Source organism: Nocardia altamirensis NBRC 108246 (assembly GCF_001612685.1).
Classification (GTDB): Bacteria; Actinomycetota; Actinomycetes; order Mycobacteriales; family Mycobacteriaceae; genus Nocardia; species Nocardia altamirensis.
On record NZ_BDAY01000065.1, the window covers coordinates 1 to 54,870 of the forward strand.

The window sequence follows — 54,870 nt, forward strand, 5'->3', positions numbered from 1 at the left end:
GCGCCGACACCGGCGGAACCCGTCGCGGCGAGTGCCGCTGCCCCGGCGGAGCCGGTCGCGCCGAGTGCGGCCGACCCGGTGCCGAGGATGACACCGAGTCCGGCCGAACCTGTGCCAAGAGTCACACCAAGTCCTGCGGAGCCGGTGGCGAGGACCGCGGCGAGCCCGGCCGAGCTTGCGGCAGCACCTGCCGAACCGGCCGCCGCCGAGCCGCCGGTCGCCGCAGAACCGGCGGCGGAACCAGCGGCCGAGCCGGAGCCGATAGCGGGATTGGTCGGCACCGCGCTGACTTGGGACGGCTGTCCAGGAACGGCTAGCGGTTGCCAGCCCCCGGTGTCGTAGGGCGGCGGAGCGGGGTCAGCGGCGCACTGCGGGCACTTGCCCGACGGCTGCGCCTCGGCCGCGATCGGCCCCAGCAGCGCAAAGCCGGCCACAATCCCAGCTACTGCCACTACACGGAGTGTGCGACCAATGGTCATGCGCCGAGCCTTCCCCTCAGTGATAAAGCGCAGATCTTGCCCGGTCGCGACTCTCACACGGGACTTTTAACGGATCGGGGCCCATGATAAACCCCTACTGTTACGCCCGGAGGAAGAAGGGCGGATGCCCGATCAGGCCCCGTATACTGCCTCCGGCAGCATCGCCTTGGCTATCAGTCCAGCAACCACCGGGCCGAGCTCCTCGGGCGCCCACCGCGCGCCCCGATCGACCGCGACACCGTGCCGCCAGCCCTCGGCCAGCGCCACCTTGCCGCCCTCCACCTCGAACATGCGCCCGGTGACGCCCGCCGATTGTGGGCTGCCGAGCCAGACGACGAGCGGGGAGACGTTCTCCGGAGCCATCGCGTCGAAGCCATCGTCCGGCTTGGCCATCGTCTCCGCGAAGACGCCCTCGGTCATCCTGGTGCGTGCAGCGGGGGCGATCGCGTTTACTGTGACGCCGTAGCGAGCGAACTCCGCGGCGGCCGTCAGCGTAAGTCCCGCAATACCGGCCTTCGCGGCCCCGTAATTGCCCTGACCGACGCTGCCTTGCAGTCCAGCGCCCGAGCTGGTGTTGATGATGCGGCCGTCGACAGGGCGACCTGCCTTGGCTTCCCCGCGCCAGTACTCGATGGCGTGCCGCATGGTGACGAAATGCCCCTTGAGATGGACGCGGATCACCGCATCCCATTCGTCCTCACCGAGGTTGACCAGCATCCGATCTCGAACGAAGCCTGCGTTGTTGACCAGCACGTCGAGCCCGCCGAAGGCGTCGACGGCCTGCCGGACCAACCGCCTGGCGCCGTCCCAGTCCGCGATGTCGTCGCCGTTCGCCACGGCACTGCCGCCGAGCGCCACGATCTCCGCGACCACCTGCTCGGCGGGCGTCTCGCCGGTCGCGGCGCCGTCGAGCGCCGAGCCGAGGTCGTTGACCACCACGCTGGCCCCCGCCGCGGCGAAGGCGAGCGCGTGCGCACGACCGATGCCGCGGCCGGCGCCGGTGACGATGACGGTGCGGCCTGCGCAGATCTGCTCGGTATCCATCTGTCCTCTTATCTCTGTGTCTTCAGGACTGCCGACCGACGGCTGCGGTGGACGCGGCCAGGAAGGCGGGGCGTTCACCACCGCCGTGCACCAGCAGGGCGGCGCCGCTGACGTAGGCGGCCAGCGGGGAGGCAAGGAAGGCGGCACAGCGGCCGACGTCGTCGGGCGTCGCCATCCGGCCGAGCGGGATGGTCCGGCCGACCGCGTCGACGCCGTCCTGGTCGCCGTAGTGCAGCCTGCTCTGCTCGGTGTCGACCGGGCCGACGATCAGGGAGTTGAGCCGCACCCTGGGCGCCCATTCGACGGCGAGCGACGCGGTCAGGTTGTCGATGCCCGCTTTGGCCGCGCCGTAGGCGGCGGTGCCCGGCGACGGCCGGTGGCCGCTGACGCTGGAGATGTTCACGATCGAGCCGCCGTCCGGCTGCTGCTGCATCACCGCGTTGGCGGCCTGGGAAACCAGGAGTGGCGCAAGCAGGTTCAGCTCGACGATCTTGGCGTGGAAGTTCTTGCTCGCGTCGGCCGCCAGCGCGAACGGGGCCCCGCCCGCGTTGTTGACCAGGCAATCGAGGCGCCCGTAGCGCTCGCGAATTGTATCGATCAACACACCTACGGAATCCGCGTCGCGAATATCACAGGACAGAAAGTCGATGGCACGGCCGTCGGCCTCGATCGGCGCCTCGGCGGGCCGCCTTGCGCAGGCGATCACCGTCGCGCCTGCCGCCAGAAAGACCCTGCTCACACCCGCGCCGACGCCGCGGACGCCGCCGGTCACCAGAACGATGCGGTCGGCCAGGTCGATTTCGAGTGCCACCGTGCTAACCTACCAAGCAACTGCTTGCTTTGCCAATGCGCTGGGTGTATTCGCCACCGGGCTCACCACCATCGGGCGCTGCGTCGAGGAACAAGCCGGGCCAAACACGATGGGACATGCGATGGGGATCAACCGTCACTCCGAATCAACCGGCATCACCGTGGTCACGGTCGACTACCCGCCGGTCAATGCCATACCGACCGACGGCTGGTTCGACATCGCCGACGCGATCCGCGAGGCAGGGCGCGACCGGGAAACGCGAGTCGTGGTGCTGCGCGCGGAGAATCGCGGATTCAACGCAGGCGTCGACATCAAGGAAATCCAGAGCAAGCCGGGCCATCAGGCGCTGATCGACGCGAATCATGGCTGCTTCGAGGCGTTCGCGGCCGTCTACGACTGCCCCGTCCCGGTCATCGCGGTGGTGCATGGCTTCTGCCTCGGCGGCGGCATCGGGCTGGTCGGCAACGCCGATGTGGTGATCGCCTCGGACGACGCGACTTTCGGGCTGCCCGAGGTCGATCGCGGCGCGCTCGGCGCCGCGACGCACCTGTCCCGGCTGGTGCCACAGCACTTGATGCGGGCGCTGTTCTACACCGCGAGCACCATCACCGCGCAGCAGTTGCAGCACTACGGGTCGGTGTACCAGGTGGTGCCGCGCGCCGAACTCGATGCCGCGGCAATGGAAGTCGCCAAGAACATCGCGGCCAAGGACGGCAGGGTGATCCGGGCGGCGAAGCGGGCGCTCAACGGCATCGACCCGCAGGACGTGCACCGCAGCTACCGGTACGAGCAGGGCTTCACCTTCGAACTCAACCTCGCCGGTGTCGCCGACGAGATCCGCGCCAGATTCGACGACGACCTGGCGGCGCGCAAGGCCGACAAGTAATCCGGAACGCCGCCAATCAGACAGGGATCAGAAAGTCATGCGAGACAAGCGAATGTCGCTCGACGAGGTCGTCGGCGAGTTGCGCAGTGGAATGACCATCGGCATCGGCGGCTGGGGGTCACGGCGCAAGCCGATGGCGCTGGTGCGGGCCATCCTGCGGTCGCCGATCACCGACCTGACCGTGGTCAGCTACGGCGGGCCCGACCTCGGGCTGTTGTGCTCGGCCGGGAAGGTGCGCAAGGCGTACTACGGGTTCGTTTCGCTGGATTCGGCGCCGTTCTACGATCCGTGGTTCGCGCACGCCCGCACCTCCGGCGCGCTGGTGGCGCGCGAAATGGACGAGGGCATGCTCAAGTGCGGGCTGGAGGCGGCCGCGGCACGGCTGCCGTTCCTGCCGATCCGCGCCGGGCTCGGGTCCGATGTGCCGAACTTCTGGGACGGCGAATTGCGCACCGTCACTTCGCCATATCCGGATGATGCGGGGCGCACCGAGACGTTGATCGCGATGCCTGCGCTGAATCTCGATGCGGCGCTGGTGCATCTGAACATCGGCGACCGGCACGGCAACGCCGCCTACACGGGCGTCGATCCGTACTTCGATGATCTGTATTGCCTGGCCGCGGAGCGCAGGTACTTGTCGGTGGAGCAGGTTGTCGAGACCGAGGAGCTGGTGAAAGCCGTTCCGCTGCAGTCGCTGCTGCTCAATCGGATGATGGTGGACGGTGTGGTCGAGGCACCCGGCGGTGCGCACTTCACGCTGGCCGGGGACAGCTACGGACGAGACGAGAAGTTCCAGAAGCACTATGTGCAGTCGGCGAAGACGCCCGCGGCGTGGCAGCAGTTCGTCGAGAAGTATCTGGCTGTCTCCGAAGACGAGTACCAAGCGGCCGTCCGCGAGTTTGCACAGGAGGGTTCTCGATGAATTCCACCGAGACTGTTACCAGAGCCGAGGTCTGCGCTGTTGCCTGCGCGGAGATCTTCAGTGGCGCAGGAGAAATCATGGCGAGCCCGATGTCGCCGATGTCGATTATCGGGGCTCGACTTGCGAAGCTGACCAGTGAGCCCGACCTGCTGCTCTCCGACGGTGAGGCATTGTTTTTCGCCGACACTCCCCCGCTGGGCGGCAAAGCTCCGATCGAAGGCTGGATTCCGTTCCGTAGAGTGTTCGACGTGGTCGCCTCCGGCCGACGGCATGTGGTGATGGGCGCCAACCAGATCGATCGATACGGCAATCAGAACCTGTCCGCGTTCGGTGCGCTGCAGCAGCCGACCCGGCAGATGTTCGGAGTCCGCGGTGCTCCTGGCAACACGATCAATCACGCAACCAGCTACTGGGTTTCGCGGCACACCACTCGGGTGTTCACCGACCGCGTCGACATCGTCTCCGGTGTCGGCTACGACAAGCTCGATCCGGCCAACCCGGCATTCCGGTTCCATCACCTGCACCGGGTAGTAAGCAACCTGGGCGTCTTCGATTTCGAGGGCCCTGACCACACGATGCGGGCGCGCAGCCTGCATCCCGGCGTCAGCGCCGCCGAGGTCGCGGAGAACACCTCGTTCGAGATCCACGGCCTCGCCGACGCAGGCGAAACAAGACTGCCGACCGCCGAGGAACTGCGGCTGATCCGGGATGTGCTCGACCCCAAGACGATTCGCGACACCGAGGTGCCGTCATGACCGGCAGGCTGCGGACCGCGCTGACCGACCTGGTCGGCATCGAGCACCCCGTCGTGCAGACCGGCATGGGCTGGGTGGCAGGCCCGAGCCTCGTCTCCGCCACCGCAGAGGCAGGCGGGCTCGGCATCCTCGCCTCGGCAACCATGACCTACCCGGAGCTCGCGGCCGCGATCGCGAAGACCAAGGCGCACACCACGAAACCGTTCGGCGTGAACATCCGCGCCGACGCCTCGGACGCACCCGAACGCATCGAGCTGCTGATCCGGGAAAAGGTGGCCGTCGCGTCGTTCGCGCTCGCACCGAAGCAGGACCTCATCGCCAAGCTGAAAGATGCAGGAGTGGTGGTGATTCCGTCGATCGGCGCCGCCAAGCACGCGGTGAAGGTGGCGTCATGGGGCGCCGACGCCGTCATCGTGCAGGGCGGCGAAGGCGGCGGGCACACCGGCCCGGTGGCCACCACGCTGCTGCTGCCGTCGGTGCTGGACGCGGTGGATATTCCGGTGGTCGCGGCGGGCGGCTTCTTCGACGGCCGTGGCCTGGCCGCCGCATTGGCTTACGGCGCGGCCGGTGTCGCGATGGGCACCCGTTTCCTGCTCACCCAGGAGAGCACCGTGCCCGAGGCCGTCAAGCAAGAGTATCTGCGCAGGCAGCTGCAGGACACCGTGGTCTCGACGAAGGTCGACGGCATGCCACATCGCGTGCTCAACACCGAACTGGTGCAGCGCCTGGAACATTCGGGTCGCACCCGCGGTCTGGCCGCCGCAGTGGCCAACGCCGCCAAGTTCAAGAGCATGACCGGCATGAAGTGGTCCACCCTGGTCCGCGATGGACTGGCGATGCGAAAGACCAAGGACCTCACCTGGTCTCAGGTCGTCATGGCCGCCAATACGCCGATGCTGCTGCGCGCGGGCCTGGTCGAGGGCAACACCCAGGCGGGCGTGCTCGCCGCGGGACAGGTCACCGGCATCATCGAGGACCTGCCGACCTGCCGTGAGCTCATCGACCGGATCGTCGCCGACGCGGTCACCCGGATCGAAGAACTCCAGAAGACGCTCTGACCTGGCCAGCGCGAATGCCCCGACCAGGGAAGCGGGGCATTCGCGGGTGGCAAGCACAGTGACTCGCCGCAGTACGGCCGTGGCCGTACGATCCCGCTCATGAACCAGCCGATGCCGCCGCAACCGCAGCAGCAGCACTTTCCGCAGCAGCAGCCCGGATACGCCCAGCCACCGCAGCCCGGGTATCAACAGCCGCCGCAGCAGCAGCCGGGACCGCAGTTCCCGATCCTCGTCTCGACGATGAACGACGTGCCAGGTCACCGGGTCGTCCGCGTGTTCGGCGAGGTCGCAGGCCTGACCGTGCGCAGCCGCGGCCTCGGCTCGAACATCGCCGCCGGCTTTCGCTCGCTCGGCGGCGGTGAGATCACCGAGTACACCCAGCTCCTTTACCACTCCCGTCACGAAGCGATCATGCGGATGTGCCAGCACGCCATGTCCTTCGGCGCCAACGGCATTCTCGCCATGCGCTTCGACTGCAACGAGATCGCCCAGACGATGAGCGAGGTGGCCGCCTACGGCACCGCCGTTCTCCTGGAGCCCGAGAAGTAGGCGCCCGTCACCTCGGTCAGCTGAAGCGGCAGGCCTCCGACATGCCTTCCATCCAGTCGCGGATGGTTTCGCGTTGTTCGGGGGTGAAGCGGGATTCGAGTTCGGCTTCACGGCGGATCACCGCTTTGCGGGCTTCGGTGAAGCGGGCTCGGCCCGCCTCGGTGATGTGGATCTGGTGGGTGCGGCGGTCGGTGGGGTTGGGGCGGCGTTCGATCAGGCCCTCGGCCTCGAGGCCGCCGAGCATTTCGTTGGCGGCCTGACGGGTGCTCGACACCTCGCGGGCGATGTCGGCGACCGACATGCCCGGATGCGCCTGCGTCATCATCAGGGTGGCGTACTGCGAGGTCGACAGCCCGAATTCCTTGAGCTCGGCGCCGATTGCGGCGCGCATGTCGAGCCATACCTTGCGGACCATGAAGGTCAGCGATCCAGGCTTGTTCCGGTTGCCGCCCACGGCAGAAGCCTCCTCAGAGATTGACAGGTTCCTGACGATCGAGCACACTTCGGTCGTCAGGTTCTTGTCGATCGTATCGAAGGTTTTCATGACCACGCCTCCGACCTTGCCCAAATCTCGGCAACAGTTGATCCTCGCCGTACTCCTGGTGTCCTCCCTGCTGATCTGGCTGGACAACACCATCCTCAGCACCACGTTCGAAACCCTCGCCGACCCGGTCCGCGGACTCGGCGCCGATCCGGCCCAATTGCAATGGGCCACCGGTTCATACACGCTGGTCTTCGCCACCTTGATGTTCACCGCGGGCGCATTGGGCGACCGCTTCGGCCACCGGACCGTGCTCCTCGCAGGCATGGCGATCTTCGGCGCCGCCTCCGTGTGGGCCGCATACGCAAGCGACGCAAGCCAATTGATCGCCGCGCGGGCCGTGATGGGCGCAGGCAGCGCGCTGATCATGCCCGCCACCATGGCCATCCTCACCTGGACGTTCACCGGGCCCGCGCGGGCCAACGCAATCGGACTCTTCTCCGCCTCCGCAGGCGTCGGCTTGGCGGCCGGGCCACTGCTGGCCGGGGTATTGCTCCAGCACTTCTGGTGGGGCTCAGTGTTTCTCGTCAACGTGCCGGTGGTCGTCCTCGGCCTGATCGGGATCGGCGCGCTGGTCCCGAACTTCCGCAGCCCGACACCGCGGCCACTGGACCCGGCCGGACTGCTGCTGTCGATCAGCGGGCTCGCGGCGCTGGCCTACGGGCTGATCCGGGCCGGGCAGGTCGCCTCGTGGAGCCGACTCGATGTGTGGGCACCGATCACCGCAGGGCTGATCCTGCTTACCGCCTTCGTGCTCGTCGAATTGCGGATCCGGCAGCCGAGTTTCGATCCACGGCTCCTCGCCGAGCGCACATTCGGCGGCGGCAACGCCGCACTCGGCCTGCTGTTCTTCGCGATGACCGCCGTCGGCTTCTACGGTGCGTTCTATCTGCAAGGGGCGCGCGGCTTTTCGGCGCTCGAGGCAGGCCTGGCGAGTTCCGCTGCCGCGATCGGCGTGATGATCGGCGGGCCGCTCGGTGTGCGGCTGGTCCGTCGCTGGTCGCTGCGCCCCGTCGCCGGAACCGCACTGGTCGTGGCCGGGCTCGCGATGGGCAGCTTCGGGCTCTTCGATCTGCACACCCCGATCATCTGGAACGAGATCGTGCTGCTGGTGCAGGGGCTCTCGATCGGCATGGTCATCAGCCCGGTCACGGCAGCGCTGATGAACACCCTTCCGCTGGAGCGCGCCGGCGCCGGATCGGCCGTCACCAACACGGTGCGTCAAACCGGCAGCGTGCTCGGGATCGCGGTCGGCGGCACCATCATGTCGATCGCCTACCGGCGCGGGATCGAAGGGTCGCTGTCCGACATTCCCGGCCCGGTGCAGGATCAGGCGCGCGCCTCCGCCGAACTGGCCAGGCATGTGGCAGGCACGATCAGTCGGCCTGACCTCGCGCACGCCGCCGACAACGCGTTCATCCACGCGATGCACGTCGGCACCGTGTGGACCATGCTGATCGCGCTGACCGGGGCGGCCGTGCTGATCCTCACCATTCGGCCGGATCGCAAGCCGACGGAGCTGGAACCGGAGCCGGTCGAGATCCTGGAACCGGCCGCCGGATGACCGATTGACGGCGTTCACCTCGTCGCCGTGGGGAGCCGCCAGGGCATGGCGGCTCCCCACTTGGCGTGCTTGCAACGTTGTGAACTGGAACGTACCGTCAATCGGAGTTGCAAGGGGGCACGGAAATCGGCCCGGACCTGTCTGTATTGCGCACAACGGCGACGGTGAGGAACGGATGACTAGCAGGGGGAATGTGCTGCGTGGTCTAGTCGTCGCGGTCGGTGTGATGGTGGTTTCGGCGGGGTGTGGAGATCCCACCGAGGGAAAACCGACTGCGAGCGGGACCACGGCTGTCACGACTGCCCCGTCGAAATCGGCAGACGCTGACGCTGGACTGTGGGATCCGTGCAGCTTGCCCGACTCTGCGCTGTCCGCAAGCGGGCTCGATCCTTCAACCAAAGAAAAGGATGTCGCAGGCGTCGACTTCGAAGGGTGGAAGGTGTGCGATTGGCGGTCGACCGCGCAGTGGTACAACCTGTCGATCTTCTCGGGGACTCCCACCCTGCAGGACGTCCGAAAGCGCCCCGACTACGAAGCATTCGCGCCGCTTACCGTCGGTACACGGCAAGCAGTGCAGTACCTGTCCGTAAACGACAAGAAACGGCTCAACTGCTACGTCGCAGTCGAGCTTCTACGAGGCACAGCCATATTCAAGGCGCAGACCAACTATTCGATAGGTAAACAAGGCGACCCATGCGCCGAGGCACGTCGTCACACGGACGAACTGGCTAAGTACCTACCCGGGAGCTAATGAGATGGCCATTGAGTTTGGCGTCGATCCCACGGAATGGCGCAAGGTTCTCGACCTGGCGAATTCTGGTGAAATACTGCTGGATCCGGAAGTCGGCAGAGGTTTGGACCGGGTGTGCGACGACTACCTTGGTCAGCTGGACGGCCTGCTGCGGACAGTCGCACGCGTTGAAGACATCTCTGGATTCGGCCCGTTCCCGTCAAGCCTCGCCTTGCAGGAGAAGTTCAAACTCAAGGCCACCGGTGGCGACCGGTCGATGGACGCCGTGCTGATGCAGCACATCGACGCCGTCAAACTTGCGAAACAGGTTGTCGCCAAAGCGATTTCGAACTTCCAGGAACAAGATCAATCCAGGGCCGACCAATTCACCGGATTGGATGTGCCGCAATGACATACGACGACTACCGTGCCCGCATCATCGCGGCCCAGGAGCAGTGGAATCGCGAGCGGCAGAACATCTACGACTTCACCCGCCGGATCGATGAGACCTTCGACGGCGAGTTCGAACCGCCGAAGATTCCGGGCCCGGACAACTACGACTCGATGAGCCTGGCACAGATGGTCGACGCGGTGAACTCGATGCGGCCGAGCGCCGCACACGAGGCATCACAAGCATGGCTGAACATCAGCATGAATCTCACCGGCGCCACCGAGGCGTTCAACAGGGAGTTCGCCCGCACGATCTCCGGCGCGTGGACCGGCAAGTCCGGTGCGGCGGCGACCAAGGCGGTCAACGACTACAGCGAGAAGTCCAAAGCGCTGGCCAGCGCAACGGGACTGGTGAGTTTCAAACTGTCGGAACTGCATACCGGCCTGAATCAGACCCAGGCATTGATGCCGCAGGCGACCCAACGCCCGGATCTGATGGGCAAGACGCTGCCGCAAAACGGTGCGATGAAAGCCGGTGACTATTCCGAAGAGGAAGCGACACAGGAGGCGCGGCGCATCTTGCGCACGGTCTACGGTCAGGTCGCGAACCAGACCGATCAAGGTGTTCCGGTGTTGCCTGCCGCCCCGAGCATCGTCGAGGACTCACCGAAGCCCAACTCCGCACCCAGCCAGGAGAATTCGCCCGGCACCACGAATTCTCCCGGAGCACAGGAGAACTCCACCACCGGCGAACCTGGCTCGACAGAGCAAGAGTCCAAGGCGCCCGACCAGCAGGCCAACGATCCGACACAGCCAGCAGGAACCGATCCGTCGGCGCCAGGATCGCCCGCCACAACCACGGCGGGCACGGAGTCTGGGACACCGTCGAACGTTCCGACGACCACGTCCCCGAACACCACGAACACCGGCAGCCCAAGCACCGGCAACCCGAATCTCACCACTGCGACCCCTACCCCATCGCGTCCCCTCAGCACCTCCCCTGGAACACCCGGCCGCCCCAATATCCCTGGCACACCAGGAACTTCGGGAACCCCGGGCACACCAAGCCCAGGCCGCAGCATCCCGGGATCACCCCAACCCGTCGCCGCCCCGGCTGCCGCGGTCGCACGCACCGACGGCACAACCGGCCGCCCCGGCGCAGGCGGAACCGGCATCGCACCGGGCATGGCAGGTAAGGGCAAGGACGACGAGCAGGAGAAGTCCGGCACAAAGGACTACCTGATCACCCAGGCGAACGGCAACGAGGTCACCGGCCTGGATTCGTTGCCGAAGGCGGTGCCACCGGTCCTCGGTAGCGACTGACGCATGACTGACTGGCGCTTCACCGGTCTCGAGTTCGAGCTGCTCTGGTCGGCTTACGGCCGTGACCGACTACCGTATCCGCTGCAATACCGTGCCGAGGCAGCCGATTTCAGCGATCTCAAGCAACAACGGGAAGCCGCGGCCGACGCGCTGATGAACCGGTACGCCGAGGACTTGGAACGCGCACTCGACGTACTCCTGGAGCCGGAGGCCCGCATCGAATCGAAGGGTCTCGGCGAAACCCCGTCGAACGTCTTCCGATTCCACGCCGGAATACGGGGTGGGCTCGGCGCGACCCTCGTCCAACTTCCTGGCCACGCCGCGGACACCGGTTCGGACGTGATCGTAAGCTGGTGCCCCGCAACACAGGTCGCCAAGCGGGCAGTCGCCGCCCTGCCGCGCACGCCTCCCGGCACCCATCCGCCGATCGAGGTCCGCCGCGAAGAGGTCGCCGCCGACCGCGAACGCCACGTCCGCCGCCCCTACGAGGTGAGCATGGCCGAGCAGCTGGACCGGATCTTCAAGCGCCGCAGGCTCGGCCTCGGCGAGATCACCGTCTTCGCCGGTGCGGCCGTCGACGCCCGTCCCGCCTTCGGCCGCGGCTTCTGGTGGATGGACTACGAAGACGGCCGCTACTTCGTCAAGACCGGCGATCCGATCGTCGCCAGACCGCTCGACGCCGCGACGATGACCGCCGAGATCAACCGTCTCCTAGCCCGCACCCAGCGCTTCTTCCGCGAGGACCGCGACCACGACCGGTCCATCGGCTCGCAGTGGTAGCAACGATCAGCTGTCGAGCCGCTCGATGATGGTCGCGTTGGCGGTGCCGCCGCCTTCACAAATGGTGAGCAGCCCGTAGCGGCCGTTGATCCGCTCCAGCTCGTTGAGCAGCGTGGCGAAAAGCTTTGCGCCGGTTGCTCCGAGGGGATGGCCGAGCGCGATGGCGCCGCCGTTGACGTTGACCCGGTCCGGGTTCGCGCCGGTCTCCTGCAACCAGGCGAGCACCACCGGCGCGAAGGCCTCGTTGATTTCGATCAGGTCGATGTCATCGATGGTGAGGCCGGTCTTTTCGAGCGCCCACTTGGTGGCCGGGATGGGCGCGGTGAGCATGAAGATCGGATCGGCGCCGCGCGCGCTGACATGGTGGATGCGGGCCCGCGGCCGCAAACCGTATTCCTGTACCGCCCAGTCGGAGGCGAGCAGTGTGGCGCTGGCGCCGTCGGAAATCTGGCTCGCCACCGCGGCCGTGAGCGGGCTGCCTTCGGCGAGCGGCGGCAGCGACGCCATCTTCACCAGGCTGGTCTCGCGGGGTCCCTGGTCGATCCAGAAGTCGCCGACCGGAACGATCTCGTTGTCGAAGCGGCCGTTCTTGATGGCATCGCGCGCCCGCTCGTGGCTGCGCAATGCCCAGTGCTCCATGTCTTCTCGGCTGATGCCCCACTTTTCGGCGATCAGCTGCGCCGCGTGGAACTGGGTGACCTCGGCGCTGCCGTAGCGGTGGTCCCACCCGTCGGAGCCGGCGAACGGCGTCTCGAATCCGTATTCCTTGCCCGCATACATGGCCGCGGAGATCGGGATGGCGCTCATGTTCTGCAATCCGCCCGCGACGATCACTTCGGCGGTGCCGCTCATGATGGCTTGCGCGCCGAAATTAATGGCCTGCTGGCTGGATCCGCATTGCCGGTCGACGGTGACGCCGGGGACTTCCTCCGGGTATCCGGCCGCCAACCATGCGGTGCGGCCGACGTTTCCGGCCTGCGGGCCGACGTTGTCGACGCAGCCGACGATCACGTCGTCGACGTTGCCAGGGTCGATCGGGTTGCGGTCCAACAGACCTCGCAGCGCGGCCGCGCCGAGATCGGCCGGGTGCACGGCGGCCAGCGCGCCGCCGCGCTTGCCGACCGGGGTGCGCACGGCGTCGATCACGTAGGCGTCCCGCAGCGGGGCGTAGGGGCGGCGGGCGGCTGGTGCTGACATCTGAGAACTCCTACGTGGTGTGCTTGCGAACAGCGCGACGGGCCGCGTCGCGCGGATTAGGTCGCCGTGAGCCCGTCCAACACGATGGTCAGGTACTGCTTGGCGAGGTTGTCGACGGTGATGGGGCCGCCTGGCTGATACCACCGCACCGCGACCCACACGGTGTCGCGCAGGAACCGGTAGGCCAGTTCGACATCGATCTCGGGCCGGAAGCTGCCGTCCTGCACGCCGTTGGTCAGCACCCGGTGCCAGAGCTCGCGAAACTCGCGGTTGTATTCGGCGATGTAGGTGAACCGCTCGGCGGTGCGCAGGCGCTTGGCCTCGGCCTGGTAGATCGCCACCGCGGCGTGATGCCGGTCGAACGATTGGTAGGACGCGAGCACCAAGGCTTCCAACGTGTCTCGCGAGCTGAGCCCGGCGGCGACGATCTCGCGGTAGTGCCCGAACAGGTCGTCGAGGAAGCCGCGCAGGATCTCGTCGACCATCGACTCCTTGGAGTCGAAGTGGTGGTAGAGGCTGCCCGATAGAATCCCGGCCGCGTCGGCGATGTCGCGCACGGTGGTGGCGCGCAGTCCACGCTCGGCGAACAGCTGCGCCGCGAGCGTGAGCAGTTCATTGCGCCGTGCTGATTTCGATGCGTCGGGTGCGGTCACAACCGCCATAATACAACCAAGCGTTTGCTTGGTACAGGGTGGTTGGCAGGAGTGTCGGGCACCAGGACGTTCAGCGCACCGAATAACGCAGCGGGGAGGAGACGGATAGATCGGCTAGGAGCCGGTCGCAGATCACCACGGGCGAGATGCCGGCCCGGGCCATGCGCGCGACCAGCGCGAGTCGTCTTTCGCAGCTGTCCCATTCGACGGTGAGCTGCCCGCGGCCCGGCCCGGCATCCACGGTGGCCATCACCCGCGGTGGGCCGTGCGGCACCGGCTCCTCGATCAACTTGAGCACCATGCCGCGCTGCCACGCCCGATAGGTTTCCATGTCGGCGCCGGTCACCAGCTTGTCGGTGGCGGCGCAGAGTCCCTGCGCGATCTCCTCGTCGAAGGCGACCCGATCGAACCGGAACTTGCGACACTTCGCCACCACATCGAGCAGATCCGCGCGCACCTCGCACAGCACCGCGGCCTGCCGATGCCTGCGCCGGTCCTGATCGGTCTCCTGGATCTCCCGATAGTCGGGCCCGAGCCCGAGTCGTTTGGCGCGCTCGCGATCTCGCGCCAGATCGGCGCGCAACGCACCGCGTGGATCGCGCGCGACAGCACCCTCGTCGATCGCGAATTGCTCGAGAATCTGCGCGGCCCGCATCGCGGTGGCACATTCGGAATCGTGGTCCATCAGCTCCGCGCCGAGCGTGAGCGCGGCCAGCACCATACTGTCCAAGCGGCGCCGGGCAAGCACCACTTCGCACACCAAGTCGAGTTCCAGTTGTTCGCGGGCAGCTGGGCTATCCAGGCCCATAGCCATCGCCCCTTTGGAGAGTGCGGGATCCGATTCACCCAGCATGGCACACCCCGGCGGCATCTGGCGCTGCCTTTTCTACCTGATCAGCCGCCCATTTGCCCGCAGTGCGCTGGACGCCGTAAGGCGTTCGCACTCAGGCGTGCGCAGCCACTCATCCGCTCTGTCGCAGCCGTCCGAACGGACCCTTCAGCGGACGCTCAGGCGCGCTGGCTACTGACCGAGACGACCTCGCCGGTGAGATACGAGGTGTAGTCGCTCGCCAGCATCGCGATGGTGGCGGCCACTTCCCACGGCTCGGCGGCCCGGCCGAAAGCTTCACGCTCCGACAGCTGATCGAGCAGTTCGGTCGAGCTGACCTTGTCCAGGAAGGCATGCCTGGCGATGCTCGGCGCGACCGCGTTGATCCGCACGCCGAGTTCGGCGGCCTCGATCGCGCTGCACCGGGTCAGCGCCATCACGCCTGCCTTGGCCGCGGCGTAATGGGCCTGACCGTGCTGCGCGCGCCAGCCGAGCACGCTGGCGTTGTTGACGATCACGCCGCCGTGGCCCGCCGTGCGGAAGTAGCCGAGTGCGGCGCGGGTGCAGCGGAAGGTGCCGTTGAGGGTGATGTCGAGGACGCGGTCCCACTGCTCGTCGGTCATGTCGACCACCGGTGTCTCGCCGCCGAGTCCGGCATTGTTGACCATGATGTCGATCCGGCCGATCGCCTCGGCCGCGCCATGCACGAGCGCGTTCACCTGTTCGGTGCTCTGCACATCGCAGGCGATCGAGGCGACCTTGCGTGCCGGGAACTCGGCGGCCAGCTCGGCCGCCGTCTCGGCCAAACGCCGCTCGTGCCAATCGGAAACGACTACATCGGCGCCCTCGGCGAGCAGCCTGCGCGCCGTTGCGGAGCCGATCCCGGTGCCTGCGGCGGCGGTGACGACGGCGACGCGCCCGGTCAGCAGGCCGTGCCCGGGAACCGGTTGCGGCGCAACGGAAAGGCCGCTCACGGGCTGTGTCTTATTGGCCGTGAGCGCGGGCCCTCCGTGGTTACGCTGCGCTACCGCCTCCGGGCCTGACCCGCTCACGGCCGGGCCTCCCGCGGCAGTCCGAGCACCCGCTCGGCAATGATGTTGCGCTGCACTTCGTTCGAACCTCCGTAGATGGTGTCGGCGCGGGTGAACAGATACAGCCGCTGCCATTCGTTGAGATCGTGCTCGTCGGCCACCATGCCTGCCGGACCCAGCACGGCCATGGCGAGTTCGCCGAGGCCGCGATGCCAGTTGGCCCACAACAGTTTCGCGACCGAGGCCTGTCCACCGTCGTCGACGCCGGCGCCCTCCATGGTGCGCATGGCATGGGCGCGCAACACCCGAAGCCCGACCCAGGCCCGGTCGATCCGGTCCGCGATCAGCGGGTCGTCGGCGGCGCCGGTGCGGCGAGCCAGCGCCTCGATGTCGGCGAGCTCCCTGGCGAACCTGATCTGCTGGCCGAGCGTGGAGATGCCGCGCTCGAAGGTCAGTGTGCCCATGGCGATGCGCCAACCGTCGCCAGGCGCGCCGACCACCAGATCCGCTGCCGTGCGCGCATTGTCGAAGAAGACCTCGTTGAATTCCGATGTCCCGGTCAGCTGGATGATCGGGCGCACGTCGATGCCGGGCTGCCGCAGCGGAACCAGCAGGTAGGAAAGTCCTTTGTGCCGAACGGAACCGCGCTCGGTGCGGGCGATCACGAAGCACCAGTCGGCGACGTGGGCCAGCGAGGTCCAGATCTTCTGGCCGTTGATCGACCACTCGTCACCGTCGAGCTGCGCCGCGGTATTGATGGCGGCCAGGTCCGAGCCGGCGCCAGGCTCCGAATAGCCTTGGCACCACAGCTCACGCACCGTGCGGATGCCGGGCAGGAAGCGGTCCTGTTGCGCCGCGGTGCCGAAGGCGAGCAGCGTCGGGCCGAGTAGTTCCTCGCCGACGTGCGAAACCCGGGCAGGCGCATTCGCTTTCGCGTACTCCTCGTGGAAGATCACCTGCTGGCGCACGCTCGCCGCGCGGCCGCCGTGCTCGGTCGGCCAGCCGAGGCAGGTCCACCCCGCGGCGGCCAGGTGCTGGTCCCACGCGAGGCGCTCATCGAACGCCTCGTGCTCCCGGCCCGGCCCGCCGAGCCCACGCAGCTCGCGGAACTCACCGTTCAGGTTCTCGGCGAGCCACTCGCGCACCTCGGCGGCGAATTGCGCGTCCTGCGTCGCGGAAAACCGCCCGCCCTGCGCGGCCGTGTCGGATTCTGAGGTCTGGATCGCACCCACGCCGGTAGGATAACCTACCAAGCACTTGCTTTGTAGGGCACTTGCCTAAGTGCCCGCCGCGGAAGGTAAGGACAACCGTGACAACCCCTGCTCAAACGACACCGCAGGCACTGCAGCATGCCGCGCGCACCTTCGGCGCCGCACCCGCGCTGGCCGATGGCGAGGTCCGGCTGGACTGGACGCAGCTGCTCGCCGCGGTCGAGGAGGTGGCAAGGGCACTGATCGCGCGCGGCGTGCACGCGGGCGATCGGGTCGCGATGTGGGCGCCGAACACCCATCACTGGGTGGTCGCCGCGCTGGCGGCGCACTACGCGGGTGCCGCCCTGGTGCCACTGAACACGCGCTACGTCGCCGACGAAGCCGCCGACGTGCTGCGAAGGGTGGACGCGAAGGCGCTGTTCATCGCGGGCAGCTTCCTCGGCAGGGACCGGCTCGTCGAATTGCACGAGGCCGCACCCGATCTCGCCATCGACACCATCGTCGTCATCCCCGTCGAAGGTGGCGAGAACACCGATATCGCCGCGCTGGACTGGTCCGAGCTGGCCACCGTCGCCGAGCCGGTCACGCTCGCCGCGGCACGGCAGCGCGCGGCCGAGGTCGGGCCCGACGACATCGCTGACATCCTGTTCACCTCCGGCACCACCGGGCGCAGCAAAGGCACCCTGGTCGCGCACCGGCAAGCGCTCGCGGTAGTGCGTGCCTGGGCGGAGTGCACCACGCTGAACCGCAACGATCGGTACCTGGTGGTCAGCCCGTTCTTCCACAACTTCGGGTACAAGGCGGGCATCCTCGCCTGCCTGGTCACCGGCGCGACCCTGGTGCCGCAGGCGACCTTCGACGTGCCTGCCACCATGCGCACGGTGAGCGAGGAGAAGATCACCGTGCTGCCCGGCCCGCCGACCATCTATCAGACGATCCTCGACTTCACCGACCGCGACGACTTCGACTTGAGTAGTTTGCGCGTTGCGGTCACCGGCGCCGCGACGGTGCCGGTGGTGCTCGTCGAACGGATGCGATCTGAGCTGAAGTTCGACGTCGTCGTCACCGGTTACGGCCTGTCCGAGGCCGCCGGGTTCGGCACCATGTGCCGCGCCGACGACGACGCGGAGACCATCGCGAACACCTGCGGCCGCCCGATCGCCGACTTCGAACTCCGGCTCGCCGCCAACGGCGAGGTGCTGCTTCGCGGCCCCAACGTGATGCTCGGCTATCTCGACGATCCCGAAAGTACCTCGGCCACCATCGATTCCGACGGTTGGCTGCACACCGGCGACGTCGGCACGCTCGACGAGCGCGGCTATCTGAAGATCACCGACCGGCTCAAGGACATGTACATCTCCGGCGGCTTCAACGTGTACCCGGCCGAGGTGGAACAGGCGCTGGCCCGGCTCGACGGTGTCGCCGAATCCGCGGTCGTCGGGGTGGCGGATGCCCGAATGGGCGAGGTGGGCAAGGCTTTTGTGGTCCGCAAGCCCGGCGCGCAGCTCACCGAGGACCAGGTGCTGGCGCACGCCACCACGGTGCTCGCCAACTTCAAGGTGCCCCGGTTCATCGAATTCCGCGATCAGCTGCCCTACAGCGCCGCCGGGAAAGTGCTCAAGCGTCAACTACGTGAGGAGAATTCGTGATGTCGGAACCGATCCCGGACGAGGGTGAGGTCGTCACGTACGAGGTGCGCGGCCGCACGGCAATCGTCACCATGAACCGGCCCGACTACCGCAATGCGCAGAACTCGGTGATGACCTACGCGCTCGACGCCGCCTTCGAGCGCGCCGTCGAGGACCCCGAGGTCGGCGTGATCGTGTTGGCTGGCAACGGCAAACACTTCAGCGCCGGGCACGATATCGGCACCCCTGGCCGCGATCATCACATCCGCTATCCGAACAAGGCCGCGCTGTGGTGGGACCACGTGGACAAGGTCGGCGGCGATCAGCGCTTCGCCCGCGAGCTCGAGGTGTATCTCGGCATGTGCAGGCGCTGGCGCGAGATTCCCAAGCCGACCATCGCGATGGTGCAGGGTGCCTGCATCGCGGGCGGGTTGATGCTGGCCTGGGTGTGCGATCTGATCATCGCCTCGGACGACGCCTTCTTCTCCGATCCTGTGGTGCGCATGGGCATTCCGGGTGTCGAGTACTTCGCGCACCCGTGGGTGATGGGTCCGCGCGCCGCCAAGGAATTCCTGTTCACCGGTGACCGGTTCGGCGCGGCGCAGGCCAAGGAGTGGGGCATGGTCAACCGGGTGGTGCCGCGCGCCGAGCTGGAGGCCGAGACGCTGGCACTCGCCGAGAAGATCGGCGCGATGCCGCAATTCGGGTTGGCACTGACGAAGAAAGCGGTGAACCAGGCCGAAGACCTGATGGGCATGCGCGCAGGCATGGACTCGGTGTTCGGGCTGCATCATTTCGCGCACGCGCACAACGCCGAAGTCGGCGCCGACTCGCTGGGCGGCATGAACGCCAAAACGATGAAGGCGACAGCGACCGGCGACGCGGCACAGAACGGGGCTTCGTAGGTGGATCTCGATTTCGACACGGCGACACAGGAATTCCAAGCGGAGGTACGCGAGTTCCTCGCGGCGAACAAACCCGAGCAGCCGCTGCCCTCGATGGACACCAAAGCGGGCTTCGAGGCGCACCGGGCATGGGAACGCACGCTCGCCGACGCCGGCCTGTCCGTGGTTGCCTGGCCGCAGGAGTACGGCGGCCGGGACGCCTCACTGCTGGAGTGGGTGCTGTTCGAGCAGGAGTACTACGCTGCGGGCGCCCCGGGCCGAGTGAGCCAGAACGGGATATTTCTGCTTGCGCCAACACTGTTCGAACACGGCACGCCCGAACAGCTGGCCAGAATCATGCCGAGGATGGCGCGCGGCGACGACATCTGGGCCCAGGCATGGTCGGAGCCGGAAGCGGGCAGCGACCTCGCAGGCATTCGCTCGACGGCACGGCGCACCAACGGCGGCTGGCTGCTGAGCGGGCAGAAGACCTGGAGTTCGCGTGCGTCCTACGCGGATTGGGCCTTCGGGCTGTTCCGCAGCGATCCCGAGGCCGAGCGGCACAAGGGGCTGACCTACGTCATGTTCCCGCTCACCGCGGACGGTGTCTCGGTGCGGCCCATTCCGCAGCTGGACGGTGAGCCAGGATTCGCCGAGATCTTCCTCGACGAGGTGTTCGTGCCCGATCGCGACGTGATCGGCGCGCCGGGCGAGGGCTGGCGGGTGGCGATGAGCACGTCGAGCAATGAGCGCGGTCTCTCGCTGCGCAGCCCCGGCCGGTTCAGCGCGACGGCGCAACGGCTGATCGATCTCTGGCTGGACACCGGGGACCGGGCCAACACCGCGCAGCGGGATGCGGTGGTAGACGCCTGGATCGGCAGCGAGGCGTACCGGCTGCACACCTTCGGCACGGTGACCAGGCTCAACGAGGGCGGCAAGCTCGGCGCGGAATCGTCGATCACCAAGGTGTTCTGGTCCGAGCTCGATATCGCGATGCACGAGACCGCGCTCGACGTGCTCGGCGCCGACGCCGAACGAGCCGGACCGTGGACCGACGGCTATCTGTTCTCGCTGTCCGGGCCGATCTATGCGGGCACCAACGAGATTCAGCGCAATATCATCGCCGAGCGGCTGCTCGGACTACCGAGAGGAAGCAGCCGATGAGATTCGCGCTAAGTCCCGAACAGCTCGACTTCGGCACCAGCGTGCGCAAGCTGCTCGACGCGGGCCGCACGCCGGCGGCCGTGCGTAGTTGGGCGGTCGGCGATCCGCGGCCGGGGCGCGCGCTGATCCAGCAGTTGGCGGGTGCGGGTGTGCTCGGCCTGGCGATCGACGAACAGCACGGTGGTGTCGGCGCCGAACCGATCGATCTGGTCGTCGCGTTCATCGAGCTCGGCCGCGCCGCGGTGCCCGGCCCGCTGATCGAGACCGCGGCCGTGCTACCCGCACTGCTGCAAGCACTTCCGGATCAGGCACCGGCCGCACGCTGGCTGCCCGGCTTCGCCGAGGGCGCCGCGCTCGGCACCATCGCCTTCGCCACGCCCGATCAGCGCGGCGTCGCGTTGGATGCCGATGCCGCAGAAGTAGTCCTGGTCGCGGAGGACGGAAAGCTTTCCACGGGGCAGCAGACCGGAATAGTCCGGTCGATCGATCCGGCCCGCCGCCTGTTCGACGTGACCGCCGACGCGACGGTGGCCGAAGGCGATGCGGTGCGCAACGCCGTTGCCCTCGCGTTCGACACCGGCGCACTGGCGTGCGCCGCCCAGCTGCTCGGCGCAGGACGGGCCCTGCTCGACGCCACCACCGGATATGCCAAGCAGCGCAAGCAGTTCGGCAAGCCGATCGGCGAGTTCCAGGCCGTCAAACAGAAACTCGCCGACGTGCTGATCGGGCTGGAGCTGGCCGAGCCACTGCTCTACCGTGCCGCGCTCACCCTCGGCACTGCCACCCGCGCTCGCGATGTGTCCGCCGCCGTGATCGCCGGTGGCGACGCGGCCTATCGTGCGGCCAGGGCCGCGCTGCAGGTGCACGGCGCGATCGGCTACACCGCCGAATATGACCTGTCGCTGTGGCTGACCAAGGTCACCGCGCTCCGATCCGCCTGGGGCACAGCCGATCTGCATCGGGCCAGGGTCGCCCGCGCGCTCAGCGAGGCGCAGTCATGAGTGAACGAAGTGAGCGAATCATGTGCCAGCGCGCCGTGCGCATGACGGAGCCGAGCGCAAGCGAGGCGCAAGCATGAGCACCGAGCATCAGGAGTTCGCCGCCTCGGTGCGCGGACTCCTCACCAAGCACGCCGGACCCGCCGCCGTGCGTGCGGCGGCGCAGACAGACCTTGGCTACGACCCGGCGCTGTGGCGGCTGCTGTGCGAACAGATCGGGGTGGCGGCGCTGGCCGTGCCCGAGGAGTACGGCGGGTTCGGGGCGAGCCTGGTCGAATCCCTGCTGGTGGTCGGCGAACTCGGCCGCACACTGGCCGGAGTTCCAATGCTCGGGTCGGCCGTGCTCGGCGCACAGGCAGTGCTGCTGTCCGGCGATACGCAGGCGTGCGCCAGGCTGCTACCCGAGGTAGCCGTTGGCTCCCGCACCCTCGCGGTGTGCTGGGCAGGCGAAAGCGGCTGGGACCGGCCAGGAGTCGCCGAATCCGGCGGAACACTCACCGGCACGGCACATTACGTGCTCGACGGCATCGGCGCGCACACGCTGATCGTGGTCAACCCAGACGGCTTCTTCGAGGTCGACCCGACCGCGGCCGGGGTGACGCGGACCGCGGCGCCGACCATGGACCCGACCCGCAAGCTGACCACCATCGCGTTCGAGTCGGTCGCCGCCCGGCGCCTCGGCACTGCCGATGCCGCGCCCGCCCTGGCCCGATTGCGCGAGATCGCTTGGGCCGCAGTGGCTGCCGAGCAGGTCGGCGCCGCCGAGCGGTGTCTGGAGATGACCGTCGAGTACAGCAAGTCCCGGGTGCAGTTCGGCCGGGCGATCGGCAGCTTCCAGGCGCTCAAGCATCGGATGGCCGACATGTACGTGCTGCTGGAATCGGCCAAGTCGGCCTCGGCAGCGGCCGCGCTCGCAGTCGCCGAGCAGAGCCCGACTGTCGCCGAGGACGTCTGGGCCGCCCGCGTGCACTGCTCGGAGGCGTTCACCGCGATCGTCGCCGAGACCGTCCAGCTGCACGGTGGCATCGCCATCACGTGGGAGCACGACGCGCACCTGTACTTCAAGCGAGCCCATGGCACCGCGCAGCTCTTCGGCACACCGCGTCGTCCGCTGCCGCAGACCGCCTGAGTTCCCTCTCGAAGCCCCGGCGAGCCCGCTCGCTGGGGCTTCGACCGAGGCCGATTGGCCACATGGATAGTTAGCTTATGTAATAATATGCCTGTGCGGCACGCTCAGGTAACCACAGCAGATGACATCATCGTCGATCTTCTCGTCACCGCGGGCAGGCTCACCCGGCTGGCCGGTGTCATCAGTCGCGACGACCTGCCCCGCGCCGTCCTGCGGGCACTCGCGGTGCTCGACGAACACGGCGCCGTGCGGGTGAGCGAGTTCGCCAGGATCGACCGCTGCTCCCAGCCCGCGGCAACGACGCTGATCGGCAGGCTGGTCGCGGATGGCTTCGCGACCAGACGCAAGGACACCGAGGACTCCAGGGCCGTCGTCGTCGAACTCACCCAGGCCGGGCGCAACCGGCTCACCCAGGCGCGCAAGGCCTTCGCCACCGCACTCACCACCCGGCTGGACAGCTTCGACACCGCGCGGCTCGCGCAACTCGACACCGATCTCAACGAACTGCTGGATGCACTGAAAACGGCTACGCGACAGCCGCACAGCGGCACCGAGCCCGCAGCGGTCGCCGTCGGCGACTGAGCCGACGGCCCGGCCGGGAGTACCGTCGAATGGTATGGGCGAAGTACAGCGAGGGCGGGTAAAGATCGAGGCCGGTCACAAGCGCGTGCGGGTCTATCTCGGCGGGCAGATCGTGGCCGATACGACGCGGCCGGTGCTGGTGTGGGAGAGTCCGCACTATCCGACGTACTACCTGCCGGTCGCGGATCTCCACGCGAAGCTGGAGCCGACCGGGAACAGCCGTCGATCCCCGAGCCGTGGCGACGCGCTCGAATACGACGTGGTCATCGATGGCACCACCGCGGCGGCCGCGGCACTGCGCTATCACGATTCACCGCTGACCGAGCTGAACGATCTGGTGCGGCTCGAGTGGGCCGAGATGGACGAATGGTTCGAGGAGGACGAGCCGGTGTACGTCCATCCGCGCGATCCGTACACCAGGGTGGACATCCTCGGCAGCTCGCGGCATGTGCGCGTCGAGATCGACGGCGTCACCGTCGCCGACTCGCACTCGCCGCGCATTCTGTTCGAAACCGGGCTGCCCGCACGGTATTACCTGCCGATGACCGATGTGCGGATGGATCTGCTGCGGCCGACGGACACCCACACCAGTTGCCCGTACAAGGGCACCGCCGACTACTGGACCGTCCGCGTCGGCGACAAGGACTACCGGGACTACGTGTGGGGCTATCGGACACCGCTGCCGGAGAGCCAGAAGGTCGCCGGGCTGGTCTGCTTCTACAACGAGAAGGTCGATATCTATCTCGACGGCGAGCTGCTGGAGCGGCCGCACAGTCCGTTCAGCTGAGCCGGTAGCCGGTGAGGCCGTCCGCCAGCTCGGCCGCGTCACCGTCCCGGTGGGCGGCCAGCGCCTGCTGAAGCGCGAAAGTTCCTTGGATGACGGCGATTCGGGCAGCGAGGTCACCGTCGGCCGGGTGGGCCAGTTCGAGCAGGGCACGCAGCACCGGTGTGCCGTAGCCTGCACCGAGCGCGGCATAGTCCTCGGCGGGGTCGCCGAGGGCCGCATCGTCCCAGTCGACGACGCCGCGCAGTTCGGGTCGGCCGGTGATGTTGTCCCACAGGAGGTTTGCGCCGCCGAGGTCGCCGTGGACGATTGTGCGGGTCAGGTGTGGCAGCGAGTCGAGTGCGGACAGCTCACGTTCGGCTCGTTCCCGCCCTGCGGTGTCCATCAGTGGATACAGCTCGGCGCGAACACCGTCAGCGAATTCGCGCCAGCGACAGGCAGTGGTCGACGGAAGCAACTCGCGTAGCGCGTCGTTACGGCCTGCCACCGACAACCTGACCAGCAGCGCATGGCATTGCCGGGCAACGGCTTCCGCGATCGTCCGCTGCTGCGTCACGGCGTAGTCCAGTGGCGCGCCAGGGATCCGCGTCAAGACGAGATACGGCACCTGCTCATCAGGCCCGGCGACGGCGAGCGGTTCCGGAACCGCGACGCCGAGGGCGATGTCGGCCAGCGCCCGCAGCACACCTGCACAGGCAGGTAGTCGTGCCGCCGCCGCCTCGGTGCGCGCCAGCCGCACCACCCGTGCCGATCCGAGCACCACGAAATGGAACTGGCCCTCGTGCACGGTGAGCTCAGCCGACGTCGCGCCGGGCAGCAGCCGACCGAGCAACTCCCGGTGCGCCTCGATCAACCCGCGCGCAGCTGCCGATTCCATGCCTGGATACCTACCCGCCAACGGTCGATGTCGCATCATTGGGGTGAGTGACCGGACTTGAACCCGCGACCTCCTGGACCACAACCAGGCGCTCTGCCAGCTGAGCTACACCCACCATGTGCAGCGAGGGTAACCCGGCGGTTCGGTTCCGGTCTCCTGAATTTCGCTCGCGCGTCCGGCGGCTGCGCCCTCGGATCAGGCATAGTCGAATCATGATCGACAACCGACCCGCGCTCGCCGCCGCCCTCGACCTGTCCCCGCACCCGGAAGGCGGCTGGTTCCGCGAAACCTGGCGCAGTGCGGTGGAATTCACCCCGGAAGGGTACGAAGGCAGCCGGTCGAGCGGGACGGCGATCCATTTCCTGCTGATGCCGGGCGAACAGTCCGCGCCGCACACGGTGCGCTCCGACGAGCTGTGGCTCTGGCATCGGGGTGGTCCGCTGGTGCTGAACATCGGCGGCGAAGAAATCGTGCTCGGCCCCGACGTCGAGCACGGTCAGGTGCTGCAGGCGGTGGTGCCCGGCGGCGTCAGCCAAGCCGCGCGCCCCGCAGGCGACGACTACGTGCTCGTCAGCTGCTTCGTCTCCCCCGGCTTCGACTTCGCCGACTTCACCATGGATTGATCCGCACGACGACGCCTCGCTTCGCTCGACTTTCGTCGTGCGGATCCGACGCTGCTGTTCGACCGGGGGCGCTTCGCTTCCCCGGGTCGAGATATACCGACCGCTGACCACCACATCCCCGGCGATACGGGGACGACCACGGTTAGACCGCGACCAGGGGTGGTTTGTCCTCGGCGCGGCGGTATTGACCTGGGGCCGTGCCGTATTCGCGTTTGAAGGCCTTGGCGAAGGCGAACTCCGAGGTGTAGCCGACCTTTCGGGCGATGCTGTCCAACGAGGCGTTGGATTCGCGCAGGAGGCGGGCTGCGGTGAGCATGCGCCAGCGGGTGACGTAGGCGAGGGGCGGTTCGCCGACGGTGGCGGCGAAGCGGCGGGCGAGGGTGGCGCGGGAGACGCCGGCTATGTCGCTCAAGTGTGGGACGGTCCAGTTGCGGTCGGGCGCCTCGTGGACGGCGCGCAGGGCCGCGGCCACCGCCGGATCGGCGAAGGCGCCTGCCCAGCCGCCGGCCGCCTCGGCGCTCTCGGCTTGCTCGTCGAACCAGGCGCGGAGCATGAAGAGCAGCAGGATGTCCAGGATCGCGGGGAGCGCGGCGTCGCTGCCCTGGTTCGGCGCGGCGACCTCGGCGGCGAGCAGGTCGACGGCGGCGCGCAGCGCTGGGTGGCGGCCGGGATGTGCTGGGAGATGGACGAATTCGGGTAGCTCGTCCAGCAGCGGGTGACTGCGCTGTCTACCGAGTTCGTAGGCGCCGCACAGCAGTGCGGTGCGCGCGCCGGTTCCCGGTATCTCGCGCGGCTCGCCCGGTTGCGCTCGTTCGGTGACCGGGCTGTCGAGCCGGTCCACCAGATGGTGGTCGGCGCCGCGCGGCATGAACAGGACATCACCCGCGCCGAGTGCGATCGGTTCAGCGCCCGACCGCACCGCGAAGCACGAACCCTGCAGCACCACATGGAAACCCGCGCCGGGCACCACCGGGTAGCCCCGGCCCCATGGCGCGTGCCGCACGAACATCCCCGAGGTCGGATTCCCGGTGCGGATCGCCGCGATGGTTTCGCTGAGGACATCCATGCCATCGACCCTACCGCTCTCAGCTGAGTGTTTCAGACATAGTTGCGAGCAATTCAGCCATTCATTTACTCATCACCCGGCCATAACTTCATAACCATGACAACGACGAACTCCACCGAGACCACCCCGGCGATCGCGATCTACGGCGCAACCGGTGTCACCGGCGGCTACCTGCTCACCGAGCTCCGGCGCCGCGGCATTGCACCGATCTTGGTCGGCCGCAACGCAGATCGGATGCGCACCGCCGCCGACACCGCCGGACTGCCCGACGCGACGATCCGGGTGGCCGATCTCGCCGACCACGCCGCGCTCGTCGCCGCCTTCTCCGACGCCGACGTGGTGATCAGCAGCCTCCCCGCGTATGTGGACCACGGCCCCGCGGTGCTCGCCGCCGCGATCGAGGCGGGCGCGCACTACACCGACATGGCGGGCGAGCAACTGTTCCTGCGGCGCGTATTCGACGAGTTCGGCCCGCACGCCGAGGCGGCAGGCGCCACGCTCGTCTCCGGCATCACCGACAGCAATCTGCCAGGCGACCTGCTCGGCTATCTGACGACCCGACGGGTCGACGGCCCGGCCGAGGTGGTCATCAGCCACCTGAGCAAGAGCAACGGCAATGGTTCCAAGGGCAGCGCGAAGACGGTGTTCGCCAGCCTAGACTGGTTCCGTAGCGGCGGCTGGCACTACGCGGACGGCGAATTCCGCACCGGCGCAACGGCTCGCCACCCCGAGCTGACCTTTCCCGGCCAGACCGCGCCGACCGCCGTCGCGAAATTCCCACAGCCACCGGTGCTGACGATCCCGCGCCACTCGAACGTCGCCTACGTCGAGGGTGTCCTCGCCGAGTCCATCCTCGACACGCTGAGCGGCTTCACCGAAGACGTCATCGACTCGCTCCCCGAATCCCCCAGCGCCGACCTACGTTACGACCTGGTCGTCGACGCCTTCGGCACCGACGGTCGCCGCGTGCGCGGCGTGGTGAGTGGCGTTCACTCGTACCGGGATTCGGCACTGATGGCGGTCGAGGTGGCCGTCCGGCTGGCCAACGGCATCGCGAAACCGGGCGCGCTCGCGGCCGCCGAAGCATTCGACGCCGCCGAATTCCTCGACGCGCTGGCACCATTCGACATCACCTGGCGCATCGAGGAACTCTGATCCAGGACTACCGCAGCGACCGGAATCCTGCGCGAACCTCGTCGACGAACATTTCCGGCTGTTCCCAGGCGGCGAAGTGACCGCCCTTGTCGAGCTTGTTGTAATGAATGAGTTTGGGATAGGCCCGCTCCACCCAACTCCGCGGAGCTTGATAGAGCTCGTCGGGGAAGGCGCTCACCGCCGCCGGGATGGTTACCCCTTTGGTCGCAAGAAACGCGAACTTGTTTTCCCAATACAGCCGGGACGCGGAAACCGCCGTGTTCGTCAGCCAGTAGAGCGTCATGTTGTCGAGCACATCGTCTCGGGTCAGGCCGACCGCCTTGCCGGCAAATGCCGCCGATATCAGGGCCATGCTCGGCACGTCGTGGTCGGCCATGAAGGCCGCCATACCGACCGGCGAATCCGCGAACCCGGTGAGCGTCTGTGGCCGCGACCCCATCAGCAATGCGTAGTAAATGTGCTTGTAGGAGAAGGCCAGCTGCGCACATGCGCGCCGTTCCTCGTCCGAGAGATCGTCGGGCAGCGGATTACCCGACAGCAGCGCCGCGTCGATGTCCGGCGGCACCGCGCCGGGCATGTTGGTGTGGATACCGATCAATTCCGGCGGCGCCTGCACGGCCATCAGGTCCGTGATCACCGCGCCCCAGTCGCCGCCCTGCGCCACGTACTCGCGGTACCCGAGCCGGTTCATCAGCTCGGCCCAGGCGCCTGCGATGCGGCCGGGACCCCAGCCGACCACGGTCGGCTTCCCGGAGAACCCGTGTCCCGGCATCGAGGGGATCACCACATGGAAAGCGTCCGTTGCCTTCCCGCCGTGCGCGGTCGGATCGACCAGCGGTTCGATCACCTTCAGCATTTCGAGGATCGAGCCGGGCCACCCGTGCGTGAGAATGACCGGCATGGCCGCTTCATGCTTCGAACGAACATGAATGAAATGAATGTCGAGACCATCGATCTCGGTCAGGAATTGCGGCAGTGCGTTCAGCTTCGCCTCGCACTTGCGCCAGTCGTACTCCGCGAGCCAATATCTCGCGAGTTCCTTGATCGTGGCGAGCTGGACGCCTTGCGTCAGATCGTCGACGGTCTCCTTGTCGGGCCAACGGGTGGCCGCGATGCGCGCACGAAGCGCCTCCAGTTCCGTATCGGGGAACGCTACGGTGAATGGCCGGATCGCTGAAACTTCGGGATTGACAGACATGAGTGATCGCCCTTGCTGCATGAGTTCAACGAAGATCGAGCGGCCGTCTGCCCACACACCGCTACACACGGCACGTCGTCTACTTTTCGCGAGGGGATCTCGAGAGTCCGCCTTGACTTCTGCCGGTTCGGCATAATCCACGCCCCGCCGACTCAGTTTAGTCGTCGCAGCGGGGCGGCCTCCAGCGAATGCTGTTGATTCACTGCGCATTCGCGGTGCGCAGCTCGGCTCTGGGTGAGTTGATACGCGCGGGCTAGTCCGGGACCTCGAGCACGCCCTCGTCGACGGCCCACTTGATGGTCTTCTCCAGCTGTCCACAGGTGTCGGGGCGGCCGGGAGCATTGCCCTTCTTGCTCAACTCGGCGAACACCGGACAGTGCGCCGCCGGGTTGTCGACCCACTCCACCGACGTCTGATGAGAACTGCTCTTGCGCACCATGACCTGGCTATGGCAGGCCTGACACCGCAGTGGTGTCAGGCCCTGCTCGAGATAGCGCTGCTTGTCGACGACCGTCTGGGCGCGCACTTCGGCCTGCCGTGCGGGCTGATCGGCGAAGTCGGGTGCTTTCGCCCAGGTGGCCATCAGACGCCTGCCTCCGCCGCGTCGGTCTCGGATTCCCGCTTGCGGCGCAGGTTTTCGGCGACCTCGGCCTCCCATGCCTCGTTCGCCTTGGTGGTGTCCACCTCGAATTCGAAGCGCTGGGTCATCTTGTCGGTGACGTCGGCCAGGTCGACGTAGAACTGGTCGTACCAGCGGCGCAGCTGATAGACCGGGCCGTCTTCCTCGCACAGCAGCGGATTCTCGACCTTGGACTTGTGCTTCCAGATCTCCACATCCTGTAGGAATCCGACGCTGATGCCCTCGGTCATCTTCGCGGCAAGCCGGTCCGCCATCTCGCCGTCGACGCCCTGCGGCTTCTCCAGCGTGACGCCCCACTGCAGGACGAACGAATCCTGGGTCACCGGGTAGTGGCAGTTGATCAGGACGCTCTTGACCTCGAACCCGCTGTAGAAGTTGACAAGCGGGTTGATCATGTAGGAGGGACCGTAATACGACGCCTCCGAATGCAGCAGGGTGTCGCCACCGTACTTGGACGCCATGCCGATGTCCGGCCTGCCCTTGGTCTCCAGGAACTGGGTGGCGATGTGGCCCTCGAAGACGTTCTTGAAGTAGGTGGGGAACGCGAAGTGGATGTAGAAGAAGTGCGCCATGTCGACCACGTTGTCGATGATCTCGCGGCAGTTGGCGCCCTCGATCAGCATCGAGTTCCACGTCCACTCGGTCCAGCCGCTGTCGAGCTGCTCGGAGGCGTTGCCTTCGGTGTCCGCGTACGGGCCCGCGATGTGCGGGATGGTGATCTCGGGCGGGGGCTGGCTGCCCTCGACGTCGTGCCAGACGAACAGCTGACCGTTGCGCTCGAGGGTGGTCCACTTGCGGGTCCGTGCCAGCGGCGGAACGCGACGGCCATAGGGAATCGCGGAGCACTTGCCGGTGGTGCCGGACCAGCGCCAGTCGTGGAACGGGCAGGCGATGTCGCCGTCCTTGATCTCGCCCATGCTGAGGTCGCCGCCCATGTGCCTGCAGTAGGCGTCGAGCACGCGCAGCTCGTTGTCGCTGTCGACCCAAACGACGAGCTTGGTGCCGAACACCTGCACCGCGTGCGGCTTGCCGTCGCGGAACGTCTTGGCCAGACCGAGGCAATGCCAACCCCGTGCGTACCGGGTGGGTGTGGTCCCGACGTCGAGCTCTCGGACCTTGCCGCCCCCCTGTGGGGTAACCGCCATCGCGAATCCTCCTCCTTCTGTACTAGAACACGTTACAAAAATGTCGCGTTCCACGCCAGCGATTCCCGCCACTTCCTGCACATGTCCATCAATGACCAGGGAGCAGACCCGGTTCTCGACATAAATAAGAACCTGTTCTAGTCTCAGAGGCAAATGAGTACCGGTTATCAATCGACCAGGCAGGAGCAGGTCCCGAGATGACGCAAGAAGTGACCGAACGGGTCGACGCGCTGTTGCCGACACTGCGCGAGCGCGCGCAGGAGGCCGAGGACCTGCGGCGCATCCCCGACGAATCCATGAAGGCGTTGCAGGAGACCGGCTTCTTCCGGTTGCTGCAGCCCAAGCAGTGGGGCGGTCACGCGGCCGACCCGGTGACCTTCTACGACACGGTGCGCAAGATCGCGAGCGCATGCGGGTCCACCGGCTGGGTGGCAGGCATTGTCGGCGTACACAATTGGCACCTGGCACTGTTCGATCAGCAGGCGCAGCAGGACGTCTGGGGCGACGACACCGAGGTGCGGATCTCCTCGTCGTACGCGCCGATGGGCGCCGGACAGGTCGTCGACGGCGGGTACCTCGTCAACGGCGCATGGGCCTGGTCCTCGGGCTGCGACCACGCCACCTGGGCGGTGCTCGGCGGACCGGTGATCAAGGACGGCAAGCCGGTCGACTTCGGCAGCTTCCTGATCCCGCGCAACGACTACCGCATCGACGACGTCTGGAACGTGGTCGGCTTGCGCGGCACCGGATCCAATACCGTTGTGGTGAAAGACATTTTCGTCCCCAAACACCGCTTCCTCAGCTTCCGTACGATGAGCGAGATGAAATCGCCCGGCCTGGTGCAGAACACCGACCCGGTGTACAAGATGCCGTGGGGCACCATCCATCCCACCACCATCTCCGCGCCGATCGTCGGCATGGCCTACGGCGCGTACGCGGCGCACGTCGAGCATCAGGGCAAGCGGGTCCGTGCCGCGTACGCGGGCGAAAAGGCGAAGGACGACCCGTTCGCCAAGGTGCGCATCGCGGAAGCGTCCAGCGATATCGATGCGGCATGGCGGCAGTTGTCCGGCAACGTCGCCGACGAATACGCACTGCTGGTGGCGGGCAAGGAAGTTCCCTTCGATCTGCGCGTCGCCGCGCGGCGCGACCAGGTGCGGGCCACCGGGCGTTCGATCGCGGCCATCGACAAGCTCTTCGAGAGCTCCGGCGCCACGGCGTTGTCGAACGACACTCCGCTGCAACGCTTCTGGCGTGACGCGCACGCGGGCCGGGTGCACGCCGCCAACGATCCCGAGCGCGCCTACGTCATGTACGGCACGCACGAGTTCGGGCTGCCGGTCACCGACGGGATGGTGTAGGGGCTGTCGTGACGTCAACCGTGACACTCACTGCCGAATCGACCTCCCGCTACGCACAGGTCCGACCGGACCTGCGATTGCACTACCACGAGGCAGGCGTCGGCAACGGGCCGACGATCGTGCTGCTGCACGGCGGCGGGCCAGGCGCGTCGTCCTGGTCCAACTTCGCCCGCAACATTCCGGTGCTGGCCGAGCACTTCCACGTGCTCGCCGTCGACCAGCCGGGATACGGCCGCTCGGACAAGCCGACCGAGCACCCGCAGTACTTCGTGCACAGCGCCTCGGCGCTGCAGGATCTGCTCGACCACTTGGAGATCACCACCCGGGTGCACCTGCTCGGCAACTCGCTCGGCGGCGGCGCGGCCGTGCGGTTCGCGCTCGACTACCCGGATCGGGCGGGCAAGCTGGTGCTGATGGGCCCGGGCGGGCTGAGCACCAACCTGTTCGCGCCGGACCCCACCGAGGGCGTGAAGCTGCTCGGCAAGTTCAGCTACGAGCCGACCAGGGAAAACCTGGAGGCGTTCCTGCGGATCATGGTCTTCGACCAGTCGCTGATCACCGACGAGCTGATCGACGAGCGGTTCGCCGCGGCAAGCACGCCGGAATCGCTCGCCGCCACCCGAGCGATGGGAAAGTCCTTCGCCGGTGCGGATTTCGAGAAGGGCATGCTCTGGCGCGACGCCTTCAAACTACGGCAGCCGGTGCTGCTGATCTGGGGGCGCGAGGACCGGGTCAATCCGCTCGACGGCGCACTGGTCGCCACCAAGGTGATTCCGCGGGCACAGTTGCATGTGTTCGGCGGCTGCGGACACTGGGCACAGTTGGAGAAGTTCCACGAATTCAACCGGCTGGCCATAGATTTCCTGGCTGGCGCCAAGGAAACGCGGTGAATGACAATCGCATAACGGCCGACACGGCGCGGCCGTCCCGCGAGATACAGGAGATGTGATGGGGATTCGATCACTCGCCTATTTGCGCATCGAAGCGACCGACATGGCCGCGTGGCGCGAGTACGGGCTGAAAGTGCTCGGCATGGTCGAAGGCAAAGGGGGAAATCCGGACGCGCTGTATCTGCGGATGGACGAATTCCCGGCCAGGCTGGTCATCTCGCCCGGCGACAAGGACGCACTGCAGATCTCGGGGTGGGAGACCGCCAATGCCGAAGAATTGCAAGATATCCGGAATCGGCTCGACGGTGCAGGCGTGCCCTACAAAGAGGGCACCGCAGCGGAACTGGCCGACCGGCGGGTGCACGAGCTGATCCGGTTCGACGATCCGTCCGGCAACACCCTCGAGGCGTTTCACGGTGCGGCACTGGAACATCGGCGAGTGGTGAGCCCGTACGGGCACCGGTTCGTCACCGAGGAACAGGGACTCGGGCACGTCGTGCTCAGCACCAAAGACGACAAGGCCGCGCTGGAGTTCTACCGCGACGTGCTCGGTTTCCGGCTGCGCGACTCGATGCGGCTGCCACCGCAGATGGTCGGGCGCCCGGCCGACGGTGAGCCTGCCTGGCTGCGCTTCTTCGGCTGCAATCCGCGGCACCACTCGCTGGCGTTCCTGCCCATGCCGACACCGAGCGGCATCGTGCACTTGATGCTCGAGGTGGAAGCAGCCGACGACGTCGGGCTGTGCCTGGATCGCGCGCTGCGCAAGAAGGTGCGCATGTCCGCGACCCTCGGCAGGCACGTCAACGACAAGATGCTCTCCTTCTACATGAAGACGCCGGGCGGCTTCGACGTCGAGTTCGGCTGTGAGGGACTGGAAGTCGACGACCATGACTGGATTGCCAGGGAATCCACCGCAGTGAGCCTGTGGGGCCACGACTTCACCGTCGGGCAGCGCCAGCAGTGAATGAGAGGGCGAGCGAGCCGATGACCGACCCGGAGATCGATGCCAGGCAGTTCCGGAATGTGCTCGGCCAGTTCTGCACCGGCATCACCGTCATCACCACCTTCGACGTGGCAGGCGCGCCACTGGGTTTCGCGTGCCAATCGTTCGCCGCCCTCTCCCTCGACCCGCCCCTGATCCTGTTCTGCCCCACCAAGACGTCGCGTTCCTGGGCGGCCATCGAACAGTCCGGCCGCTTCTGCGTGAACGTGCTCGCCGAGGAGCAGCGCGAAGTGTGCGCCCGCTTCGGGTCCCGCGAAACCGACAAGTTCGCTGGCACCCCGTGGCACACCTCCGAGTTGACCCTCCCGCTGCTCGACGACGCCCTCGCCACCATCGAATGCACGGTGGACAGCGTCGTCGACGGCGGCGACCACTACATCGTCATCGGCCGGGTGCATGCACTGTCCGAATCCACCGCCACCGGCCGCCCGCTGCTCTTCTACCGGGGCCAGTACACCGCCATCGAACCCGACAAGACCACCCCGGCGCCCTGGCGCGCAGACCTCGAACACTTCCTCACCACGACCACACTCGACACCTGGTTGTAGGCGTCGGCGCGCCACCAGGATGATCGATGGGTGGCCAACGAGAAGAAGTCAGTGCGCAACGGGTCGGTCGCCTTGCCGATCACCCGGTCCGGAGCCGGTCAGCCCGTCGTGTTCTTCAACGGCATCGGCGCGACCCAGGCGTCGTGGAAAAACGTCGTCGCCGGCCTGACCGACCAGTTCGAGACGATCACCTTCGACTTCCGCGGGCACGGCAAAGCGACGTCCGCGGGCAGCTACACCTTCGGTGATTTCCTGTCGGATGCCGAGACGGTCATGGACGACGTCCTCGTCGAGCGCCCGATCATCGTCGGCTGGTCCCTCGGCGCCGATCTCGCCGTCGCCTACGCCGCCAAGCACCCGAAGCGGGTCGGCGCGCTCGTCCTGGTCGACGGCGCGGTCCCGATCCAGGGGCCCCTCGTTCAGGACGAAGCCGCAATGCGCAACGGCCTCAACAGCTTCGGCACCAAGTTCGCCATGTGGTTGATCCGCGCCACCCCCTACGGCTACCACCTCCCCCCGAAGGCGATCGCCGACCTCACCCTCGACGTCGACGAACGCCGCCAGCACCTGCTCGACACCTACGCCACCCTCACCTGCCCCACCACCCTCCTCGTCGCCACCAACACCGCAGAGGGCCACGCCACCCACACCGCCCACGTCAACGAAACCTGGCGCGCAGGCGCCCACCACCTCCACCAAACCCACCCCGACGTCACCGTCCGCACCCTCGACGCCACCCACAAACTCCCCTTCACCCACCCCATCCCCATCACCGAAGCCATCACCGACATCGCCCAGCGCCTCCGGCAACCGGAGTAGCTCGAAATGCGCGCTCGGTCCGGGCAATACCCCAGGTAAAGTGGATCGCATGTCCCGAATGGAGCGCATAACCACAGACCCGGCCATCTGCCATGGCAAGCCGGTTGTGCGCGGCCTGCGCTACCCGGTGGAGATGCTGCTCGAACTCTTGGCCGCCGGTATGAGCATGGACGAGGTCCTTGCCGACTATCCCGAGTTGGAAGTTGACGATCTCTTGGCAGTGCTCGAGTACGCTGCGATCGTCACTGCCCAGCGGACGACGATACCGTTCAACGCGGCGTGAAATTCCTTGTTGACGCCCAGCTGCCACGGCAGCTGGCGACCTTCCTAGTGACTGCAGGGCACGACGTTGTCCATACGTCTGAGCTCATGCGCGGTGACCGGACAACCGATGCCGACATCGCCAAGCTTGCGGACCATCAAGGCCGAGTGGTCATCACCAAGGACCGCGACTTCTGGATCGGGCACTTGCTCGACCACTGCCCACAATCACTACTGATCGTCGCAACTGGCAACATCAGCAACCGCGCACTCATCCAGCTCGTCACCGACCACCTAGATGAAATCGTCTGCTTGCTGAGTGATAGTTCCGTCGTAGAACTGGGTCGGGACCGATTGATCGCGCACGCGGATCGGGCTGACACTCCTGAGGAGCTCGTCGCACGACACCGCAGGCTGCCACCGGTCAACTACGCCGACGTGCGGCAGGAAGCCGATGAGTTCTTCGGTACCGAAGATCGGATCGGAGACGACGACACGTGGGAGGCCCGCCCATGAGCAATCGCCGCTGTCAGGTGTATTAGCTACTCGTACCTATCGAGCCAAGTCCGTTTATAAGTGCTCATTCGGTGAGCACTTAGGAGCGGAGGATGAGGGTCATGCATTCCGACGCTCGAGGAGATGACATGGGGCAGGTCGACAGCATTGAGGTCATTACGTGCGCTGACGCAGGTGAGTGGGAGGCTTGGCTGGCGGCCAATCATGATCGGGCCAAGGAAGTTTGGGTGAAAATTGCCAAGAAAGGGTCCGGCGAGAAATCGGTGAGCATCACCGAGACGCTCGATGGCGCCCTCTGCTACGGGTGGATCGACAGCGTTCGGCGGGGGCTCGATGCGGGGCACTATCTGCAGCGGTATTCACCGCGGCGGGCGCAGAGTCCGTGGTCGCGGATCAATGTCGGCAAAGTGGAAGCGCTTGTCGCCGCGGGGCGTATGCATGCGGCGGGTCTTGCTGCCGTGGCCGCTGCGAAGGCCGACGGGCGGTGGCCAGCATAGGAATGCGACCAGTCCGTGGGGGTGGGTGGTCCGAATACAACGATGGCTGATGTCGCGGTGGGTGGACCGTGACATCAGCCGTTCGAGGGGTCAGCCGGCCGGGACGGCAGCTTCGCGTTGCAGTTCGAGTGCGATGTCGATCAGCTGGTCTTCCTGGCCGCCGACCAGTTTGCGTTTGCCTGCGCGGACAAGCATTTCGGCGGCCGAGACGCCGTAGCGCTCGGCTTGGCGTTCGGCGTGCTTGAGGAAGCTGGAGTAGACGCCCGCGTAGCCCATCATCAGCGAGGAGCGGTCGAGCAGGCATTCCTGCGGCATGGCGGGCCGGACGACGTCTTCGGCGGCGTCGGCGATCGCGAAGAAGTCGATACCGGTGCTGATGCCGAGCTTGTCGCAGACGCCGACGAGGGCTTCGACGGGGGTGTTGCCCGCGCCCGCACCGAAACGGCGCGCGCTGCCGTCGATTTGGGTGGCCCCGGCGCGGATCGCGTAGACGGAGTTGGCAACAGCGAGGTCGAGGTTCTCGTGGCCGTGGAAGCCGACCTGAGCGTCGGTGCCGAGTTCGGCGACGAGCGCGGCGACCCGGTCGGTGACCTGGTCGAGGACGAGAGCTCCTGCCGAATCTACGACGTAGACACACTGGCAGCCCGCGTCGGCCATGATCCTGGCCTGCTTGGCCAGCACCTCCGGCGGCTGCGAGTGCGACATCATCAGGAAGCCGACGGTTTCCAGGCCGAGTTCCCGCGCCAGCCCGAAGTGCTGGATCGACACGTCCGCCTCGGTGCAGTGCGTGGCGATGCGGCAGATCGAGGCGCCGTTGTCCTGGGAGATCTTGATGTCTTCCTTGACACCGACGCCCGGCAGCATCAATACCGCGATCTTGGCCTGCTTCGCCGTCTCGGCGGCGATCGTGATCAGTTCCTGCTCAGGGGTTTTGGAGAAGCCGTAGTTGAACGACGACCCACCGAGCCCGTCGCCGTGGGTCACCTCGATGACCGGAACACCCGCGCCGTCGAGGGCGGCGACGATATCGCGCACCTCGGTGGCGGTGAACTGGTGGCGCTTGTGATGCGATCCGTCGCGCAGCGAGGTATCGGTGACGCGGATGTCGAGATCTGCTGAGTAAGACATGGTTTCGCTCCTTACACCCGTGCCGTCAGGATCTGGCCTGCGATGATCTCGCCGACCTTGGTGGCAGCGGCGGTCATGATGTCGAGGTTGCCCGCATACGGCGGCAGGAAGTCGCCTGCGCCTTCGACTTCGACGAACACCGAAACCTTCGCCATCCCACCGGATACCACCGAGGGCGGGTCGAACTGCGGCTCGTTGAGCAACCGGTAGCCGGGCACATACTGCTGGATGTCGGCGACCATCCGCTGGATGGAATCGGTGATGGCGTCGGTGTCCGCGTCTTCGGGGATGGCGCAGAAGATGGTGTCGCGCATGATCATCGGCGGTTCCGCCGGGTTCAGGATGATGATCGCCTTGCCGCGTTGCGCACCACCGATGGTTTCCACACCGCGGCTGGTGGTCTTGGTGAATTCGTCGATGTTGGCCCTGGTGCCCGGACCTGCGGAGACCGACGACACCGACGCGACGATCTCCGCGTAGGCGACCGGAACGACCCGCGAGACCGCGGCGACGATCGGAATGGTGGCCTGGCCACCGCAGGTGATCATGTTGACGTTCGGCGCTTCGAGATTCGCGCCGAGGTTCACCGGCGGCACCACCGCAGGACCAACGGCCGCTGGGGTGAGATCGACCGCGCGGATACCCGCTTCGGCGTACTTCGGTGCGGCCGCACGGTGCACGTACGCAGACGTTGCCTCGAAAATCAGCTCGGGCAGCTCCGATCGGCCGAGCAGCCAATCGACCCCTTCGGCGGAGGTCTCCAGCCCGAGCCCGCGGGCCCGCTTCAAACCCTCACTGTCGGGGTCGATCCCGATCATCCACCGCGGCTCCACCGTGGTGGAGCGCAGCAGCTTGTACAGCAGATCGGTACTGATGTTGCCGGACCCGACGATCGCGGCGGTGACGGTCCCGTTCTCGGACACCACTAGCCTCCTACGTGAATTGCAAACGGACAGAGCCGAGTCCAGCGAACTCGGCGAGGAATGCGTCGCCAGGCCTTGCGTCGATGGCACGCGTGCACGAGCCGGGCAGCACGATGTCGCCCTCCTTCAGCCGCACGCCGAAGCTCGCGACCTTGCGGGCGAGCCAGGCCACCGCGATCACCGGGTCACCGAGCACGGCGTCGCTGCGACCCTCGGCAACCACTTCGCCGTTGCGGGTGAGCACCGCGTCGATCTTCTTGATGTCGATGTCTTTCGGCGCGACCCGCTGCGGGCCGAGCACGTATCCGGCGGAGGACGCGTTGTCGGAGATGGTGTCGGCCAGGCCGATCTTCCAGTCCTTGATCCGCGAATCGATCAGCTCGATCGCGGGCGCGAAGGCCACGGTGGCGGCGAGCACGTCGTCTTCGGTGCAGTCCGCGCCGGGCAGGTCGGCGCCCAGCACGAAGCCGACCTCGACCTCGACCCTGGGGAGCAGGTAGCGCCCTGCCTCGACCGGAACGTCTTCGTAGACTTCCATTTCCGCGAGCAGGTGACCGTAATCGGGTTCATCCACACCCATCATCTGCTGCATCGCCTTGGAGGACAGGCCGACCTTGTGGCCGACCACCCTGGCGCCGGTGTGGAGCCTGCGCCGGATGTTGCGCAGCTGGATCTCGTAGGCATCGACGACGTCGATATCCGGATACCGGGCGACCAGCGGATCGATCGGCACCCGGTCGCGCTCGGCGCGCTCGAGTTCGTCGGCCAGTTCGGTTCGTACCGCGTCGGACAGCACGCTAATTCCCTTCCGCTGTTGCTTGATCGAGTGCCGGGACTTCCTCGCCTGCCGCGCTACGGCCTGCCCGGCGGCCGGAGAAGACGCAGTCGGCCAGCGAGAGCCCGCTGACGTAGGACTCCGAGCAGATGCCGACGGCGGTCCGGCCCGCCGCGAAGAGTCCCGGAATATCTGTTCCGGCAGTCGATTTGACCGCGCCGGTGCGCTCGTCCACGACGACGCCGCCGAGGGTGAGCATGGGGCACGGATTGGTCAAGCTCGGTTTGATGCCGACATCCAACAGCCAGAACGGCCCGGTGCGCAGCGGTTTGGTGAACTCCGCAGGCTTGCCGACCGGATCAGGCGTGCCGTCCGCGATCGCGGCGTTGTGCGCGTCCACCGTTGCAAGCAGGCCGACCACGTCGATGCCTGCTTTCCCGGCGACCGCCTCGAGCGTTGCGCCGCGAATCGCGGTGCGCCGCATCGCCTCGAACTGCCCGCGCTGGAACCAGGCGCCCTGCTTGCCGATCTGCGCGATCGCGGTGCGCATCAGCTCGTCGTCGGCGAGCAGCCAGCCCTTGCCGTCGTGTTCGGTGATGAGCTTGTGCCCGACCGCCGCGCCGTACCGTGTCTCGTCGATGACCCGGCGACCTGCCGCATCGACCAGTACCGCACCGGTAAAAGCGCTGGGCGGCAACAGGAACCGCCAGGCCGAGACATTGCCCATGCGATCGGTGGCCGCGCCGACCTGCTCGGCGAGCAGGATGCCGCTGCCGTCGTCGCCGGTGGTGCCGAGCGCGAGACCGCCACGATAGTCCGGCGCGTACTCGCGCAGCATGGCTCGGTTGGCGATGAACCCGCCTGCGCTCAACACCACTCCCCTGCGGGCGAGCACTCGAATTGTCCTGCCGTACTGGCGATCCAACCTCGCCAGGCGCTTCTCCAGCGCGGCACGCAGCGGCGGGTAATAGATGCCAGGCTTGGCGGCGAGCTGCGCCATCCGCGTGTAGCGATCGCGGATCCGGCCCGGTGCGTCCCGCAGCGTGCGGCATTCGAGGCCGATCACCGTCCCCGCGTCGTCGACCACCAGTTGCGTTGCCGTCGTCAAGGTTTCGACTCGAACCCCGAGCCGGGACGCGGCGGCGGTGAGCGGTCCGGTCAGCTGTTTGCCCGAGGTGCCCTTGCCCTTGACCCGATGCCCGCGCTGCGCCGCAGGGATATCGCGGAACGCACCCGAGATCTCGCTGCCCGAGTAGTACAGGTAGTAGCTGTCGTTCGGGTAGGACGTCTTGTAGGGGCACAGCGACGCCTCGAACGGCACGCCGTGCCCGCGCAGCCACTCGATCATCGCCGGGCTTTCGGCGACGAACCGGCGTAGCGTCTCCGGCGTCACCGCGTCCCCGACCTCACGCGTCAAATACGCAAGCATCGCCTCCGGCGTATCGACCACGCCGGCCTCCTGCTGCACCGACGTCCCACCGCCCGCATAGATGATGCCCCCGGACAACGCCGAAGCCCCGCCGCCTGCGAACCGCTCCAGCGCGAGCACCTGCGCCCCGTCGGCCGCCGCTTGCAGCGCCGCGGCAGCGCCCGCCGCGCCGAAGCCGACGACGACCACGTCGGCAACCAGGTCCCAATCGAACCCCATGTACTTCACTCCGGTCTGAAACTGAAACGAGTTTCTCGGCAGACAACGAGGCCGAGCAAGTCTTCTGCCACACAACATAGACCAATGACGGCATCATTCTATAACGTGTTCTACATGACTGATCCGGTTAATGGACCACGGAGCTACGATGTCGTGGTCGTCGGCAGCGGTGCCGCTGGCATGACCGCGGCCCTCACCGCCGCCCACCACGGGCTCAGCGTGGTGCTCATCGAGAAGGCCGCGCGCTACGGCGGGTCGACCGCACGCTCCGGCGGCGGCGTCTGGATCCCCGGCAACAAGGCGCTGCGTGCGTCCGGCCGACCGGATGACCGCGAGGTGGCCCGCACCTACCTGCACAGCATCATCGGCGACGTGGTGCCGAAGGAACGGATCGACACCTACATCGACCGTGGCCCCGAGGCCTTCGACTTCGTGCTCGACCACACCCCGCTGAAGATGAAGTGGGTGCCCGGCTACTCCGACTACTACCCCGAGGCACCCGGCGGGCTCGGCGCGGGCCGCTCGTGCGAGCCGACCCCGTTCAACGCGAAAGTGCTCGGCGCCGAACTGGCGAACCTGGAGGCGCCGTACGCCAAGGCACCGCTCAACGTCGTGGTCATGCAGGCGGATTTCGTCCGGCTCAACCTGATCCGCAGGCACCCGAAGGGCATGATGCGTGCCATGCGCGTTGGCGCGCGCACGTACTTGGCCAAGTTCACCGGCAAACACCTGCTCGGGATGGGGCAGGCCATCATCGCCGCGATGCGCAAAGGCCTGCTCGACGCGAACGTGCCTGTCCTGCTCAACACGCCGCTCACCGGGCTCGTCGTGGAGAACGGCGTGGTCACCGGGGTGGAAGCCGAGCACGAAGGCGAAAAGGTCACCTTCACCGCCCGCTACGGCGTCGTGCTCGGCAGCGGCGGGTTCGAGCACAACGCCGAGATGCGCACCAAGTACCAGCGCCAGCCCATCACCACCGAATGGACCACCGGCGCGGCCGCCAACACCGGCGACGGCATCGTCGCGGGCATGGCGGCCGGCGGCAATGTCGGCTTCATGGAGGACGCCTGGTGGGGTCCGACCATCTTCAAGGGTGGGCGGCCGTGGTTCGCGCTGGCCGAACGCAATCTGCCGGGCACCATCATGGTCAACGCCGAGGGCAAGCGCTTCGGCAACGAGTCGGCGCCCTATGTGGAGGCGGTGCACACCATGTACGGCGGCAAGTACGGCCAGGGTGAGGGGCCAGGCGCGAACATCCCCGCCTGGCTGGTGTTCGACCAGCGCTACCGCAATCGCTACATCTTCGCCGGACTGCAACCGGGGCAACGCTTTCCGTCCCGCTGGCTGGAGAACGACAACATCGTCAAGGCGGACACGATCGAGGAGCTGGCCGCAAAGATCGGCGTTGCCGCGGACAATCTCGCAGCGACCGTCGCCCGGTTCAACACCTTCGCCGAGAGCGGCGAGGACGCCGACTTCGGCCGCGGCAACAGCCATTACGACCGGTACTACGGCGACCCGACAGTCAAGCCGAACCCGTGCCTCGCCGCGCTGGTGCAAGGCCCGTTCTACGCCGCGAAGATGGTGCCCGGCGATCTGGGCACCAAGGGCGGACTGGTCGCCGACACCGCGGGCCGGGTGCTGCGCGAGGACGGCACCGCGATCGAGGGCCTGTACGCCTCCGGCAACTGCTCGACCCCGGTCATGGGACACACCTACGCCGGGCCCGGCGCCACCATCGGCCCCGCCATCACCTTCGGCTACCTGGCGGTGCTCGATATCGCCGAGCGCAAGGCGGCTGCGGGGGCGTAACCGCTTGCCCACGGACCACTTCCGTCGCACGATCGATCCGGTGCTGCCCGCCGGATCCGACGGGCAGACGCCACATTCGAAGGAGAACCGATGCCCATCGATCCGAAAGTCGCGCTCGGCGCGGAACTGCCAGGCCGGGAGTTCAGCTGGACGCCGTCGGATGTGCAGCTGTACCAGCTCGGACTAGGTGCGGGCGCCCGCTCGACGGACCAGGCCGAGCTGCGCTATCTCGACGATCGTGACCCGCAGGTGTTGCCGACGTTCGCGACCGTGGCCCCGACCCTGCACGAGACCGAGCCGCCGCGAGTCAGCTTCCCCGGCATCGAGATCGACCTGGCGAAGGTCGTGCACGGCCATCAAGAGGTCGAGGTGCATCGCCCGATTCCGGCGGGCGGCAAAGCGACGAGCACCGGACGCATCACCGAGCTGTGGGACAAGGGATCCGCGGCGGTGGTGGTGCAGGAGCAGACCGTCATCGGCTCCCACGGCGCACCGCTGTGGACAACGCGTTCCTCGATCTTCGCGCGCGGCGAGGGCGGCTTCGGCGGCGAGCGTGGGCCGAGCACCAAGTCGGAACTGCCGGATCGCGCACCGGATTTCGAGGTGAGCGCGCCGACGCTGCCGCAGCAGGCGCTGCTCTACCGTATGTGCGGCGACCGCAACCCGCTGCACTCGGATCCCGAATTCGCTCGTGCTGCCGGGTTTCCCGCGCCGATCCTGCACGGGCTGTGCACCTACGGCATCGTCTGCAAGACGGCCACCGACACAGTACTCGATTCGGTGGCGGCCAGGGTCACCGGATTCCGCGCCCGCTTCGCCGGCGTGCTGTACCCGGGCGAGACGATTCGCACCCGGATCTGGCGGCAGGACAACGAATTGATCATCGCCGCAACGGTGGTCGAGCGTGACGATGCGCCAGTACTCGGGGATGTAGTCCTGCGCTTCGCCTGAAGCTTCGGCGATCGATCTGCCGTATTCGATCGATGCGGCAGATCAGGGGGCATGCGGCTCCATCTCGGGCGCACCACCACCGGGCTTGCGTGGCGCGTCGTTGACGCGCCGGACCGCCGCGCCATGGACCACCAAGGCGTACAACGCGATCACCAACAGCGGAGCAACGACCGGTGCCCAGGCCAGGCGCAGCGGCAGCAACGCCGCGCCGATCGCGACGGCCGAGAACCCGACCGCGGCGGCGACGGAGGGGACCGTCGTCGGCACCACACCCTTCGGCGCGGTGACCGTTGCGGCATTCAGCAGATAGGCGGTGGCCACCAACCCTGTTGCCGCGGAAGCGAGTACACCGGGGTGCGCGACGGCAAGCACCCCGATCGCGAGCAGGACGGCGAGCACCGCGACCACCCGGAACCACCAGCCGAGCGCGACCAGGAGCAACGCGGGAGCCGCGGCGACCGGTTCGAGCAGCGCAACGGCGGTCACCAGCAGGACACCCGAGAGGACGGCGAGGAATCGGGTCATCGGCGCACCCGCACGGTCCTGCGGTGCTCAGGCAGCATCCGCATGGTCTGATCGAGCCTGGTGTCCTCCGGCCAGGCCACGATATCGACACCGACGGTGCCCATGTCGCGATACATCGAAGCCCGCTCCAGCGACCACATCCGAGCCAGCGTCGGGTCGAGGTGGTCACGAAACGGGGTGCCGCGCAAGACATCGACAACGACCACGACGTGCCCGCGCTTGCGCAGGTCGATCAGCGCGAGCGCGAACTGGGTGTCGAGCAGCGTGGAGAAGGCGACCACGATCGCACCGAGCGGCACGGCCGAATGCGGCGCCAAGGTGCCGGTGGTCGGGATGTATTCGCCGCCGACATCGAGCACGGTGTCGACGATCCGATAGAACTGGCGGCGCCCGATATCCGGCCGCAGCCAGCGCGGCGCCTGGCCGAGGCAGACGACGGCGGTGCGGTCACCGGCCTGCAATGTCGACTGCACCACCTGCGCCGCGCCGCGCACGGAAAGCTCGAGCGAGTCGGTGGCGGGGCCCGGCGCCTGCTGCGAGGTATCCACCAGCACAACGACATCCGCGGATCGATTGGTCAATCGCTCGGTGACATAGAGCCTGCCGCGCCGCGCACTCACCGGCCAGTTCACGATGCGCAGCTGGTCTCCCGGTGCGTAGGCGCGGATATCGGCGTACTCGACGCCAGGCCCGTGCCTGCGGGTGAGATGGGTGCCGAGCCGCTCGGGAAGCTCAGTGCGCGGCAACCGCATTCGCTGCGGATCGGTGATCGGGTAGACGTACAGCTGGCCGGCAGGCAGCACCGCATGGGCCACCGCGAGACCCGCCGGACTGAGCGCGGAGACCCGCACCGACACCGGATAGCGGCCCCACCGGTCGGCCGTGAGTGCCAGCCGCAGACCGGCAGGCGCGGCGCCGGAATCGCTGGCCTGTTCGACCGTGATCCCCAGCGCATCCACCTTTTCCGGCTTCAGTCGCAGCAGCGCATGCCCCTGCTCGACGAAGGCGGCGACGGTGAGCACCACCTCCTCGGTCTCGAAGCACCGCAGCGTGCCACCGCCGTCGACCTGAATCCTGGTGGTGGACAGCTGCCACGGGGCGGTGGCGAGCACACCGAGCAGCGGCGCGGCGAACACCACCAGCTGCCAGCGGCCGAGCACCACCGCGAGCAGCAGCGCCACCGCGGCACACGCCGCGAGCATGAAGACCAACGGTGCCGGACGCCACCGCAATTCGGCCTCGACCGCGGTGCTCGAGTCGCGATGTCTCATGACTCCGCCTCGTCGGCGCTCGGCTCCGTCATGGGCATGGCGCGCCGCCACATGACTCGCGCACCACTCATGTCACCGATGCGCGCGGAACCGGGAGACGGCGCAACAGCTCGGTGATCACGTCCTCGCCGCGGATCCGGCGCACCCACATCTCCGGCCGCAGCGTGATCCGATGCGCCATGGCCGGAATCGCCAGCGCCTTCACGTCTTCGGGCACCACGAAGTCGCGACCGAGCAGCAGCGCGCGGGCTCGCGACATCTGCACCAGGTCCAGTTCCGCGCGTGGGCTCGCGCCGACCTCGACCTGCGGGTGCGCCCTGGTGGCCGAGGCGAGCGCGACCACATAGCTCACCACGTCCGGATGCACGGTGACGTACTCGACCGACTGCCGCATCTCGAGCAGGCCGTTCGCGTCGACCACCTGGTTGATCTGCGGCTGCGTCGATCCGCGCTCCAGCCTGCGCCGAATCATCTGTGCCTCATCCTGTTCGGACAGGTAGCCGAGCCTGAGCTGGATCGCGAACCGGTCGAGCTGGGCTTCCGGCAGCGGGTAGGTGCCCTCGTACTCGATCGGGTTGTCGGTCGCGAGCACGATGAAAGGCTGTGGCAGCGGGAAGGTCTCGCCGTCGATGCTGACCTGTCCCTCCGCCATCGACTCGAGCAGCGCGGCTTGCGTTTTCGGCGGCGTGCGGTTGATCTCGTCGGCGAGCAGCACATTCGTGAACACCGGCCCGCGCCGGAAGGTGAACCGGCCCGAGGTCATGTCGTAGATGGTCGACCCGAGCAGGTCAGCGGGTAGTAGGTCCGGCGTGAATTGCACCCTGGTGAACTGCAATCCGAGCGCACCGGCGAACGACCTGGCGATCAGCGTCTTGCCGAGGCCGGGCAGGTCCTCGATCAGCACGTGACCGCCTGCCAGCACCGCGATCATGATCAATTGCATCTCGTCGCGCTTGCCGACCACGACCCGGGACAGCTCCCTGAGCACGGCCTCGCTGCGCTGGACCGTGGCGTCCATCGGCATCGTCATCTGTGTACCCGCACTTGCCTCAACCCATTTCACATTCTCTGCAGGCGGCTCAGGATCTCGTCCAGTGCCGCCCGGCCCGGCGCCCTAGTGGTCTGATCACGCAATGCCGAGTTGGCCGGATCCACCCAACGCCACAGCTCCGGCCCGAACAGGTGGATCCCGGCGAGCTCGGTCGCTCGGCGGTTCTTGGTGACTCGCTGCCCGCTGGACAGCTCGAACTCCTTTGCCAGCAACGGGCGTAGGTGCCGATCCCAATCGGCGCGGGTGCCCTCGGCCCGATCGGCCAGCATCTGCGCCCTGGCGTGCCAGCGGCGCAGCATCTCGGCGGGACCGTTCTCGATCTCGTCGATCTCGTCGTGCACCCGCGACTCCGAGCGCTCGAGCAGCGACCAGAGCAGACAGCCCAGCGCGAGTGCGACCGGGACCGCGGCGACGAAAAGCATGACGCCGCGCGCTCGTTCGAAGGTCACCAGCTCGATCAGCACGATCGCGAATGCGGCGGTGACCACGATGGCTGTTCGATTCACGCTGCCTCCCCTTGCAAGTCGGCGAGCACGATCCGCAGCAATTGTTCGGCCCGCATCCGCTGCCATTCGAGCATCGCGTGCGGGCTGAACCTGGCCTCCTCGAACAGCGCGACCAATTCCCGCGCCGACGCGTCGTGCAGCGCACCGCGTTCGAAGGCGCGGGCGAGCACCTCCATCGGGGTGTCCGAGATCAGCGGCGCGGCCGCACGATCGAAGGCGAGGCCGCGTTCCATCGCCACATAACAGGCGATGATCGCGGTGCGCGGGTCTTGCCCTGGCACATTCATTGCGGCCAAGCCCATTTCGGCCGCCCTGGCCAGCGAGTCCACCACGGTCGGCGGGACGGCGACCAGCGGCGGCGGTGCGGGCACCGGCCTGCGCCTGGCGGCCACCGCGACCGTGACGAGGCCGGCGAAAGCGATGGCGACCAGCGTGAACGCGGCGATGGCGGTCAACAGCAGTGCGGTGCCGGTCATCTCCCTCGCGGTCGCGCTACCGGGGTCCGTTGCGTCATAGGTGAATTCGTCCGGCGGCGGCTGACCGCTGGCCGGGCTCGCCGCCGGTGGCCGCGGCGTGCTTTCCGGGCCGACCCCGACGAAGTACACCGCCGATGCGGCCGCGGCGAGCAACGCCAGCACCGCGAGCCCGGCCAGGATCAGCAGGCCCACCCGGCCGAGACGGCCCTGCTTGCGCCCGGCGTCTCGATCGGGTTCCGGCATCGCCAGCGGCAGGCGATGTTGACTTGCTATCACTCCGGCGATCAGAATGACCATCGAAACAGTGAGCAGCACCGGCATCAACGCCACCGACAGCGCCGAGGGCGCGGTGCGGTCATCGCGAGATTCGGTCACGCCTGGGATGTATCCGTGCAGGGTGAAGGCGGCAGCGGCGAGTAGCGCGATCAGCACGATCACGCGAAATATCGGCGCTCGCGCCCCAACCAACCGATTACCACCAAACCTGAGTACTGCCCAAAACAGCCACATAGTTACATGCCGAGCGGTCCGCTCGGGATGGAATCGAATACTTCGGAATTGATCCTCTTTAACCAGGTTTGGTGCTGTTCCGGCGCAGTTCGCTCGCCTGATGGACCATTATCCGACGCGAGCAGGCGCGAATTGGGACAGTTCACAAAGCCGGCTGGCGAGCCGCCCTATATCGGGCACACCGAGAACGCAGTCGACCAATTCCGCGAGTGGAACCCGAGCCGAGATGCGCAGCTCCAGATCGGCGTCATAAAGCACATCGACCACATTGACCAAACGCATCGCCCAGTCAGGCGGCACCTCGCGCAGCGGCGGCACATCGCAAATTGTCCACCGCCGAAAACGGTGCGCCAGTTCGACATAGTCGGCCGCCGAAGTCGGTGTGCCACACAGCGTGGCGAATTCGAACGTGATCGCGGCACCGTCGACGGAACGGGCGCGCAGCACCCTGGCGCCGACCGGCACCTCGATCGAGCCGGTATCGCCACCGCCGGCCGCGCAGGTCTCGTATCGACCGGCGGCGAAACCTGTTGAGTGCGCGACTGATCGATGGTCGATGCGGGTGCGGTAGTCCAGCGGGCCGTCGATCGACACCACATCGAGGTGCGCGGTGATGCGCTCGATCGTCGGCAGAAAGCGGTCGTGGAACAGCGGATTGGGCAGCAGCTGCGCAGGCGGGTAGTTCGAGGTCACCACCAGGACGATGTGCCGGGCGAACAGGGTGTCGAGCAGCCGCGCGACCAGCATCGCGTCGCCGATGTCGTGCACGTGGAATTCGTCGAAGCAGATCAGCCGAGCATCGCCGAGCATGGCGTCGACCGCCTTGTCGATGGATCCCGTCGTGTGAGCAGCCTGGTTCAGCTGGGCATAGAACTCGTGGAAGTGGAAGCGGCGCTTGCGTTCCGAGGACACCTCGGCGAAGAACCGATTCATCACCATGGTTTTGCCGCGCCCCGGCCTGCCGTGCAGGTAGATCCCCCGATGCCGCCGAACCGGCCTGCCGCGCCGATCGACGAGCTCCCGCAGCCGGTGCATCGCCGCCGCCTGGTCTGCGTCCAGGACGACCGTCGAGCCTGACACTCCATCACCGATTTCCATGACGCCTCCTTGTCCTCTACATTTGTAGAGGACAAGGCTCGGCACGGAAAGGTGATGATGTCCACAACCGACCGACGCACGCTGATCGTCGAGGCCGCGATCGATCTGATCGCCACCCAGGGTCTTCGAGCCATGACCCACCGCGCTCTCGATACCGCACTGGCACTGCCCGCCGGATCGGCCTCGTACTACTTCCGCAGCAAGCGCGCGCTCGTCGAGGCCATCGTCGACCGCATCACTGCCCGGTCCCGCACCGACTTCGCCGCCGCCCAGCTCGCGCCGACCGGGCCGCCGGAGCCCGAGGCGATCGCGCGCGGCATCGCCGCCTGGCTCGATCGGCTGCTCGCCGAGCGGCGCAACCAGCTGATCGCCCGGCACGCGCTGATCCTCGACCTGCTCTCCGACGCCGACATGCACGCCAGGCTCGCCAACAGCCTGTTCTCCGCCACCCGTGCGCGAGACCTGTTCCACGCCTTGGGTGTTGCCGATCCCGACGGCACCGCCGCCGACTTCATCGCCCTACTCGAAGGCGCGGTCTTCGACCGCTTCGCCGGCGCCCGCGCACACCTCGCGCCTGGCACCGAGGACAGCCGTCGCCGGCTCACCGTCGCGCTTGCCACGTTTTTCCGGGGCGCGTTGCCCTAATGTGCCGTGTGCCAACCGCGTTCGCTGTAGGTGGCGCCGGAGAAATGCGCACGGATGCCTGCGGCGGGATAGGAGATGATCTCGTCGGGCAGCGCGTCGAGCGGGAACCAGCGCAGCTCGTGGCACTTGTCCGGTTCACGGTTGGTCGGCTCGCCGGTCCAGCGGCGCACCTCGAAGAACAGGCCGAGGCGCGCCTCGCGACCCGAGCCGACGACGTGCGCGGTGTGGATGTGGCGCAGGTCGGCCTGGTCGATGTAGACGCCGATCTCCTCGTCCGCCTCGCGGGCCGCGGCCGCCGTCGCGGACTCACCCGCCTCCAGCTTGCCTGCGGGCAGATGCCAGCGGCCGTCGAAGACGTCGTCGCTGCGGCGCTTGCTGAGCAGCAGGCGCCCGTCGCGGATGAGCAGAACGTGGACGTCGATCAGGTGCCGAGCGGTCATGGGGCTCCTCCCGTACGGCAAGCGTGCCGCTCCAAAACTACGCTGCGCGTGGCTGGATCCATCGACCGACAGCACGGCTCATGACCGAGTACCGAGTTCGACAGGGATTGCGCCACGCAGTAATTCGCGGGCGCGGGCCAGCTCCAGGCTGCCGCTGAGCCAGCGCATGCTCAGCCCTTCGACCAGCGCGGTGAGGCGCTCGGCGGCGTCGGCGGGCACGACGGTGTCCGGGACCGTGCCGCGCTCCTGGGCGCTGCGGATCAGTCCGCGCAGATGGTCGGACCAGCGGGCGGTGGCATGGCACAGCTGGTCGCGCAGCTCGGGCTGGAAGACGGCGGTGGCGCGGGATTCACCCCATGCGGTGCTGTTCTCCATGACCAGCGGCACGTCCTGGAGCTCGAGCAGCAGCAGTTGTTCGAGATGGCCGACCGGGTCGGCGGCCGCATCGATCTCGGATTCGGTGTAGCGCTCGGCCCTGGCGCTGATGAACTCCATCGTCTGCGCGAGCAGGCCTGCGCGGTCCTTGAAGTGGTAGTAGATAAGCGAGGTTGAGACGCCTGCCGCTTCGGCGAGCTCCTCCACGCGCAGGCCACGGATACCGCGCTGCGCGACCACGCGAGCGGCGGATTCCAAAATCGAGTCGCGACGAGACATGCGACCAATGGTACCGTGAGTTCCTGACTGAAATTTTAGTCAGGATTTGACCGGCGAGTCGATCGCCAGCACACCGACCAACCTGATCACCGACTATCGGAGCTAGTCATGGAGAACCACATGTCTCGTCGTTCCGTCTTCAGTGTTTTCGCCGGGGCCGGCCTGCTCGCCGCGGGCGTCTCGGCATGCGGACCATCGGATCCGCCAACCCCCGTCCTCCCCGGACTGCCCGGCAGCGGAGATCCAGAACCCTCCGTCGTCGGCGGGCGGCTCGGCGCGGAATGGGAGAGCCACGTACGCACCTACATGTCGTGGCCCGCGCAGCAGTCGATCTGGAAGCAATACCTGGAGGACGTCCGCAAGGACATCGCCGGGCTGGCGCGCGATATCGCCGAGTACGAGTACGTGGTCATGCTGGCCAGGCCGGATCAGGCCGACGCCGCCCAGCGGGCCTGCGGCAATGCCGTCGAGGTTGTCCCGCTCGCAGTGGACGATCTCTGGGCGCGCGACACCGTCCCGGTGTTCGTCGAGCAGCCGGGCAGGGTGGTCGGCGTCGACCTGAACTTCAACGGCTGGGGCAACAAGCAGCCGCACCCCAACGACGGCCCGCTCGGCCGGAACCTGCTGGCGCACTACAAGATCCCCCGCCATCAAGCGCCGTTCACCGCGGAAGGCGGCGCGCTGGAGACCGACGGCGAGGGCACCCTGCTCGTCACCGAGAGCTCGCTGGTCAACGACAACCGCAACCCGGGCAAGAGCCGGGACCAACTCGAAGCCGAGCTGAAGCTGACCCTCGGCATCGAGAAGGTGCTGTGGTTCGACGGCGTGCGCGGCGAGGACATCACCGACGCGCACATCGACTGCCTGGTCCGCTATGTGGCGCCGGGAGTCGTCCTGCTGGACAAGGCCTTTCCCGGCGCACCCGCCGATTCCTGGTCGCGCTCCAGCGATCAGGCCAGGCAGGTGCTCGCGCAGGCCACCGACGCCAGGGGCCGCAAGCTGCAGGTCATCGACCTGCCGCAGCCCGATCCCGGCCGAATCACCGGCGAGGGCGACGAATTCGTGTCCAGCTATGCGAACTTCTACATCGCCAACGGCGCGGTGTTCATGCCCGAGTTCGGTGACCGGCAGGCCGATGATCGCGCGCGGGGCATCCTGCGCGATCACCTGCCCGGCCGTGACATCGTCCCGGTGCCGATCGACGAGATCGCGGCGGGCGGTGGCGGGATTCACTGCTCGACCCACGATCAGCCGGGCAAACCAGCCCGGTGATGCGCGGGTGCCGGTGCGACACCGTGGTCGCACCGGCAGCCGAATTCAGTTGGCGCTGAGCACAAGACCTGACGTCGGCACGCCCGTGCCCGCGGTGACGACGATGTTCGCCAGGTTCGCCACCGGATTCACCGAGGTGCCGCGAATCTGGCGGACCGCCTCGGCAATGCCGTTCATGCCGTGGATATACGCCTCGCCCAGCTGGCCGCCGTGGGTATTGAGCGGGAGCCTCCCACCGACCTCGATGGCGCCGTCGGCGATGAAGTCCTTCGCCTCGCCGCGGCCACAGAAGCCGAGTTCTTCCAGCTGCATGAGGACGAACGGGGTGAAGTGGTCGTAGAGGATCGCGGCCTGCATATCGTCTGGGCGCAAACCACTTTGGGCCCACAGCTGGTCGCCGACCAGACCCATCTCGGGCAGTCCCGTCATGGCGTCACGGTAGTAGCTGGTCATCACGTACTGATCGGCGCCGGAACCCTGTGCGGCAGCAGCGATCACGGCGGGCCGCTGCGGCAGGTCGCGAGCCCGCTCCACGCTGGTGACCACGATGGCGACACCACCGTCGGACTCCTGGCAGCAGTCGAGCAGGTGCAGCGGCTCGGCGATCCAGCGGGAATTCTGGTGCTCCTCGAGGGTGATCGGCTTGCCGTAGAAGAAGGCCGCCGGGTTCACCGCGGCGTGCTTGCGGGCGGCCACCGCGACGCGGCCGAAATCCGCACTGGTGGCGCCGTATACGTGCATGTATCGCCTGGCCACCATCGCCACCTGGGCCGCAGGCGTGCCGAGACCCTGCGGATAGGCCCACCCCGCGTCGATGCCCGACGAGGTCGGCGCGCTCGCCAGCGCGGTCGAGAACTGGCCGAACCGCGACACCGAACGCTCGTTGAAGGCGCGATAGGCGACAACGACGTCGGCGATGCCGGTGGCCACCGCCATGGCGGCCTGCTGGACGGTCGCGCACGCCGCACCGCCGCCGAACGGGATGTTGCTGAAGAACTTCAGCTGCGGGATGCCGACGGCGCGGGCGACGGCGGCTTGCGTGTTTGTGTCCATGGTGAAGGTGGTCAGGCCGTCCACGTCTTCGGGCCGCAGGCCCGCATCGGACAGCGCGGCATTGACCGCCTCTGCGGCCAAACGCAATTCGCTGCGGCCGGAGTCCTTGGAGAAGTCAGTGGCGCCGATGCCTGCGATGGCCGCGCGTCCCGAGATGGTTTGCTCGGTCATGCGGCCCACACCGTCCTGCGCGAGACCCGCAGTGGTCCGACAAGCGCTGCGCGATGGTCTCTCATCAGGCCCTCCGGATGGCGATGACGGCTTGCGCCGTGATGTGGTCGCCGAGGCTGTCCTTGCCGACCACGGCGATGTGGATGTCGTCGCCGTCGAGCGCGGTGACCGTGCCGGTGAGCGTGAGTGTGTCGCCGGCATACAGCGGAACGCCGAGGCGCAGCGCGATGGACTTCACCACCGCGCGCGGCCCGGCCCAGTCGGTGACGAACCGCTGCACCAGCCCGGTGTCGGTGAGGATGTTGACGAAGATGTCCTTGGAACCGCGGGCGACGGCCTTGTCCCTGTCGTGGTGCACATCCTGGAAGTCCCTGGTGGCCAAGGCGGTACTGATCACGAAGGTCGGATCGGCGGTGATCACCAGCTCCGGCAGCTCGGTGCCGACCCGCACCGAGGTCGGCTCGGCGGTCGTCGTCATCCGATCACCCGCCAGACCGGCAACGTCGCGTCGTCGTCGAGCTTCTCGAACTCGACCTGGACCGGCAGGCCGACCCGCACCTCGGCGGGCTCGACGCCGCGCAACTCCCCGAGCATTCGCACTCCTTCTGCCAATTCGACCAGCGCGACCACGAAAGGCAGTTGCCGTCCAGGCACTTTCGGCGCGTGGTGCACGACGTAGCTGAAAACCGTGCCCTGCCCAGCGGCGACCACGTAGTCGGTCTGCTCCGACTTGTCTTTCCACACGGCAGGGATCGGCGGATGCCGCAGCGAACCGTCCGGCAGCCGCTGAATCCGCAGCTCGCCCGCTTTTGTTCCCTCCCAAAAGAATTCGGTGTCCCAGGAGACCAGCGGCTTGACCCGGTCGCCTGTCGGCGCCTGCGCCGCGCCGGTGCCGGGCGCGAATTTCAATAGCCGGAACAGCATTTCGGCGACCAGCTCATCGCCGACGTGCCAGCTGGTCTGGAAGGTGATGAACCAGCCATCGCCGAGCGCGGTGCGCTTGGGCCCGCGCAACTCGGACAGCCTGCTGGTGATCGAAACCTGCTCGCCGACAGTCAAATACCGGTGATAGGTCTGCTGGCAGTCGGTGGCGACGACCGAGGTGTAGCCCGCCGCGTCGAACAGGTCGGTGGCCAGGCCGAGCGGATCGTCCGCCGGACGGGCGCCGTTGAGCCCGAACATGGTCCACACCTGTGCCATCGCGGGCGGCGCCACGATGCCGGGGTGCCCCGCGGCGACGGCGGCCGCCTCGTCGACGTAGACGGGATTGGTGTCGCCGAGCGCCTCGACCCAGTTGTTGATCATCGGCTGGTTCACCGGGTCGCGCGCGAGGCGCGGCGCACAATCACCGGCCGCCTTGATCCGTTCGGCCTCGGCGACAACAGCTTCCGGACTCATGGTTTCCGGCACACGCGGCTCCTTCTCGACTTGCACTGCTTG

60 protein-coding genes and 1 tRNA gene are annotated in these 54,870 nt (G+C 67.3%); 31 read left to right on the forward strand and 30 right to left on the reverse strand.

Going from position 1 to position 54,870, the window contains the following annotated elements:
- From NA11_RS29940 to NA11_RS29950, 3 genes are all read right to left on the reverse strand, one after another.
- Nucleotides 1-452 (reverse strand): hypothetical protein (locus NA11_RS29940; RefSeq protein WP_439957113.1); only part of this gene is annotated, 452 nt, incomplete at its 3' end.
- Between the two features lie 159 nt (nucleotides 453-611).
- A complete protein-coding gene (locus NA11_RS29945) occupies nucleotides 612-1,523 on the reverse strand; it encodes an SDR family oxidoreductase (protein WP_069165389.1) in 912 nt (303 codons plus the stop codon).
- Between the two features lie 22 nt (nucleotides 1,524-1,545).
- Nucleotides 1,546-2,334: an SDR family oxidoreductase gene (locus NA11_RS29950; protein ID WP_069165390.1), complete on the reverse strand. Its 789-nt coding sequence runs from the start codon at nucleotides 2,332-2,334 to the stop codon at nucleotides 1,546-1,548.
- Between the two features lie 121 nt (nucleotides 2,335-2,455).
- On the opposite strand from NA11_RS29950, the gene NA11_RS29955 reads away from it, so the two are divergent.
- From NA11_RS29955 to NA11_RS29975, 5 genes are all read left to right on the forward strand, one after another.
- The gene (locus NA11_RS29955) at nucleotides 2,456-3,220 is read left to right on the forward strand and encodes an enoyl-CoA hydratase family protein (protein ID WP_069165391.1); all 765 of its coding nucleotides are present in this window, start codon (nucleotides 2,456-2,458) and stop codon (nucleotides 3,218-3,220) included.
- A 37-nt stretch (nucleotides 3,221-3,257) separates the two neighbouring features.
- The gene (locus NA11_RS29960; RefSeq protein ID WP_218023400.1) at nucleotides 3,258-4,142 is read left to right on the forward strand and encodes a CoA transferase subunit A; all 885 of its coding nucleotides are present in this window, start codon (nucleotides 3,258-3,260) and stop codon (nucleotides 4,140-4,142) included.
- Entirely contained in the window at nucleotides 4,139-4,897 is a 759-nt protein-coding gene (locus NA11_RS29965; protein ID WP_069165392.1) for a CoA-transferase subunit beta, read from the forward strand. The genes NA11_RS29960 and NA11_RS29965 overlap by 4 nt, the downstream gene beginning before the upstream one ends.
- Nucleotides 4,894-5,955: an NAD(P)H-dependent flavin oxidoreductase gene (locus NA11_RS29970; RefSeq protein WP_069165393.1), complete on the forward strand. Its 1,062-nt coding sequence runs from the start codon at nucleotides 4,894-4,896 to the stop codon at nucleotides 5,953-5,955. Before NA11_RS29965 ends, NA11_RS29970 begins: the two co-directional genes overlap by 4 nt.
- 225 nt (nucleotides 5,956-6,180) lie before the next feature.
- Nucleotides 6,181-6,504 carry a heavy metal-binding domain-containing protein gene (locus tag NA11_RS29975; RefSeq protein WP_218023404.1) on the forward strand — a complete coding sequence of 108 codons (324 nt, stop codon included), beginning with the start codon at nucleotides 6,181-6,183 and terminating at the stop codon, nucleotides 6,502-6,504.
- A gap of 16 nt (nucleotides 6,505-6,520) precedes the next feature.
- On the opposite strand, the gene NA11_RS29980 is transcribed toward NA11_RS29975, so the two are convergent.
- The gene (locus NA11_RS29980; protein WP_084655195.1) at nucleotides 6,521-7,048 is read right to left on the reverse strand and encodes a MarR family winged helix-turn-helix transcriptional regulator; all 528 of its coding nucleotides are present in this window, start codon (nucleotides 7,046-7,048) and stop codon (nucleotides 6,521-6,523) included.
- Between NA11_RS29980 and NA11_RS29985 the strand changes: the two genes are divergently transcribed.
- The 5 genes from NA11_RS29985 to NA11_RS30005 all read left to right on the forward strand — a co-directional run bounded on the left by NA11_RS29985 (nucleotide 7,047) and on the right by NA11_RS30005 (nucleotide 11,832).
- Nucleotides 7,047-8,609: an MFS transporter gene (locus tag NA11_RS29985; RefSeq protein ID WP_069165395.1), complete on the forward strand. Its 1,563-nt coding sequence runs from the start codon at nucleotides 7,047-7,049 to the stop codon at nucleotides 8,607-8,609. The two genes, NA11_RS29980 and NA11_RS29985, sit on opposite strands and share 2 nt — an antisense overlap.
- 226 nt (nucleotides 8,610-8,835) lie before the next feature.
- Entirely contained in the window at nucleotides 8,836-9,360 is a 525-nt protein-coding gene (locus tag NA11_RS29990) for a DUF3558 domain-containing protein (RefSeq protein ID WP_084655196.1), read from the forward strand.
- Nucleotides 9,361-9,364: 4 nt separating this feature from the next.
- Nucleotides 9,365-9,751 (forward strand): hypothetical protein, encoded by a 387-nt coding sequence (locus tag NA11_RS29995; protein WP_069165397.1) that lies wholly within the window; start codon nucleotides 9,365-9,367, stop codon nucleotides 9,749-9,751.
- Complete coding sequence (locus NA11_RS30000; RefSeq protein WP_069165398.1) at nucleotides 9,748-11,052, forward strand: hypothetical protein; 1,305 nt, start codon at nucleotides 9,748-9,750, stop codon at nucleotides 11,050-11,052. Before NA11_RS29995 ends, NA11_RS30000 begins: the two co-directional genes overlap by 4 nt.
- Before the next feature lie 3 nt (nucleotides 11,053-11,055).
- Nucleotides 11,056-11,832 carry an ESX secretion-associated protein EspG gene (locus NA11_RS30005; RefSeq protein ID WP_069165399.1) on the forward strand — a complete coding sequence of 259 codons (777 nt, stop codon included), beginning with the start codon at nucleotides 11,056-11,058 and terminating at the stop codon, nucleotides 11,830-11,832.
- 6 nt (nucleotides 11,833-11,838) lie between these two features.
- Here the strand turns inward: NA11_RS30005 and NA11_RS30010 are convergent, their stop codons facing one another.
- The 5 genes from NA11_RS30010 to NA11_RS30030 all read right to left on the reverse strand — a co-directional run bounded on the left by NA11_RS30010 (nucleotide 11,839) and on the right by NA11_RS30030 (nucleotide 16,774).
- Nucleotides 11,839-13,029, reverse strand: coding sequence for an acetyl-CoA C-acetyltransferase (locus NA11_RS30010; protein WP_141717919.1), 1,191 nt, complete (start codon nucleotides 13,027-13,029; stop codon nucleotides 11,839-11,841).
- A 56-nt stretch (nucleotides 13,030-13,085) separates the two neighbouring features.
- Nucleotides 13,086-13,691: a TetR/AcrR family transcriptional regulator gene (locus NA11_RS30015; protein ID WP_069165400.1), complete on the reverse strand. Its 606-nt coding sequence runs from the start codon at nucleotides 13,689-13,691 to the stop codon at nucleotides 13,086-13,088.
- A 61-nt stretch (nucleotides 13,692-13,752) separates the two neighbouring features.
- A complete protein-coding gene (locus NA11_RS30020) occupies nucleotides 13,753-14,490 on the reverse strand; it encodes a hypothetical protein (protein WP_069165401.1) in 738 nt (245 codons plus the stop codon).
- Between the two features lie 200 nt (nucleotides 14,491-14,690).
- Entirely contained in the window at nucleotides 14,691-15,485 is a 795-nt protein-coding gene (locus tag NA11_RS30025) for an SDR family oxidoreductase (RefSeq protein WP_069165402.1), read from the reverse strand.
- 74 nt (nucleotides 15,486-15,559) lie between these two features.
- Complete coding sequence (locus tag NA11_RS30030; RefSeq protein WP_141717920.1) at nucleotides 15,560-16,774, reverse strand: acyl-CoA dehydrogenase family protein; 1,215 nt, start codon at nucleotides 16,772-16,774, stop codon at nucleotides 15,560-15,562.
- Nucleotides 16,775-16,851: 77 nt separating this feature from the next.
- Here NA11_RS30030 and NA11_RS30035 point away from each other — a divergent pair, with 77 nt between their 5' ends.
- The 7 genes from NA11_RS30035 to NA11_RS30065 all read left to right on the forward strand — a co-directional run bounded on the left by NA11_RS30035 (nucleotide 16,852) and on the right by NA11_RS30065 (nucleotide 23,925).
- Nucleotides 16,852-18,402, forward strand: a complete 1,551-nt coding sequence (locus NA11_RS30035) for a FadD3 family acyl-CoA ligase (RefSeq protein ID WP_069165403.1) — start codon at nucleotides 16,852-16,854, stop codon at nucleotides 18,400-18,402.
- Complete coding sequence (locus NA11_RS30040; protein WP_069165404.1) at nucleotides 18,402-19,286, forward strand: enoyl-CoA hydratase; 885 nt, start codon at nucleotides 18,402-18,404, stop codon at nucleotides 19,284-19,286. Before NA11_RS30035 ends, NA11_RS30040 begins: the two co-directional genes overlap by 1 nt.
- Nucleotides 19,287-20,429, forward strand: coding sequence for an acyl-CoA dehydrogenase family protein (locus NA11_RS30045; protein ID WP_069165405.1), 1,143 nt, complete (start codon nucleotides 19,287-19,289; stop codon nucleotides 20,427-20,429).
- Nucleotides 20,426-21,430: an acyl-CoA dehydrogenase family protein gene (locus NA11_RS30050; protein ID WP_069165406.1), complete on the forward strand. Its 1,005-nt coding sequence runs from the start codon at nucleotides 20,426-20,428 to the stop codon at nucleotides 21,428-21,430. Before NA11_RS30045 ends, NA11_RS30050 begins: the two co-directional genes overlap by 4 nt.
- 73 nt (nucleotides 21,431-21,503) lie before the next feature.
- Nucleotides 21,504-22,556 carry an acyl-CoA dehydrogenase family protein gene (locus NA11_RS30055; RefSeq protein WP_069165407.1) on the forward strand — a complete coding sequence of 351 codons (1,053 nt, stop codon included), beginning with the start codon at nucleotides 21,504-21,506 and terminating at the stop codon, nucleotides 22,554-22,556.
- 87 nt (nucleotides 22,557-22,643) lie between these two features.
- Complete coding sequence (locus tag NA11_RS30060; protein WP_069165408.1) at nucleotides 22,644-23,138, forward strand: MarR family winged helix-turn-helix transcriptional regulator; 495 nt, start codon at nucleotides 22,644-22,646, stop codon at nucleotides 23,136-23,138.
- A 34-nt stretch (nucleotides 23,139-23,172) separates the two neighbouring features.
- Complete coding sequence (locus NA11_RS30065) at nucleotides 23,173-23,925, forward strand: DUF427 domain-containing protein (RefSeq protein WP_069165409.1); 753 nt, start codon at nucleotides 23,173-23,175, stop codon at nucleotides 23,923-23,925.
- Here the strand turns inward: NA11_RS30065 and NA11_RS30070 are convergent.
- Together NA11_RS30070 and NA11_RS30075 are read right to left on the reverse strand one after the other, a co-directional pair.
- Entirely contained in the window at nucleotides 23,918-24,799 is an 882-nt protein-coding gene (locus NA11_RS30070) for a phosphotransferase family protein (protein ID WP_069165410.1), read from the reverse strand. The genes NA11_RS30065 and NA11_RS30070 overlap by 8 nt on opposite strands.
- Nucleotides 24,800-24,838: 39 nt before the next feature.
- A tRNA-His gene (locus tag NA11_RS30075) sits at nucleotides 24,839-24,914 on the reverse strand.
- Between the two features lie 97 nt (nucleotides 24,915-25,011).
- Here NA11_RS30075 and NA11_RS30080 point away from each other — a divergent pair.
- Entirely contained in the window at nucleotides 25,012-25,422 is a 411-nt protein-coding gene (locus NA11_RS30080) for a cupin domain-containing protein (protein WP_069165411.1), read from the forward strand.
- Between the two features lie 142 nt (nucleotides 25,423-25,564).
- On the opposite strand, the gene NA11_RS30085 is transcribed toward NA11_RS30080, so the two are convergent.
- A complete protein-coding gene (locus tag NA11_RS30085) occupies nucleotides 25,565-26,488 on the reverse strand; it encodes an AraC family transcriptional regulator (protein WP_069165412.1) in 924 nt (307 codons plus the stop codon).
- Between the two features lie 96 nt (nucleotides 26,489-26,584).
- Here NA11_RS30085 and NA11_RS30090 point away from each other — a divergent pair, with 96 nt between their 5' ends.
- Nucleotides 26,585-27,643, forward strand: a complete 1,059-nt coding sequence (locus NA11_RS30090) for a saccharopine dehydrogenase NADP-binding domain-containing protein (protein WP_069165413.1) — start codon at nucleotides 26,585-26,587, stop codon at nucleotides 27,641-27,643.
- A gap of 7 nt (nucleotides 27,644-27,650) precedes the next feature.
- On the opposite strand, the gene NA11_RS30095 is transcribed toward NA11_RS30090, so the two are convergent.
- The 3 genes from NA11_RS30095 to NA11_RS30105 all read right to left on the reverse strand — a co-directional run bounded on the left by NA11_RS30095 (nucleotide 27,651) and on the right by NA11_RS30105 (nucleotide 30,626).
- Nucleotides 27,651-28,841: an epoxide hydrolase family protein gene (locus NA11_RS30095; protein ID WP_084655197.1), complete on the reverse strand. Its 1,191-nt coding sequence runs from the start codon at nucleotides 28,839-28,841 to the stop codon at nucleotides 27,651-27,653.
- Nucleotides 28,842-29,094: 253 nt separating this feature from the next.
- Nucleotides 29,095-29,424 carry a hypothetical protein gene (locus tag NA11_RS30100; protein WP_069165415.1) on the reverse strand — a complete coding sequence of 110 codons (330 nt, stop codon included), beginning with the start codon at nucleotides 29,422-29,424 and terminating at the stop codon, nucleotides 29,095-29,097.
- Entirely contained in the window at nucleotides 29,424-30,626 is a 1,203-nt protein-coding gene (locus NA11_RS30105; protein ID WP_069165416.1) for a 3-ketosteroid-9-alpha-monooxygenase, oxygenase component, read from the reverse strand. The genes NA11_RS30100 and NA11_RS30105 overlap by 1 nt, the downstream gene beginning before the upstream one ends.
- 197 nt (nucleotides 30,627-30,823) lie before the next feature.
- Here NA11_RS30105 and hsaA point away from each other — a divergent pair, with 197 nt between their 5' ends.
- From hsaA to NA11_RS30145, 8 genes are all read left to right on the forward strand, one after another.
- On the forward strand, nucleotides 30,824-31,987 hold the full coding sequence (hsaA, locus tag NA11_RS30110) for a 3-hydroxy-9,10-secoandrosta-1,3,5(10)-triene-9,17-dione monooxygenase oxygenase subunit (protein ID WP_069165417.1): 1,164 nt from the start codon (nucleotides 30,824-30,826) through the stop codon (nucleotides 31,985-31,987).
- An 8-nt stretch (nucleotides 31,988-31,995) separates the two neighbouring features.
- Nucleotides 31,996-32,877: a 4,5:9,10-diseco-3-hydroxy-5,9,17-trioxoandrosta-1(10),2-diene-4-oate hydrolase gene (hsaD, locus tag NA11_RS30115; protein WP_069165418.1), complete on the forward strand. Its 882-nt coding sequence runs from the start codon at nucleotides 31,996-31,998 to the stop codon at nucleotides 32,875-32,877.
- A gap of 58 nt (nucleotides 32,878-32,935) precedes the next feature.
- Nucleotides 32,936-33,841: an iron-dependent extradiol dioxygenase HsaC gene (gene hsaC / locus NA11_RS30120; protein WP_069165454.1), complete on the forward strand. Its 906-nt coding sequence runs from the start codon at nucleotides 32,936-32,938 to the stop codon at nucleotides 33,839-33,841.
- Between the two features lie 20 nt (nucleotides 33,842-33,861).
- A complete protein-coding gene (hsaB, locus tag NA11_RS30125) occupies nucleotides 33,862-34,428 on the forward strand; it encodes a 3-hydroxy-9,10-secoandrosta-1,3,5(10)-triene-9,17-dione monooxygenase reductase subunit (RefSeq protein WP_069165419.1) in 567 nt (188 codons plus the stop codon).
- 30 nt (nucleotides 34,429-34,458) lie between these two features.
- Nucleotides 34,459-35,247: an alpha/beta fold hydrolase gene (locus NA11_RS30130; RefSeq protein WP_069165420.1), complete on the forward strand. Its 789-nt coding sequence runs from the start codon at nucleotides 34,459-34,461 to the stop codon at nucleotides 35,245-35,247.
- A gap of 49 nt (nucleotides 35,248-35,296) precedes the next feature.
- The gene (locus tag NA11_RS30135) at nucleotides 35,297-35,530 is read left to right on the forward strand and encodes a DUF433 domain-containing protein (RefSeq protein ID WP_069165455.1); all 234 of its coding nucleotides are present in this window, start codon (nucleotides 35,297-35,299) and stop codon (nucleotides 35,528-35,530) included.
- Nucleotides 35,527-36,024, forward strand: a complete 498-nt coding sequence (locus NA11_RS44195; RefSeq protein WP_141717921.1) for a DUF5615 family PIN-like protein — start codon at nucleotides 35,527-35,529, stop codon at nucleotides 36,022-36,024. Before NA11_RS30135 ends, NA11_RS44195 begins: the two co-directional genes overlap by 4 nt.
- Nucleotides 36,025-36,152: 128 nt before the next feature.
- A complete protein-coding gene (locus NA11_RS30145) occupies nucleotides 36,153-36,521 on the forward strand; it encodes a YdeI/OmpD-associated family protein (RefSeq protein WP_069165456.1) in 369 nt (122 codons plus the stop codon).
- Between the two features lie 90 nt (nucleotides 36,522-36,611).
- On the opposite strand, the gene dmpG is transcribed toward NA11_RS30145, so the two are convergent.
- The 4 genes from dmpG to NA11_RS30165 are packed head-to-tail and all read right to left on the reverse strand — an operon-like array spanning nucleotide 36,612 to nucleotide 40,995.
- Nucleotides 36,612-37,649: a 4-hydroxy-2-oxovalerate aldolase gene (dmpG, locus tag NA11_RS30150; RefSeq protein ID WP_069165422.1), complete on the reverse strand. Its 1,038-nt coding sequence runs from the start codon at nucleotides 37,647-37,649 to the stop codon at nucleotides 36,612-36,614.
- Between the two features lie 11 nt (nucleotides 37,650-37,660).
- Entirely contained in the window at nucleotides 37,661-38,572 is a 912-nt protein-coding gene (locus tag NA11_RS30155) for an acetaldehyde dehydrogenase (acetylating) (protein ID WP_069165457.1), read from the reverse strand.
- A gap of 10 nt (nucleotides 38,573-38,582) precedes the next feature.
- Complete coding sequence (locus NA11_RS30160) at nucleotides 38,583-39,368, reverse strand: 2-keto-4-pentenoate hydratase (RefSeq protein WP_069165423.1); 786 nt, start codon at nucleotides 39,366-39,368, stop codon at nucleotides 38,583-38,585.
- Between the two features lies 1 nt (nucleotide 39,369).
- Nucleotides 39,370-40,995, reverse strand: coding sequence for an FAD-binding protein (locus tag NA11_RS30165; protein WP_069165424.1), 1,626 nt, complete (start codon nucleotides 40,993-40,995; stop codon nucleotides 39,370-39,372).
- Between the two features lie 105 nt (nucleotides 40,996-41,100).
- Here NA11_RS30165 and kstD point away from each other — a divergent pair, with 105 nt between their 5' ends.
- Nucleotides 41,101-42,807: a 3-oxosteroid 1-dehydrogenase gene (gene kstD / locus NA11_RS30170; protein WP_069165458.1), complete on the forward strand. Its 1,707-nt coding sequence runs from the start codon at nucleotides 41,101-41,103 to the stop codon at nucleotides 42,805-42,807.
- A gap of 90 nt (nucleotides 42,808-42,897) precedes the next feature.
- Nucleotides 42,898-43,758 (forward strand): enoyl-CoA hydratase ChsH3, encoded by an 861-nt coding sequence (chsH3, locus tag NA11_RS30175; protein ID WP_069165425.1) that lies wholly within the window; start codon nucleotides 42,898-42,900, stop codon nucleotides 43,756-43,758.
- 42 nt (nucleotides 43,759-43,800) lie between these two features.
- Here chsH3 and NA11_RS30180 read toward each other — a convergent pair whose 3' ends face one another.
- The 6 genes from NA11_RS30180 to zapE all read right to left on the reverse strand — a co-directional run bounded on the left by NA11_RS30180 (nucleotide 43,801) and on the right by zapE (nucleotide 49,195).
- Nucleotides 43,801-44,283 (reverse strand): hypothetical protein, encoded by a 483-nt coding sequence (locus tag NA11_RS30180; protein WP_069165426.1) that lies wholly within the window; start codon nucleotides 44,281-44,283, stop codon nucleotides 43,801-43,803.
- Nucleotides 44,280-45,554, reverse strand: coding sequence for a DUF58 domain-containing protein (locus NA11_RS30185; protein WP_069165427.1), 1,275 nt, complete (start codon nucleotides 45,552-45,554; stop codon nucleotides 44,280-44,282). Before NA11_RS30185 ends, NA11_RS30180 begins: the two co-directional genes overlap by 4 nt.
- A 67-nt stretch (nucleotides 45,555-45,621) precedes the next feature.
- The gene (locus tag NA11_RS30190) at nucleotides 45,622-46,584 is read right to left on the reverse strand and encodes an AAA family ATPase (protein ID WP_069165428.1); all 963 of its coding nucleotides are present in this window, start codon (nucleotides 46,582-46,584) and stop codon (nucleotides 45,622-45,624) included.
- A gap of 29 nt (nucleotides 46,585-46,613) precedes the next feature.
- Nucleotides 46,614-47,111, reverse strand: coding sequence for a hypothetical protein (locus NA11_RS30195; RefSeq protein ID WP_069165429.1), 498 nt, complete (start codon nucleotides 47,109-47,111; stop codon nucleotides 46,614-46,616).
- On the reverse strand, nucleotides 47,108-48,025 hold the full coding sequence (locus tag NA11_RS30200; protein WP_069165430.1) for a DUF4129 domain-containing protein: 918 nt from the start codon (nucleotides 48,023-48,025) through the stop codon (nucleotides 47,108-47,110). Before NA11_RS30200 ends, NA11_RS30195 begins: the two co-directional genes overlap by 4 nt.
- A gap of 180 nt (nucleotides 48,026-48,205) precedes the next feature.
- Nucleotides 48,206-49,195, reverse strand: a complete 990-nt coding sequence (gene zapE, locus NA11_RS30205) for a cell division protein ZapE (protein ID WP_069165431.1) — start codon at nucleotides 49,193-49,195, stop codon at nucleotides 48,206-48,208.
- Between the two features lie 54 nt (nucleotides 49,196-49,249).
- Here zapE and NA11_RS30210 point away from each other — a divergent pair, with 54 nt between their 5' ends.
- Nucleotides 49,250-49,840 (forward strand): TetR/AcrR family transcriptional regulator, encoded by a 591-nt coding sequence (locus NA11_RS30210; RefSeq protein ID WP_069165432.1) that lies wholly within the window; start codon nucleotides 49,250-49,252, stop codon nucleotides 49,838-49,840.
- Here NA11_RS30210 and NA11_RS30215 read toward each other — a convergent pair.
- Complete coding sequence (locus tag NA11_RS30215) at nucleotides 49,837-50,280, reverse strand: NUDIX hydrolase (protein ID WP_069165433.1); 444 nt, start codon at nucleotides 50,278-50,280, stop codon at nucleotides 49,837-49,839. The two genes, NA11_RS30210 and NA11_RS30215, sit on opposite strands and share 4 nt — an antisense overlap.
- 78 nt (nucleotides 50,281-50,358) lie before the next feature.
- Nucleotides 50,359-50,934: a TetR/AcrR family transcriptional regulator gene (locus NA11_RS30220; protein ID WP_069165434.1), complete on the reverse strand. Its 576-nt coding sequence runs from the start codon at nucleotides 50,932-50,934 to the stop codon at nucleotides 50,359-50,361.
- A 120-nt stretch (nucleotides 50,935-51,054) separates the two neighbouring features.
- Here NA11_RS30220 and NA11_RS30225 point away from each other — a divergent pair, with 120 nt between their 5' ends.
- Nucleotides 51,055-52,206, forward strand: a complete 1,152-nt coding sequence (locus NA11_RS30225; protein WP_069165459.1) for an agmatine deiminase family protein — start codon at nucleotides 51,055-51,057, stop codon at nucleotides 52,204-52,206.
- 45 nt (nucleotides 52,207-52,251) lie between these two features.
- Here NA11_RS30225 and NA11_RS30230 read toward each other — a convergent pair whose 3' ends face one another.
- The 3 genes from NA11_RS30230 to NA11_RS30240 form a co-directional block, all read right to left on the reverse strand.
- Nucleotides 52,252-53,430 carry a lipid-transfer protein gene (locus NA11_RS30230; RefSeq protein WP_069165460.1) on the reverse strand — a complete coding sequence of 393 codons (1,179 nt, stop codon included), beginning with the start codon at nucleotides 53,428-53,430 and terminating at the stop codon, nucleotides 52,252-52,254.
- Between the two features lie 64 nt (nucleotides 53,431-53,494).
- Nucleotides 53,495-53,908 (reverse strand): MaoC family dehydratase, encoded by a 414-nt coding sequence (locus tag NA11_RS30235; protein WP_069165435.1) that lies wholly within the window; start codon nucleotides 53,906-53,908, stop codon nucleotides 53,495-53,497.
- Complete coding sequence (locus NA11_RS30240; RefSeq protein WP_069165461.1) at nucleotides 53,905-54,828, reverse strand: bifunctional MaoC family dehydratase N-terminal/OB-fold nucleic acid binding domain-containing protein; 924 nt, start codon at nucleotides 54,826-54,828, stop codon at nucleotides 53,905-53,907. The genes NA11_RS30235 and NA11_RS30240 overlap by 4 nt, the downstream gene beginning before the upstream one ends.
- Nucleotides 54,829-54,870 lie beyond the last annotated feature (42 nt).

Bases quoted from the DNA above. Each gene is read 5' to 3' on its own strand.
- NA11_RS30180 (WP_069165426.1), bottom strand. From the start codon at position 44,283: ATGACCCGATTCCTCGCCGTCCTCTCGGGTGTCCTGCTGGTGACCGCC.
- NA11_RS30020 (WP_069165401.1), bottom strand. From the start codon at position 14,490: ATGGGCCTGGATAGCCCAGCTGCCCGCGAACAACTGGAACTCGACTTG.
- NA11_RS29960 (WP_218023400.1), top strand. From the start codon at position 3,258: ATGCGAGACAAGCGAATGTCGCTCGACGAGGTCGTCGGCGAGTTGCGC.
- NA11_RS29970 (WP_069165393.1), top strand. From the start codon at position 4,894: ATGACCGGCAGGCTGCGGACCGCGCTGACCGACCTGGTCGGCATCGAG.
- NA11_RS30135 (WP_069165455.1), top strand. From the start codon at position 35,297: ATGTCCCGAATGGAGCGCATAACCACAGACCCGGCCATCTGCCATGGC.
- NA11_RS30190 (WP_069165428.1), bottom strand. From the start codon at position 46,584: ATGACGATGCCGATGGACGCCACGGTCCAGCGCAGCGAGGCCGTGCTC.
- NA11_RS29995 (WP_069165397.1), top strand. From the start codon at position 9,365: ATGGCCATTGAGTTTGGCGTCGATCCCACGGAATGGCGCAAGGTTCTC.
- NA11_RS30220 (WP_069165434.1), bottom strand. From the start codon at position 50,934: ATGTCTCGTCGCGACTCGATTTTGGAATCCGCCGCTCGCGTGGTCGCG.
- NA11_RS29955 (WP_069165391.1), top strand. From the start codon at position 2,456: ATGGGGATCAACCGTCACTCCGAATCAACCGGCATCACCGTGGTCACG.
- NA11_RS30165 (WP_069165424.1), bottom strand. From the start codon at position 40,995: ATGGGGTTCGATTGGGACCTGGTTGCCGACGTGGTCGTCGTCGGCTTC.
- NA11_RS30225 (WP_069165459.1), top strand. From the start codon at position 51,055: ATGTCTCGTCGTTCCGTCTTCAGTGTTTTCGCCGGGGCCGGCCTGCTC.
- NA11_RS30105 (WP_069165416.1), bottom strand. From the start codon at position 30,626: ATGGCGGTTACCCCACAGGGGGGCGGCAAGGTCCGAGAGCTCGACGTC.
- NA11_RS29990 (WP_084655196.1), top strand. From the start codon at position 8,836: ATGGTGGTTTCGGCGGGGTGTGGAGATCCCACCGAGGGAAAACCGACT.
- NA11_RS30065 (WP_069165409.1), top strand. From the start codon at position 23,173: ATGGGCGAAGTACAGCGAGGGCGGGTAAAGATCGAGGCCGGTCACAAG.
- NA11_RS30000 (WP_069165398.1), top strand. From the start codon at position 9,748: ATGACATACGACGACTACCGTGCCCGCATCATCGCGGCCCAGGAGCAG.
- hsaA (WP_069165417.1), top strand. From the start codon at position 30,824: ATGACGCAAGAAGTGACCGAACGGGTCGACGCGCTGTTGCCGACACTG.
- NA11_RS30145 (WP_069165456.1), top strand. From the start codon at position 36,153: ATGGGGCAGGTCGACAGCATTGAGGTCATTACGTGCGCTGACGCAGGT.
- NA11_RS30085 (WP_069165412.1), bottom strand. From the start codon at position 26,488: ATGGATGTCCTCAGCGAAACCATCGCGGCGATCCGCACCGGGAATCCG.
- NA11_RS30095 (WP_084655197.1), bottom strand. From the start codon at position 28,841: ATGTCTGTCAATCCCGAAGTTTCAGCGATCCGGCCATTCACCGTAGCG.
- NA11_RS30070 (WP_069165410.1), bottom strand. From the start codon at position 24,799: ATGGAATCGGCAGCTGCGCGCGGGTTGATCGAGGCGCACCGGGAGTTG.
- hsaC (WP_069165454.1), top strand. From the start codon at position 32,936: ATGGGGATTCGATCACTCGCCTATTTGCGCATCGAAGCGACCGACATG.
- NA11_RS30060 (WP_069165408.1), top strand. From the start codon at position 22,644: ATGCCTGTGCGGCACGCTCAGGTAACCACAGCAGATGACATCATCGTC.
- NA11_RS30010 (WP_141717919.1), bottom strand. From the start codon at position 13,029: ATGTCAGCACCAGCCGCCCGCCGCCCCTACGCCCCGCTGCGGGACGCC.
- NA11_RS30015 (WP_069165400.1), bottom strand. From the start codon at position 13,691: ATGGCGGTTGTGACCGCACCCGACGCATCGAAATCAGCACGGCGCAAT.
- NA11_RS30090 (WP_069165413.1), top strand. From the start codon at position 26,585: ATGACAACGACGAACTCCACCGAGACCACCCCGGCGATCGCGATCTAC.
- NA11_RS30055 (WP_069165407.1), top strand. From the start codon at position 21,504: ATGAGCACCGAGCATCAGGAGTTCGCCGCCTCGGTGCGCGGACTCCTC.
- chsH3 (WP_069165425.1), top strand. From the start codon at position 42,898: ATGCCCATCGATCCGAAAGTCGCGCTCGGCGCGGAACTGCCAGGCCGG.
- NA11_RS30185 (WP_069165427.1), bottom strand. From the start codon at position 45,554: ATGAGACATCGCGACTCGAGCACCGCGGTCGAGGCCGAATTGCGGTGG.
- NA11_RS29945 (WP_069165389.1), bottom strand. From the start codon at position 1,523: ATGGATACCGAGCAGATCTGCGCAGGCCGCACCGTCATCGTCACCGGC.
- NA11_RS30235 (WP_069165435.1), bottom strand. From the start codon at position 53,908: ATGACGACGACCGCCGAGCCGACCTCGGTGCGGGTCGGCACCGAGCTG.
- NA11_RS30005 (WP_069165399.1), top strand. From the start codon at position 11,056: ATGACTGACTGGCGCTTCACCGGTCTCGAGTTCGAGCTGCTCTGGTCG.
- NA11_RS30100 (WP_069165415.1), bottom strand. From the start codon at position 29,424: ATGGCCACCTGGGCGAAAGCACCCGACTTCGCCGATCAGCCCGCACGG.
- NA11_RS30240 (WP_069165461.1), bottom strand. From the start codon at position 54,828: ATGAGTCCGGAAGCTGTTGTCGCCGAGGCCGAACGGATCAAGGCGGCC.
- dmpG (WP_069165422.1), bottom strand. From the start codon at position 37,649: ATGTCTTACTCAGCAGATCTCGACATCCGCGTCACCGATACCTCGCTG.
- NA11_RS29965 (WP_069165392.1), top strand. From the start codon at position 4,139: ATGAATTCCACCGAGACTGTTACCAGAGCCGAGGTCTGCGCTGTTGCC.
- zapE (WP_069165431.1), bottom strand. From the start codon at position 49,195: ATGGAAATCGGTGATGGAGTGTCAGGCTCGACGGTCGTCCTGGACGCA.
- NA11_RS30050 (WP_069165406.1), top strand. From the start codon at position 20,426: ATGAGATTCGCGCTAAGTCCCGAACAGCTCGACTTCGGCACCAGCGTG.
- NA11_RS29985 (WP_069165395.1), top strand. From the start codon at position 7,047: ATGACCACGCCTCCGACCTTGCCCAAATCTCGGCAACAGTTGATCCTC.
- NA11_RS30210 (WP_069165432.1), top strand. From the start codon at position 49,250: ATGATGTCCACAACCGACCGACGCACGCTGATCGTCGAGGCCGCGATC.
- NA11_RS30080 (WP_069165411.1), top strand. From the start codon at position 25,012: ATGATCGACAACCGACCCGCGCTCGCCGCCGCCCTCGACCTGTCCCCG.
- NA11_RS30040 (WP_069165404.1), top strand. From the start codon at position 18,402: ATGTCGGAACCGATCCCGGACGAGGGTGAGGTCGTCACGTACGAGGTG.
- NA11_RS29980 (WP_084655195.1), bottom strand. From the start codon at position 7,048: ATGAAAACCTTCGATACGATCGACAAGAACCTGACGACCGAAGTGTGC.
- NA11_RS30215 (WP_069165433.1), bottom strand. From the start codon at position 50,280: ATGACCGCTCGGCACCTGATCGACGTCCACGTTCTGCTCATCCGCGAC.
- hsaB (WP_069165419.1), top strand. From the start codon at position 33,862: ATGACCGACCCGGAGATCGATGCCAGGCAGTTCCGGAATGTGCTCGGC.
- NA11_RS30230 (WP_069165460.1), bottom strand. From the start codon at position 53,430: ATGACCGAGCAAACCATCTCGGGACGCGCGGCCATCGCAGGCATCGGC.